The 56,326-nt window shown below is 72.9% G+C and carries 50 protein-coding genes and 2 pseudogenes (2 of these 52 cut by a window edge); 27 read left to right on the top strand and 25 right to left on the bottom strand.

Translation table 11 applies throughout. The annotated features are described in order from the left end of the window. Positions 1-131: the 3' portion of a MaoC family dehydratase gene (locus tag ACWCV3_RS19505; protein ID WP_451225366.1), read on the top strand. 331 nt of this gene lie to the left of the window's left edge; only the last 131 of its 462 coding nucleotides appear in the window; its start codon lies off the left edge, out of view; it ends in the stop codon at positions 129-131. Positions 132-153: 22 nt separating this feature from the next. On the opposite strand, the gene ACWCV3_RS19510 is transcribed toward ACWCV3_RS19505, so the two are convergent. From ACWCV3_RS19510 to ACWCV3_RS19520, 3 genes are all read right to left on the bottom strand, one after another. Beyond that, positions 154-777, bottom strand: a complete 624-nt coding sequence (locus ACWCV3_RS19510) for a TetR/AcrR family transcriptional regulator (RefSeq protein ID WP_451225369.1) — start codon at positions 775-777, stop codon at positions 154-156. Positions 778-855: 78 nt separating this feature from the next. Further along, positions 856-1,143 (bottom strand): YiaA/YiaB family inner membrane protein, encoded by a 288-nt coding sequence (locus ACWCV3_RS19515; protein ID WP_451225372.1) that lies wholly within the window; start codon positions 1,141-1,143, stop codon positions 856-858. Positions 1,144-1,220: 77 nt separating this feature from the next. Beyond that, positions 1,221-2,372: an acyl-CoA dehydrogenase family protein gene (locus ACWCV3_RS19520; protein ID WP_451225506.1), complete on the bottom strand. Its 1,152-nt coding sequence runs from the start codon at positions 2,370-2,372 to the stop codon at positions 1,221-1,223. A 106-nt stretch (positions 2,373-2,478) separates the two neighbouring features. Between ACWCV3_RS19520 and ACWCV3_RS19525 the strand changes: the two genes are divergently transcribed. From ACWCV3_RS19525 to ACWCV3_RS19535, 3 genes are all read left to right on the top strand, one after another. Then, positions 2,479-3,120, top strand: coding sequence for a TetR/AcrR family transcriptional regulator (locus ACWCV3_RS19525; RefSeq protein ID WP_451225374.1), 642 nt, complete (start codon positions 2,479-2,481; stop codon positions 3,118-3,120). A 40-nt stretch (positions 3,121-3,160) separates the two neighbouring features. After that, the gene (locus ACWCV3_RS19530) at positions 3,161-3,874 is read left to right on the top strand and encodes an ArsR/SmtB family transcription factor (RefSeq protein WP_451225376.1); all 714 of its coding nucleotides are present in this window, start codon (positions 3,161-3,163) and stop codon (positions 3,872-3,874) included. Between the two features lie 103 nt (positions 3,875-3,977). After that, positions 3,978-4,130, top strand: a complete 153-nt coding sequence (locus ACWCV3_RS19535; protein WP_451225378.1) for a hypothetical protein — start codon at positions 3,978-3,980, stop codon at positions 4,128-4,130. Between the two features lie 4 nt (positions 4,131-4,134). Here ACWCV3_RS19535 and ACWCV3_RS19540 read toward each other — a convergent pair whose 3' ends face one another. The 3 genes from ACWCV3_RS19540 to ACWCV3_RS19550 form a co-directional block, all read right to left on the bottom strand. Then, positions 4,135-5,217, bottom strand: a complete 1,083-nt coding sequence (locus tag ACWCV3_RS19540) for a Zn-dependent alcohol dehydrogenase (protein ID WP_451225381.1) — start codon at positions 5,215-5,217, stop codon at positions 4,135-4,137. Between the two features lie 76 nt (positions 5,218-5,293). Further along, the gene (locus ACWCV3_RS19545) at positions 5,294-7,552 is read right to left on the bottom strand and encodes a molybdopterin oxidoreductase family protein (protein WP_451225384.1); all 2,259 of its coding nucleotides are present in this window, start codon (positions 7,550-7,552) and stop codon (positions 5,294-5,296) included. 88 nt (positions 7,553-7,640) lie between these two features. Then, positions 7,641-8,249 (bottom strand): TetR family transcriptional regulator, encoded by a 609-nt coding sequence (locus tag ACWCV3_RS19550; RefSeq protein WP_451225387.1) that lies wholly within the window; start codon positions 8,247-8,249, stop codon positions 7,641-7,643. A gap of 179 nt (positions 8,250-8,428) precedes the next feature. Here ACWCV3_RS19550 and hmgA point away from each other — a divergent pair, with 179 nt between their 5' ends. The 4 genes from hmgA to ACWCV3_RS19570 all read left to right on the top strand — a co-directional run bounded on the left by hmgA (position 8,429) and on the right by ACWCV3_RS19570 (position 13,013). Next, positions 8,429-9,751: a homogentisate 1,2-dioxygenase gene (gene hmgA / locus ACWCV3_RS19555; protein WP_451225389.1), complete on the top strand. Its 1,323-nt coding sequence runs from the start codon at positions 8,429-8,431 to the stop codon at positions 9,749-9,751. A gap of 87 nt (positions 9,752-9,838) precedes the next feature. Beyond that, positions 9,839-10,588 (top strand): GntR family transcriptional regulator, encoded by a 750-nt coding sequence (locus tag ACWCV3_RS19560; protein WP_451225392.1) that lies wholly within the window; start codon positions 9,839-9,841, stop codon positions 10,586-10,588. A gap of 44 nt (positions 10,589-10,632) precedes the next feature. Next, positions 10,633-11,769, top strand: a complete 1,137-nt coding sequence (locus ACWCV3_RS19565) for a type ISP restriction/modification enzyme (protein ID WP_451225508.1) — start codon at positions 10,633-10,635, stop codon at positions 11,767-11,769. Positions 11,770-11,816: 47 nt separating this feature from the next. Next, positions 11,817-13,013, top strand: a complete 1,197-nt coding sequence (locus ACWCV3_RS19570) for a CaiB/BaiF CoA transferase family protein (protein ID WP_451225511.1) — start codon at positions 11,817-11,819, stop codon at positions 13,011-13,013. A 91-nt stretch (positions 13,014-13,104) separates the two neighbouring features. On the opposite strand, the gene ACWCV3_RS19575 is transcribed toward ACWCV3_RS19570, so the two are convergent. The 3 genes from ACWCV3_RS19575 to ACWCV3_RS19585 all read right to left on the bottom strand — a co-directional run bounded on the left by ACWCV3_RS19575 (position 13,105) and on the right by ACWCV3_RS19585 (position 14,902). Further along, positions 13,105-13,374: a hypothetical protein gene (locus tag ACWCV3_RS19575; protein WP_451225395.1), complete on the bottom strand. Its 270-nt coding sequence runs from the start codon at positions 13,372-13,374 to the stop codon at positions 13,105-13,107. Between the two features lie 128 nt (positions 13,375-13,502). Next, the gene (locus tag ACWCV3_RS19580) at positions 13,503-14,318 is read right to left on the bottom strand and encodes an anti-sigma factor (RefSeq protein WP_451225398.1); all 816 of its coding nucleotides are present in this window, start codon (positions 14,316-14,318) and stop codon (positions 13,503-13,505) included. After that, positions 14,315-14,902, bottom strand: coding sequence for a sigma-70 family RNA polymerase sigma factor (locus tag ACWCV3_RS19585; protein WP_451225514.1), 588 nt, complete (start codon positions 14,900-14,902; stop codon positions 14,315-14,317). The genes ACWCV3_RS19580 and ACWCV3_RS19585 overlap by 4 nt, the downstream gene beginning before the upstream one ends. A gap of 157 nt (positions 14,903-15,059) precedes the next feature. On the opposite strand from ACWCV3_RS19585, the gene ACWCV3_RS19590 reads away from it, so the two are divergent. The 4 genes and pseudogenes from ACWCV3_RS19590 to ACWCV3_RS19605 form a co-directional block, all read left to right on the top strand. Next, positions 15,060-16,595 (top strand): DUF4331 domain-containing protein, encoded by a 1,536-nt coding sequence (locus ACWCV3_RS19590; RefSeq protein WP_451225401.1) that lies wholly within the window; start codon positions 15,060-15,062, stop codon positions 16,593-16,595. After that, positions 16,565-18,076, top strand: a complete 1,512-nt coding sequence (locus tag ACWCV3_RS19595; RefSeq protein ID WP_451225404.1) for a tetratricopeptide repeat protein — start codon at positions 16,565-16,567, stop codon at positions 18,074-18,076. Before ACWCV3_RS19590 ends, ACWCV3_RS19595 begins: the two co-directional genes overlap by 31 nt. Beyond that, positions 18,073-19,770: a nickel transporter gene (locus ACWCV3_RS19600; protein ID WP_451225407.1), complete on the top strand. Its 1,698-nt coding sequence runs from the start codon at positions 18,073-18,075 to the stop codon at positions 19,768-19,770. Before ACWCV3_RS19595 ends, ACWCV3_RS19600 begins: the two co-directional genes overlap by 4 nt. A gap of 45 nt (positions 19,771-19,815) precedes the next feature. Further along, positions 19,816-20,021: pseudogene (locus tag ACWCV3_RS19605) on the top strand (serine/threonine protein kinase); the annotation flags it as partial. Between the two features lie 444 nt (positions 20,022-20,465). Here the strand turns inward: ACWCV3_RS19605 and ACWCV3_RS19610 are convergent. Beyond that, a complete protein-coding gene (locus ACWCV3_RS19610; protein ID WP_451225410.1) occupies positions 20,466-21,260 on the bottom strand; it encodes an SGNH/GDSL hydrolase family protein in 795 nt (264 codons plus the stop codon). Between the two features lie 371 nt (positions 21,261-21,631). Here ACWCV3_RS19610 and ACWCV3_RS19615 point away from each other — a divergent pair, with 371 nt between their 5' ends. From ACWCV3_RS19615 to ACWCV3_RS19635, 5 genes are all read left to right on the top strand, one after another. Next, complete coding sequence (locus ACWCV3_RS19615; protein WP_451225415.1) at positions 21,632-22,021, top strand: hypothetical protein; 390 nt, start codon at positions 21,632-21,634, stop codon at positions 22,019-22,021. 351 nt (positions 22,022-22,372) lie between these two features. After that, positions 22,373-23,191, top strand: coding sequence for a glycosyltransferase family 2 protein (locus tag ACWCV3_RS19620; RefSeq protein WP_451225418.1), 819 nt, complete (start codon positions 22,373-22,375; stop codon positions 23,189-23,191). 56 nt (positions 23,192-23,247) lie between these two features. After that, positions 23,248-24,174 carry a glycosyltransferase gene (locus ACWCV3_RS19625; protein ID WP_451225517.1) on the top strand — a complete coding sequence of 309 codons (927 nt, stop codon included), beginning with the start codon at positions 23,248-23,250 and terminating at the stop codon, positions 24,172-24,174. After that, positions 24,171-24,971 (top strand): polysaccharide deacetylase family protein, encoded by an 801-nt coding sequence (locus ACWCV3_RS19630; protein ID WP_451225421.1) that lies wholly within the window; start codon positions 24,171-24,173, stop codon positions 24,969-24,971. The genes ACWCV3_RS19625 and ACWCV3_RS19630 overlap by 4 nt, the downstream gene beginning before the upstream one ends. Beyond that, complete coding sequence (locus ACWCV3_RS19635) at positions 24,964-28,515, top strand: lipopolysaccharide biosynthesis protein (protein WP_451225424.1); 3,552 nt, start codon at positions 24,964-24,966, stop codon at positions 28,513-28,515. The genes ACWCV3_RS19630 and ACWCV3_RS19635 overlap by 8 nt, the downstream gene beginning before the upstream one ends. A 15-nt stretch (positions 28,516-28,530) precedes the next feature. Here ACWCV3_RS19635 and ACWCV3_RS19640 read toward each other — a convergent pair whose 3' ends face one another. Next, on the bottom strand, positions 28,531-29,946 hold the full coding sequence (locus tag ACWCV3_RS19640; RefSeq protein WP_451225427.1) for a GH39 family glycosyl hydrolase: 1,416 nt from the start codon (positions 29,944-29,946) through the stop codon (positions 28,531-28,533). A gap of 110 nt (positions 29,947-30,056) precedes the next feature. On the opposite strand from ACWCV3_RS19640, the gene ACWCV3_RS19645 reads away from it, so the two are divergent. Together ACWCV3_RS19645 and ACWCV3_RS19650 are read left to right on the top strand one after the other, a co-directional pair. Next, positions 30,057-31,175, top strand: a complete 1,119-nt coding sequence (locus ACWCV3_RS19645; RefSeq protein WP_451225430.1) for a DUF5925 domain-containing protein — start codon at positions 30,057-30,059, stop codon at positions 31,173-31,175. 101 nt (positions 31,176-31,276) lie between these two features. Next, positions 31,277-32,047, top strand: coding sequence for a DUF72 domain-containing protein (locus tag ACWCV3_RS19650; protein ID WP_451225433.1), 771 nt, complete (start codon positions 31,277-31,279; stop codon positions 32,045-32,047). Between the two features lie 7 nt (positions 32,048-32,054). Here ACWCV3_RS19650 and ACWCV3_RS19655 read toward each other — a convergent pair whose 3' ends face one another. After that, a complete protein-coding gene (locus tag ACWCV3_RS19655) occupies positions 32,055-32,420 on the bottom strand; it encodes a GntR family transcriptional regulator (RefSeq protein ID WP_451225436.1) in 366 nt (121 codons plus the stop codon). A gap of 71 nt (positions 32,421-32,491) precedes the next feature. Between ACWCV3_RS19655 and ACWCV3_RS19660 the strand changes: the two genes are divergently transcribed. Beyond that, entirely contained in the window at positions 32,492-33,421 is a 930-nt protein-coding gene (locus ACWCV3_RS19660) for a GNAT family N-acetyltransferase (protein ID WP_451225439.1), read from the top strand. Then, entirely contained in the window at positions 33,402-33,899 is a 498-nt protein-coding gene (locus ACWCV3_RS19665; protein WP_451225442.1) for a DUF402 domain-containing protein, read from the top strand. The genes ACWCV3_RS19660 and ACWCV3_RS19665 overlap by 20 nt, the downstream gene beginning before the upstream one ends. 3 nt (positions 33,900-33,902) lie before the next feature. On the opposite strand, the gene ACWCV3_RS19670 is transcribed toward ACWCV3_RS19665, so the two are convergent. Next, the gene (locus ACWCV3_RS19670; protein WP_451225520.1) at positions 33,903-34,481 is read right to left on the bottom strand and encodes a class I SAM-dependent methyltransferase; all 579 of its coding nucleotides are present in this window, start codon (positions 34,479-34,481) and stop codon (positions 33,903-33,905) included. A gap of 90 nt (positions 34,482-34,571) precedes the next feature. Continuing rightward, a pseudogene (locus tag ACWCV3_RS19675) lies at positions 34,572-35,105 on the bottom strand (GNAT family N-acetyltransferase); the annotation flags it as partial. Between the two features lie 16 nt (positions 35,106-35,121). Between ACWCV3_RS19675 and ACWCV3_RS19680 the strand changes: the two are divergent. Beyond that, positions 35,122-36,144: a lytic polysaccharide monooxygenase auxiliary activity family 9 protein gene (locus ACWCV3_RS19680; protein ID WP_451225445.1), complete on the top strand. Its 1,023-nt coding sequence runs from the start codon at positions 35,122-35,124 to the stop codon at positions 36,142-36,144. A gap of 60 nt (positions 36,145-36,204) precedes the next feature. Here the strand turns inward: ACWCV3_RS19680 and ACWCV3_RS19685 are convergent, their stop codons facing one another. The 5 genes from ACWCV3_RS19685 to ACWCV3_RS19705 all read right to left on the bottom strand — a co-directional run bounded on the left by ACWCV3_RS19685 (position 36,205) and on the right by ACWCV3_RS19705 (position 44,382). Beyond that, positions 36,205-37,059 (bottom strand): esterase/lipase family protein, encoded by an 855-nt coding sequence (locus ACWCV3_RS19685; protein ID WP_451225448.1) that lies wholly within the window; start codon positions 37,057-37,059, stop codon positions 36,205-36,207. A gap of 226 nt (positions 37,060-37,285) precedes the next feature. After that, complete coding sequence (locus ACWCV3_RS19690; protein ID WP_451225451.1) at positions 37,286-38,266, bottom strand: DNA polymerase Y family protein; 981 nt, start codon at positions 38,264-38,266, stop codon at positions 37,286-37,288. Continuing rightward, positions 38,263-41,694 carry a DNA polymerase III subunit alpha gene (locus tag ACWCV3_RS19695; protein ID WP_451225523.1) on the bottom strand — a complete coding sequence of 1,144 codons (3,432 nt, stop codon included), beginning with the start codon at positions 41,692-41,694 and terminating at the stop codon, positions 38,263-38,265. The genes ACWCV3_RS19690 and ACWCV3_RS19695 overlap by 4 nt, the downstream gene beginning before the upstream one ends. A 259-nt stretch (positions 41,695-41,953) precedes the next feature. Further along, on the bottom strand, positions 41,954-43,045 hold the full coding sequence (locus tag ACWCV3_RS19700; protein ID WP_451225454.1) for a S1 family peptidase: 1,092 nt from the start codon (positions 43,043-43,045) through the stop codon (positions 41,954-41,956). A 443-nt stretch (positions 43,046-43,488) separates the two neighbouring features. Then, a complete protein-coding gene (locus tag ACWCV3_RS19705; RefSeq protein WP_451225457.1) occupies positions 43,489-44,382 on the bottom strand; it encodes a S1 family peptidase in 894 nt (297 codons plus the stop codon). A 498-nt stretch (positions 44,383-44,880) separates the two neighbouring features. Here ACWCV3_RS19705 and ACWCV3_RS19710 point away from each other — a divergent pair, with 498 nt between their 5' ends. Further along, on the top strand, positions 44,881-45,318 hold the full coding sequence (locus tag ACWCV3_RS19710; RefSeq protein WP_030812436.1) for a cell division protein SepF: 438 nt from the start codon (positions 44,881-44,883) through the stop codon (positions 45,316-45,318). A 34-nt stretch (positions 45,319-45,352) separates the two neighbouring features. On the opposite strand, the gene ACWCV3_RS19715 is transcribed toward ACWCV3_RS19710, so the two are convergent. Continuing rightward, the gene (locus tag ACWCV3_RS19715; protein ID WP_451225460.1) at positions 45,353-46,543 is read right to left on the bottom strand and encodes an acyl-CoA dehydrogenase family protein; all 1,191 of its coding nucleotides are present in this window, start codon (positions 46,541-46,543) and stop codon (positions 45,353-45,355) included. Positions 46,544-46,669: 126 nt separating this feature from the next. After that, on the bottom strand, positions 46,670-48,319 hold the full coding sequence (locus tag ACWCV3_RS19720; protein ID WP_451225463.1) for an MFS transporter: 1,650 nt from the start codon (positions 48,317-48,319) through the stop codon (positions 46,670-46,672). 251 nt (positions 48,320-48,570) lie between these two features. On the opposite strand from ACWCV3_RS19720, the gene ACWCV3_RS19725 reads away from it, so the two are divergent. After that, positions 48,571-49,734 carry a glycosyltransferase family 39 protein gene (locus tag ACWCV3_RS19725; RefSeq protein ID WP_451225466.1) on the top strand — a complete coding sequence of 388 codons (1,164 nt, stop codon included), beginning with the start codon at positions 48,571-48,573 and terminating at the stop codon, positions 49,732-49,734. A 237-nt stretch (positions 49,735-49,971) separates the two neighbouring features. After that, on the top strand, positions 49,972-50,985 hold the full coding sequence (locus tag ACWCV3_RS19730; RefSeq protein ID WP_451225469.1) for a phosphatase PAP2 family protein: 1,014 nt from the start codon (positions 49,972-49,974) through the stop codon (positions 50,983-50,985). Between the two features lie 9 nt (positions 50,986-50,994). Here the strand turns inward: ACWCV3_RS19730 and ACWCV3_RS19735 are convergent, their stop codons facing one another. Beyond that, positions 50,995-51,210 carry an I78 family peptidase inhibitor gene (locus ACWCV3_RS19735; protein ID WP_451225472.1) on the bottom strand — a complete coding sequence of 72 codons (216 nt, stop codon included), beginning with the start codon at positions 51,208-51,210 and terminating at the stop codon, positions 50,995-50,997. Between the two features lie 383 nt (positions 51,211-51,593). After that, positions 51,594-52,268 carry a LysM peptidoglycan-binding domain-containing protein gene (locus ACWCV3_RS19740; protein ID WP_451225475.1) on the bottom strand — a complete coding sequence of 225 codons (675 nt, stop codon included), beginning with the start codon at positions 52,266-52,268 and terminating at the stop codon, positions 51,594-51,596. A gap of 538 nt (positions 52,269-52,806) precedes the next feature. On the opposite strand from ACWCV3_RS19740, the gene ACWCV3_RS19745 reads away from it, so the two are divergent. Continuing rightward, complete coding sequence (locus ACWCV3_RS19745; protein WP_451225478.1) at positions 52,807-53,598, top strand: hypothetical protein; 792 nt, start codon at positions 52,807-52,809, stop codon at positions 53,596-53,598. 131 nt (positions 53,599-53,729) lie between these two features. After that, positions 53,730-54,128, top strand: coding sequence for a hypothetical protein (locus tag ACWCV3_RS19750; RefSeq protein ID WP_451225481.1), 399 nt, complete (start codon positions 53,730-53,732; stop codon positions 54,126-54,128). 92 nt (positions 54,129-54,220) lie between these two features. Here the strand turns inward: ACWCV3_RS19750 and der are convergent, their stop codons facing one another. Together der and ACWCV3_RS19760 are read right to left on the bottom strand one after the other, a co-directional pair. Beyond that, entirely contained in the window at positions 54,221-55,705 is a 1,485-nt protein-coding gene (gene der / locus ACWCV3_RS19755; RefSeq protein WP_451225484.1) for a ribosome biogenesis GTPase Der, read from the bottom strand. A gap of 64 nt (positions 55,706-55,769) precedes the next feature. After that, positions 55,770-56,326, bottom strand: the 3' portion of a protein-coding gene (locus tag ACWCV3_RS19760) for a lysophospholipid acyltransferase family protein (protein WP_451225526.1). 46 nt of this gene lie beyond the right edge of the window; the window shows 557 of its 603 coding nt (coding positions 47-603); its start codon lies beyond the right edge, outside the window; the stop codon is at positions 55,770-55,772.

Genomic DNA, 56,326 nt, shown 5'->3' on the forward strand with positions numbered 1-56,326 from the left:
CCACCGCGGTGATCACGGACGTGGAGGACGTGCCGGGCGGGGTCCAGGTGTCGGTCGCCTTCACCGTGGAGCGCGAGGGCGGCGACAAGCCGGTGTGCGTGGCGGAGTCGGTGTCCCGGTACCACTTCTGATCCCGGCAGGCGGGCGTCGGGGTCAGCGGGCTCCGACCATCCGCAGGACGAGGCCCGCGTACAGCTCGCCGACCTGCTCGGGGGTGCGCGGGCCGTCCACGCTGAACCAGCGGGCCACGTCGATGCAGAGCGACAGGACGGCGAGCGTGGTGCCCTGCACGTCGGGCACGTCGAACTCGCCGGCGGCCACGCCGTCCTCGATGATCCCGCGCACCTCTGCGTCCACCTGGCGGCGCAGCGCGACGATCTCGGCGCGGGCGTCCGGGCCGAGCGCGTCCAGTTCGTACTGCACGACGCGGGCGGTGGTGCGGCGCCCCGCGTGCCAGCGGACGAAGGAGCTGACGCCGTCGGCGAGACGCTCGGCGGCGCTGCCCTCGCCGCGCGCGGCGGTGCGCAGGATGTCGAGCGCCTTGTCGTGCCCTATGCGGCTGATCCGGTGGAGCAGCTCTTCCTTGGTCTTGTAGTGGATGTAGAGCGCGGCCGGGCTCATCCCGGCGCGGCCCGCGATGTCACGGGTGGTGGTGGCGTGGTAGCCGCGCTCGGCGAAGGCTTCCACGGCGGCGACGAGCAGCCGCCGGGCCGCGTCCGGGGTGACCTCGGCCCACGCGTCGGCCTCGCCGCCGACCGTATCCTCCGCCGTACTCATCGCTCGCCCCTCCTCGGATGACAGGAGGCACCACCATACCGCCGAAGGTGAGCGCTCGCTTAGCGAGACGGGCTCACCTCACAGCTTCTCGAAGGGGTCGTGCGCGGAGAGCAGCTTCTCCACCCGCGCCTGGTCGACTCTGCTGACGATCTGGCCGGCCTCCTGCCTGTCCCGGATCACCTTGGCGAGGGTGAAGGCGGAGGTGACGAGGTAGAGGACGGCGATGGCGAGGAAGCCACGCACCCAGGCGTTGGCGTCCAGCCGGTAGATGCCGATGGCGGTGGCCGTCATGGCGACGGCGAAGGAGGCGACGGCCTGTCCGTAGAAGGCGGCCGTGCTCTGCTGCTTGACGGGTGTGTCGCTCATGGCACCAGTCTCGGCGGACCCGGCGCGGGCCACATCCGCCGAGGTACTCAGTACCCGTACTCAGAAGGGGCGCGGCGTCAGAAGGCGGAGACGCCGGTCAGCGCGCGGCCGATCAGCAGCTTCTGGATCTGGCTGGTGCCCTCGTACAGGGTCATCACGCGGGCGTCGCGCAGCAGCTTGCCGACCGGGTACTCGTCGATGTAGCCGTAACCCCCGAACACCTGCAGGGCGTTGGAGGCGGCGCGCACGGCGGCCTCGGAGGCGAACAGCTTGGCCTTGGAGGACTCGGTGGCGAACGGCTCGCCCCGGTCGACCAGGTCGGCCACCCGCCAGGTGAGCAGCCGGGCGGCGTCCACGTCCACGGCGATGTCGCTGATCAGCTCCTGCACCAGCTGGTGCCGGGCGATGGAGGTGCCGAACTGCTCGCGCTCACCGGCGTACCGGACGGCCGCGTCCAGGGCGGCCTGGGCTATGCCGACGCAGCCCGCGGCCACCGACATCCGGCCCTTGGCGAGCGCGGACATGGCGACGGAGAAGCCCTTGCCCTCGGCGCCGACCATGGCGGAGGCGGGCACCCGCACGTTCTCCAGCACCAGTTCGGCGGTGGCCTGGCCGCGCAGGCCGAGCTTGCCGTGGATGGTGCGGCGGGTGAGGCCGGGCGCGTCGGCGGGGACGAGGAAGGCGGAGACGCCCTTGTGACCGGGGGCGTCGGTGGAGCGGGCGAAGAGGAGCACCACGTCGGCCCAGGTGCCGTTGGTGATGAACATCTTGGTGCCGCTCAGCACGTAGTCGTCACCGTCCCGCACGGCCCGGGTGGTGAGGTTGCCCGCGTCCGAGCCCGTACCGGGCTCGGTGAGGCCGAAGCACCCGATCAGCTCGCCGGAGGTCAGCCCCGGCAGCCACCGCCGCCTCTGCTCCTCGTCGCCCCAGGCCGCGATGGACTTGGCGACCAGGCCGAGGGAGACGGAGACGATCCCGCGCACCGAGGAGTCGCCTCGGCCCAGTTCCTCGGTGACCAGGCAGTACGCGAGATGGTCGCCGCCGCAGCCGCCGTACTCCTCGTCGATGGTCAGACCCAGGAAGCCGACCTCGCCGAGCTTCTTCACGATGCCCCGGTCGACCTCCTCGGCGCGGTCCCAGCCGGCGGAGTACGGGGCGATCTCGCGCTCCACGAAGTCACGGGCAAGCTGCCGTACGGCCGCCTGTTCCTCGCTCAGGCCCAGGTTCACCACGCGATCACCCCACACGGCCTCGGCGGGAACCCGTAAGGCCCTTGAAAGACGTACATTTAAATTAGCAGTGCTAGTTTCTGCCCGCAGCCCTACTATGTGCGCCATGGCCCGACCGCGCAAGCCCCTGCTCAGCACCGACCGGATCGTGCGGACGGCACGAGCCCTCGTGGACGCGGAGGGCCTCCAGGCCGTCTCCACCCGGCGGCTCGCCGCCGAACTCGGGGTGAGCGGGCCCTCGCTCTACAACCACTTCCGCACCAAGGACGAGATCCTGGAGGCGGTCGCGGACTCGGTGAGCGCGCAGGTCGACCTGTCGATGTTCGAGGACGGCCGGGACTGGCGGACCGCGCTGCACGACTGGGCGGTCTCCTACCGGTCCGCGCTGCGCGACCACCCCAACATCGTCCCGGTCCTCGCCCACGGCCCCGGCCGCCGGCCGGCCGGACTGCGGCTGGCCGACGCGGTGTACGGGGGGATGGTCGACGCGGGCTGGCCCCCGGCGCAGGCGACCTCGATCGGCGCGCTGATGCGGTACTTCGTCATGGGCTCCGCGCTCAGCTCCTTCGCGGGCGGCTTCGTGGACGACGCGAGCGCCTACGACCCGGCCGACTATCCCCACCTGGGCCAGGCGCACCTCCTCGCCGAGCAGCAGGAGAAGATCGACGAGCGCGCCTTCGAGGTGGGGCTCGCGGCGCTGCTGGCCGGCCTGGAGGGGCAGTACGGGGAGCCGGAGCACCGGTCATGATTCGGCGGGTGCCGAAGCGTCCGTCCCGCATGCTGTGCACATGACCGCCAGCCAACCGTGCGCAGCCGCCCTCGCCTCACTCGCCGCGCTGCTCGCCGACGAGACGCGGGCCGGGTGCCTGCTGGCCCTGCTGGACGGGCGCGCCTGGACCGCGGGGGAACTCGCCCGGCACGTCGGGGTCGCGCCCTCGACCCTCACCGAGCACCTGAACCGGCTGGTCGCGGGCGGCCTGCTGGCGACGGAGCGCCAGGGGCGGCACCGCTACGTCCGGCTGGCCGGCCCGCGCGCCGCGCAGCTCGTCGAGGATCTGGCGGCACATCTTCCGCAGGACGCGGTGGTCCAGGTCCCCCGCACGCTGCGCGAGGTCAGCACCCAATCCGCCCTGGCGCGCGGGCGCACCTGCTACGACCATCTCGCCGGCCGGCTGGGCATCGCGGTCACGGACGCGCTGACCGCACGCGGGCTGCTGCGCCAGGACACCGGGTTCGCGCTGACCGACGAGGGGCTGGCGTGGTTCCGGGACACGGGTATCGCCGTGGACCGTGCCACCCGGCGCCCGCTGGCCCGCTCCTGCCTGGACTGGACGGAGCGGCGCCCGCATCTCGGGGGCGCGGCGGGCGCGGCGCTGTGCCGGCACGCGCTGGACACCGGGTGGTGCGCCCGCGTGGGCTCGGGGCGCGCGGTACGGGTGACGCCCGCGGGGGCCGTCGCGCTGGCGGAGCTGCTGGGCGTCGACGGGCGGGCGCTGGCCTGAGGCCGCCGGTCCTTTCACCGATTCGATCGAGGAGTCCGATGGACCTCGGTCCGCGTCATCGTCTGCTGGGCGCGACGACGCCGTCCCCGCCCTGGCGGTCCTGATGTCGTGGCTGGCGCTGGGCGGGGTCCCGGGACCGGTGATGCTGGGCGGCGGCGTCCTGTGCCTGGCGGGCGTGGCGGTGGCCCGCTCGCGGCGGCGTACGGGTCCCCCGCAGGTCGTGGACGCGGCGCCCGGCCCCGACCGGGTGCGCTGAAGCCTCAGAACACCACCAGCGCCCGCCCGCCCCGGCCGGCCAGCATGTCCTCGAAGGCCGCCGGGATGTCCTTCAGGGTGATGTGTTCCGTGACCAGGGCCGAGAGGTCCAGGCGCCCCTCGCGGACGTGGGCGGCGATGGCGGGGAGGTCGCGGGCGGGGTCGGAGTCGCCGTAGACGCAGCCTGTCAGGGTGCGGCCCCAGTGGAAGATCTCCAGGGCGTTGAAGGTGACCTGCTCGTCCTTGCCGCCGATGCCGACGACCGTGGTGCGGCCGCCACGGCGGGTGGACTCCCAGGCGGCGCGGATGCTCTGCGCCCGGCCCGCGCACTCCACGGCGACGTCGACGCCCTGCTTGCGGGTGAGAGCTCGGACGGCGCGCGGGGTCTGCTCGTCGGCGAGGACGAAGTCGGTGGCGCCGCAGGCGCGGGCCAGCTCTTCCTTGACCGGCGAGACGTCCACGGCGATGATCTGGGCCGCGCCCGCGATCCGGGCCGCCTGGAGGGTGGCGAGCCCGACCCCGCCGGCCCCGAACACGGCGACCGTCTCGCCGGGCCGGACCCGCGCCGAGTGGTGGACGGCGCCGTATCCGGTGAGGACGGCGCAGCCGAGCAGGGCCGCGTCGGTCAGGGGAACACCCTCGGGCAGGGGAAGCGCGCAGGCCGCCGGTACGACGGTCTCCTCGGCGAACGCGCCGACGTTGAGGCCGGGATGGAGTTCGGTGCCGTCGGCCGTACGGGCGTGGACCCGGGCGGCTCCGTCCAGCGCGTGCCCGCACAGCCAGACCTCGCCCCGCGCACAGGCCGGGCAGCCACCGCACGCCGGAGCCCAGTTGAGGACGACCGGCGTGCCGGGTCCGAGACCGGCCACCCCCTCCCCCACGGCGGTCACCGTGCCCGCGCCCTCATGGCCGAGCACCGCGGGGACCGGTACCCGCATGGTGCCGTTGGACAGCGACAGGTCGGAGTGGCAGACCCCGGCGGCGGCCAGGCGCACCCGCACCTGGCCGGGCCCCGGCTCGGGCAGTTCGATCCCGGTGATCTCCAGCGGGGCCCCGACGGCGGGCAGGACGGCGGCTCGTACGGTCATCGCGCGCGGTCTCCTCGGAAGCGGGGGCGACGGTACCCGGCGGGCACGTCCCCGCCGGCCCACCAAACTAGCGGCGTTAGTTTTCCGGCGCCAGGGCTGCCGGGGCGCCGGCGGGGACGATCCGGACCGGGATGCCGTTGAGGACGGCGTTGCCGGACAGGGGATCGAGGAGGGTGCCGTCGAGGAGCTGGTTGACGTTGACGCCGGGTTCGCGCCCGGCGTGGGTCAGCCGGGTGCCGGGGCGGTCGTGACCCCAGCCGTGCGGGAGGCTCACCACACCGGGCCGGACGGCGTCGGTGATCTCGGCGGGCGCGGTCACCTCTCCCCCGGCGCCCTTGACGCGCACCGCCTCTCCGTCGCGCACGCCGAGACGTTCGGCGTCCTCGGGATGGAGGTGCAGGGTGCAGCGGTTGGTGCCGCCGGTGAGGGCCGGCACGTTGTGCAGCCAGCTGTTGTTGGAACGCAGATGGCGGCGGCCGACCAGGACGAGCCCGGCGGGCCGCTCGCGCAGGGCCTCCCGCAGCCGGGGCAGGTCGGCGGCGATGGGCGCGGGCAGCAGCTCGACCTTGCCGCTGGGTGTCCTCAGCGGCTGGGGCAGGCGCGGGCGGAGCGGGCCGAGGTCGATGCCGTGCGGGTGGTCGAGCAGCCGGGCGAGGGTGAGCCCGTCGGGGCGGGCGCCGAAGCCGTCGCCGTAGGGGCCGAGGCGCAGCATCAGGTCGAGCCGGCGCTCGGGCCCGTCGGCGCCGGTGAGCCGGGCGGCCAGCTCGCGCGGGTCCCGGCCGTGGACCGGGGAGTGGGGTTCCTGGACGGCCTTGCCGAGGGTCTGGTCGATCACCATGGTGTCGACGTCGTCCGGGTCGGCGCCGTGCATGCCGCTCGCCGCAAGGGTCAGCCGGGCGAGTATCTCGGTCTCGGCCATCCTGCCGGGCTCCAGCGGCACGGCGGGCCGGGTGTAGCGGACCTGGTTGCGGACGGCCAGGGTGTTGAAGGCGAAGTCGTGGTGCGGGCTCTGCGCGGGCGGCGGCGGGGGCAGCACGACGTGCGCGTGCCGGGAGGTCTCGTTGAGGTAGGGGTCGACGCTGACCATGAAGTCCAGTGAGCCCAGGGCCTTGTCGAGCCGGTCACCGTCGGGCGCGGACAGCACCGGGTTGGCGGCGATCACGACGAGCGCGCGCAGGGGCTCGCCCTCCGGGGTGGCGGTGTCGATCTCCTCGGCGAGGGCGGAGAGCGGCAACTCGCCCTTGGCCTCGGGCAGTCGCCGTACACGGGAGTGCCAGCGGCCGAGGGAGAAGCCCCGGCCCGGGCCCGCCGGGCGGGGGGTGCGGTCGGTGGCGGCCTGGGGGAAGAGGGCGCCGCCGGGGCGGTCGAGGTTGCCGGTGAGGGTGTTGAGCACGTCCACCAGCCAGCTCGCCAGGGTGCCGTGCGGGACGGTGCAGCTCCCGATGCGGGCGTAGACGGCGGCGGTGGGGGCGGCGGCGAGCTCGCGGGCGAGGGTGCGGATGGTGTCCGGGTCGACGTCACAGGCTCCGGCGACGGCTTCCGGGGTGAAGTCCTCGAGTGCTTCGCGGAGTTCGGGCAGCCCGTCGACGTGCGGCGCGAGGTCGCCGAGGTCGGCCAGTTCCTCCTCGAACAGCACGGTGGCCATGGCGGCGAGGAGCAGCGCGTCGGCGCCGGGCCGGATGGCGAGGTGCCGGTCGGCCAGCCTTGCGGTACGGGTGCGGCGGGGGTCGATCACGGTGAGGCTTCCGCCGCGCGCCTTGAGCGCCTTCAGCTTGCCGGGGAAGTCGGGCGCGGTGCACAGGCTGCCGTTGGACTCCAGCGGGTTGGCGCCGATCAGCAGGAGGTGGCCGGTGTGGTCGAGGTCGGGCACCGGGATGGCGTTGGCGTCGCCGAACAGCAGGCCGCTGGAGACGTGCTTGGGCATCTGGTCGACCGTGGACGCGGTGAACAGGGAGCGGGTGCGGACCGCGCCGAGCAGCACGGCCGGGTAGAGCGCGCCGGCCATGGTGTGCACGTTGGGGTTGCCGAGGACCACCCCGAGGGCGTCGGCGCCGTACCGCTCCACGACCGGGCGCAGGCCGCGCGCGACGGCGTCGAACGCCTCCTCCCAACTGGCCTCGCGCAGCTCGCCGTTCTCGCGGACGAGCGGGGTGCGCAGCCGGTCGGGGTCGGCGTCCAGGGCGCCGAAGGAGGCGCCCTTGGGGCAGATGAAGCCCTTGCTGAAGACGTCGTCCCGGTCGCCGCGCGCGGCGGTGACGCGGGTGCCCTCGATGGTGAGGGTCAGCCCGCAGGTGGCCTCACAGAGGGGGCAGATACGCAGGGCGGTGCGGGGCACGGGTCCTCCCGGAGGGTCGGCGGCACGGCCGTACCGGCTCGGGCGAGCATACCGACCGGTAGGCATGGACGGGAGCCCCTGATGCGGTTCAGTCCAGCGCGCGGCCCAGATACGCCCGCAGCAGCTCCCGTGTCTCGTGGATGATCGCCGGGTCGCCGTCCGGGTCCGCGCGGAAGGCGAGCTGGACGAGGGCGTCCGCGCTCTCCACGGCCACCAGCACGACGCGGCGCAGGTCGTCGTCGGGGGTGCGGTCGAGATGGCCGGCGATGAGGCCGCCGAGCCGGTCCGCGACGCGGGTGTTGGGCGGGGCGCCGCGGGTGCCGACCGGTATCTGGTTGCCGAAGTCCACCAGGGCGAAGCCGGGCGCGGTGCGCTTCATGCCGAGGTACTCGTCCAGGATGACGTCCATCGCGGCCGCCCAGCTCTCCGGCGGCGCCTCCTCCAGTCGCACGGTGACGCGCTCGGCGTAGTCGCGCAGGTTGCGCTGGGCGAGGGCGTCGGCCATCTGCCGCTTGTTGCCGAAGAAGCGGTACACGGAGCCGATGGGCACCCCGGCCCGCTCGGCGACTCCGCGGGTGGTCAGGGCGTCGTAGCCGACCTCGTCCAGGAGGGCGGCGCAGGCGTCGAGGATTCTGGCCAGCCGTTCGGCGCTGCGCCGCTGGACGGGGGCCCGGCGGAGGGATGTCACATGGGGCACGGCCACATGATGCCTCGCCACCGGAAGGCGGAGAAGGGCTGGAGTCCTCGCACGTCCTCCGGGCGGCCGGTTCTCGCGCCACGGCCGGGTGAAGGGCGCGTCCGCCTCTTGCGCACACACCCCGTCATTCCTACGGTGCTCCATAGGAATTACGGAGAAGCGTGCGCAAGGGAGCGATCATGAGCGGGGACGCGCGGAAGACCGCCGAAGCACTGGCGTACCTGACGGGGTTCGGCAACGAACACGCCTCCGAGGCGGTGCCCGGCGCCCTGCCCGAGGGCCGCAACTCACCGCAGCGCGCGCCGCTCGGCCTGTACGCGGAACAGCTCAGCGGTACGGCGTTCACCGAGCCCCGCGCCCACAACCGCCGCTCCTGGCTGTACCGCGTCCGCCCCTCGGCCGCGCACCCCGCCTTCACCCGCACCGCCAACGGCGCGATCCGCACCGCCCCCTTCACCGAGACCGTGCCCGACCCCAACCGGCTGCGCTGGAGTCCGCTGCCCGAGCCGCTGCCGGGAACGGACTTCCTGGCCGGCCTGTGGACGCTGGGCGGCAACGGCGACGCGACCCAGCGCAGCGGTATGGCCGTGCACCTGTATCACGCCAACTCCTCGATGGACCGCGTCTTCTCGGACGCCGACGGGGAGCTGCTGATCGTCCCCGAGCGGGGCGGACTGCTGCTGCACACCGAGTTCGGCCGCCTCCATGTGGAGCCCGCCCATGTGGCGCTCATTCCCCGTGGGGTGCGCTTCCGTGTGGAGCTGCTCGATGAGTCGGCTCGGGGTTATGTGTGCGAGAACTACGGCGCCCACTTCCGGCTTCCCGACCTGGGCCCCATCGGCGCCAACGGCCTCGCCAACGCCCGCGACTTCCGCGCGCCGGTCGCCGCCTACGAGGACGTCGAGGGCCCGGTGGAGGTGGTCAACAAGTTCTGCGGCAACCTCTGGACGGCCACCTACGACCACTCTCCGCTCGACGTGGTCGCCTGGCACGGCAACTATGTGCCGTACGTCTATGACCTGCGGCGGTTCAATGTGATCGGCACCATCTCGTACGACCACCCGGACCCGTCGATCTTCACCGTCCTGACCTCCCCCTCGGACACTCCGGGTCTGGCGGGGGCCGACTTCGTGGTGTTCGCCCCGCGCTGGCTGGTCGGCGAGGACACGTTCCGGCCGCCGTACTTCCACCGGAACGTGATGAGCGAGTACATGGGCCTGGTCGAGGGCGCCTACGACGCCAAGACGGCGGGTCCGGGCGGCTTTGTGCCCGGCGGCGGTTCGCTGCACAACATGATGTCGGCGCACGGGCCGGACCGGGAGACCTTCGACCGGGCGAGCGCGGCCGAGCTGCGCCCGCAGCGGATCGACGACGGGCTGGCCTTCATGTTCGAGACCCGCTGGCCGATCGCCCTCACCCCGGACGCGGCCCGCGCCGATCACCTCCAGCGGGACTACGACGACGTGTGGCGCGGACTGGAGCCGCACTTCCGTGCCTCGTGACCGCTCCGGCTGCCGGCTCCGAGTGGCGACTCCCGTGTGCGACGGCTCCGTTGCGCCGACCGGTTCCAGACAGGTACGGATAGCCGCGTGACCTCCTTCGCCCCGGACTCGATCGTCCTGAACCGCAAGCTGCCCCTCTGGTACCAGGTGTCGCAGTCGCTGCGGGCCTCCATCCTGGGCCGCTCCCCCGAGGACCCGCTGCGGCTGCCCACCGAGGAGCGGCTGGCCGGGCACTACGGGGTGAGCGTGCTGACGATGCGGCAGGCGCTGAAGGAGCTGGAGGACGAGGGACTGATCAGCCGGCACCGGCGGCGCGGCACCTTCATCGAGCCGGGGGTGCGGCGCGGGGCACCGGTCAGGCTGCTCGGCTCGGTGGACGCGATCGTGGCCCAGCAGTCCGGGATGACGGCCGAACTGCTGGACGTCTCGCGGCTCCCGGTGCCGCCCGTGTGGGCGGAGCACTTCCCGGACCTCGCCGAGGTGGCGGTCTACCACCGGCTGCGCGGGGACGCGAAGACCGGCGAGCCGACCAACCACGCGGTCAACCACGTACGCCCGGAGCTGGCCGACCGGATCGACCCGGCCGATCTGGCCCGCTGGCCGATGACCAAGGTGCTGCGGGACGTGGTGGGCGCCGACATCAGCCGGATCACCGACACGGTGGAGGCCCGGCTCGCCGACCCGGAGACCGCCCGGCTGCTGGAGGTGCCGCTGCTGAGCCCGATCCTGCACTACACGGGCGTCACGTACGACACCTCGGGGCGCGTGCTGGACGTGGCCGTCATCCACTACCGGGGCGACCGCTTCTCCTTCACCGTCACCCTGGAGGCGACCTGAGCGCCGCCCCCGTTCCCCTGCCCCGTTCGGACCGAGGCCGTAGCATTCCGGGCGTGACGTACGAGGACGCGCCGCCGCTGGCGGACCTCATGCCGTGGTCCGTCGCACCGCTGCGGCCGGGCCGCGACTGGCCGACGGCCCCCGACCCGGCGTCCCTCAGGGCCCGCTGGACGGCCCTGCTGGCCGCCGAAGGGGCCGCGCGGGAGGCCCTGTTCGAGCCGACCCGGTCGCGCACCGTCCACTCGGCGGTGGCCCAGCTGCCCGGCCGGAACACCGGCACCGAGCGGCTGGCACGGGCCTCGGGACCGTGCCCGGAGCCGGTGCGGGTGCTCGCGGCGCCGTTCGACGAGCGCTGGCTCATCCCCGACCACCGGCTGATCGACCTCGCCCGTCCGGAGCTGTGGCGGGTGGCGGACGAGCGTCAGGTGTTCGTGGTGGAGACGGGTGCCGGGTTGCTTGCGACCTCACTGCCGCCGACCCTCGCCGCCGGACGCGTCCGCCCGCTGTACCGGCGTCCCGGCGGCGCCGAACCCAATCTCGCGCCGGGCCTGCTGGACGAGTTGGCGGTACGGCTCGGCTTCCGGCCCGCGGCGGCGGACGTGCTGGCGTGGACACTGACCGCGGTCCAGGCCGACCTCACCGTGCCGCTCACCGGGGACCCGGAGGTGTGGGCGCGGGGCGTGGCGGCCGGCCGGCGCGCGCTGTGGCTGATGCGCCGGGACGGCGAGCGTCCCAGGCTGCCCGGCGGCCGCCGCCCGTACGTCCGCGCACCGCTGCCCCCGTACCCGCGCAGCCTGCGCTACGACCCCGACGACGAGGCCCTGTTCCTGGACGAGGGCCGCGTCTCGCCCGTCCCGCGTGCGGCCTGGGAGCACGAGGTGGCCGGGGTCCGCACGCTGGAAGCCTGGATCACGGCCCGGACGGCCTCCGGTGAACCGGGCACCCTGACCGCGATCGGCCCCCGGACCTGGCCCCAGAGCTGGACGTCGGAGCTGCTGGAGCTGGTCACGGTACTGACCCTCCTGGCCGAACTCCCCGGCGCGGGGCCGGTGTCGCGGCCGATCACGGCAACGGAACTCCGGACGGCGGGAGTTCTCCCGCCCGCACCCCCGACCCGGCGCCCCGCCTCGGTGCTGGACCACCGGGAGGAGGGGCCGGAGGGACAGTTCGCCCTGCTCTGACGAGGTGCCGGGTGACAGCGGCGGCCCGCCGGGAGATCATCGCGGGCATGGATCTGCTGCCGCCGCCCCTGGAGGGCGTCACCGTCGTCGCAGTCGAACAGGCCGTGTCCGCCCCCTTCGCCACCCGCCAGCTGGCCGATCTCGGCGCCCGGGTGATCAAGGTGGAGCGGGTCGACGGCGGTGACTTCGCACGCGGCTACGACACCGCCGCCGAGGGACTGGCCTCGCACTTCGTCTGGTGCAACCGGGGCAAGGAGTCCATCGCGCTGGACCTGAAGGACCCGCGCGGCCTGGACGTCGTGCGGCGGCTGATCGCGGACGCCGACGTGTTCGTGCAGAACCTCGCGCACGGCGCGGCGGCCCGGATGGGCCTGGACGCGGCCACCCTGTGCGCGGCGGACCCGCGACTGATCGCCGTGGACATCTCCGGGTACGGAGGCTCCGGGCCGTACGCGGGCAAGCGGGCGTACGACATGCTCGTGCAGTGCGAGGCCGGGCTGGTGTCGGTCACCGGCACGCCCGAGCGGCCGGTGAAGGCGGGCATCCCGGCGGCGGACATCGCGGCCGCCATGTACGCCTTCTCCGGGGTGCTGGCGGCGCTGGTGCGACGCGGTGCGACCGGGCGGGGCGGCCCGGTGGAGGTGTCGATGCTGGAGGCGCTGGCCGAGTGGATGGGGCATCCGCTGCACCACACGATGCACGGGGGCGAACCTCCGGCGCGCACCGGCCTCGCGCACGCCGTGATCGTGCCCTACGACTCCTACCGGACGGCGGACGGTGGCCGGGTGCTGCTGTCGGTGCAGAACGACCGGGAGTGGCGGCGGCTGGCCGAACAGGTCCTTCGAAGGCCGGAGTTGGCCCAGGACCCGGCGTTCGCGACCAATGCGGCGCGGGTGGCCGGGCGGGAGCGGACCGACGCGCTGGTCGCCGGGGCGCTGGGCGCGCTGACGGCGGACGAGGCGCTGGCGCGGCTGGAGACGGCGGGGATCGCGTGTGCGCGGATCAGGGATCTGACGGAGCTGGCGGAGCATCCGCAGCTCGCCGCGCGGGAGCGGTGGCGGCGGGTGGGTTCGCCGGTGGGACCGCTGCGCGCGCTGCTGCCGCCCATCACCCTGCCGGGGGGTGCGCAGACGCGGCTGGGGGACGTGCCCGCGCTCGGCCGGCACACCGACGCGCTGCTCCGTGCTCTGGGGATGACGGACGACGAGATCGCGGCGTTGCGCCGGGACGGTGTGGCGGCCTGAGCGCGGTCGACGCGCGCAACTGCGGGGCGGGGCGCCTGTTCGGGGCCGGGCCGGGACCGGGCGGAACTCCGGGGAGTCCGCTCGGTACGGCTCAGTGGCTGCCGAACAGTGACCGGCGCAGCCGGCGCAGAGGCGCGAAGAGAGAGACCCGGCTGACGCGGACGCGCCGGTCGCTGCGCTGACGCACGGTGTCCCGCGCGGTCAGTTCACGCATCAGCGACGTCGCCTCGACCGTCTTCTGGTGCGGTATGGCAGGTCCGCCGAGCACCGCGAGGTGGCGGTCCAGACGCCTGCTGGTCGCACCACTGCCGCAGGTGATCGCAGGGACCCTGGCCCTGCTGCGCATTGCTATCTGCTCCATGTCACTCCCCACCCGTACCAATCCACCCGGCCCACGGGCAGAGTAACCCTATCGTCCCCCTAGGGCATGCGTGTATCTCGGCCACGGGATTCACCTTCCCCGCAAGGCGGTTGATCATCCCTAGTTGACTACTCTCCGAATCCGACTGATTTCAGGGTGAGTTGGACAACGGGCTGGCCGGTGGGGTGTGTGGAACCGCCGTTCGGCTCGACGGTCACGGCGAGTGACGCCGCTGACTTCCCAAGCCCCTTGACGGGCAAGGGCGTGTCGCCGGTGAGAAGCCCGAGAGAACGGGGCCCGGCGCCCGGACGCGTGAGCCACAGCTGATGCACCCGGCCGCCGGACGGGCTGCCGTATCCGCTCAGGGTGACGACGGCACGGCCCTCGGACGGCGAGGCGACGACGGCGAGGGCGCGGCCCTGCCCGTCGGTCCCGGCCGTGCTGCGCGCGTCGGGAGCGGCGAGAACGTGGGCGATGTCACGTGCCCGCGCCCGCTCGTCGGCGAGTCGTCCCTCGGCGCGCTGCGCCTGGACGGCGAAGAGCGAGGCGACGACGAGTGCGGCGGCGGCCGTGACGGTGGCGAACGGAACGAACAGCGGGCGCGGCCCGGCCCGCCTGGCACGGGCGGGCGGCGGCTGTACTCCCCATACGTGCGGAGGCAGTTGGGCGGTACGCGGCCGGCTGGCAGGAGCCGGTTCCTGCGGAGTGGCGCGCACGGCGGCCAGCACACGTTCGCGCAGGGCGGCCGGGGCGGGAGCAGCGGTGGACCAGGCCAGCCGGACGGCGTCCTCGGACAGTTCGCGGACCTCCGCCGTGCAGCGGCCGCAGCCCGCGAGGTGCTTCTCGAACCGGCGCCGCTCACCGGGGTCGAGGGCGTCCAGCACGTAGGGGGCGGCCAGCGAGTGCGGGTCCTCGCGGCGCAGCAGCCTGCCGAAGAGGGTCACGCGGCACCTCCGAGGCAGCCGCGCAGCCGGTTGAGGCCGTCGCGCATCCGGGTCTTGACCGTGCCGAGCGGCAGGGAGAGCCGTTCGGCGACCTCGCGGTAGGTGTAGCCGTCGTAGTAGGCGAGGGTGACGGACTGGCGCTGGAGGTCGGTCAGCCGTCGCAGGCAGCGGCGTACCCACTCCCTTTCCAGGCCGGCCTCGACCTCCTCGGTGACGTGGTCGAAGGCGGGTTCCCCGGCACGCAGGGCCTCGCGCTGTTCGCGTTCGCCGGCGGCGCGGGCGCTGCGCACCCGGTCGACGGCGCGACGGTGGGCGAGGGTGAGGACCCAGGACAGCGCGCTGCCGCGTGCCGGGTCGAACCGGCGCGCGGAGCGCCAGAGTTCGAGCAGCACCTCCTGGACCACCTCCTCGGACTGTGCGGGATCGCGCACCACCCGCCGGACCAGCCCGAACACCGGGCCGGAGACCAGGCCGTACAGCTCCTCGAACGCCTGGTGGTCGCCGCCCGCCACGCGCACCAGCAGTACCTCGGCACCCTCACCCCGGCCGTGGCCGCACCCGGCTCTGCCGGCGACCCCTCGCATCCGCACGAAAGCACACCTCCGGCGGTTGATACGGATCGGAGAGCCGAAAACGCGGGTCGGGAAGAAGGAAAAAGAAAGTTCCGCCCGGGCCAATCCGCGGTCGCCGACCGCTCCGTATACCCGTCCGTCAAGCAAGTCGGATTCGAGGACGGACGGCATGACTCTCTTCGCCAGAAGCGGCACGGCACGCAAGGGCCTGGTCCCGCTCATCTGCGGTGCGCTGGCCGCCGGCGGGCTCGCGGCCGCCGGTGTCGCCACGCTGGAGCCGGGGGCGGCCTCCGCCTCCTCCCACCGGGAGGCCCCGCTGATCTCGGGCACCCCGCAGTACGACAACACCGATCTGTACGCGTTCGTCAGCCCCGACAAGCCGGACACGACGACGATCGTGGCCGACTGGATACCGTTCGAGGAGCCGGCGGGCGGCCCGAACTTCTACACCTTCGCCGACGACGCGCAGTACGACCTGCACATCGACAGTGACGGGGACGCCCGGGACGACCTCCTCTTCCGCTACACCTTCAGGACGCGGACGAAGAACGGGAAGACGTTCCTCTACAACACGGGCCCGGTCACCAGCCTGGACGATCCGGACCTCAACATCACCCAGACCTACGACCTCGAACTGGTCCGCATGAAGGACGGCCACGCGATGTCACGGACGAAGGTGGCGGACGACGTGCCGGTGGCGCCGTCCAACGTGGGCAAGGCGTCCATGCCGGACTACGGCAAGCTGCGCTCCCAGGCGGTGTACCGGACGGCGGGCGGGGCGGCGACCTTCGCCGGACAGGCGGACGACCCGTTCTTCCTGGACCTGCGCGTCTTCGACCTGCTGTACGGCGGCAACCTCAGCGAGGTCGGCCGGGACACCCTCAAGGGCTACAACGTCAACACGATCGCCCTCCAGGTCCCCAACGACCTGATCCGGCAGTCGGCGGACCAGCCTGTCGTCGGCATCTGGTCCACCACCCAGCGCCGCAACGCCCAGGGCTACTACAGCCAGGTCTCCCGCCTCGGCAACCCGCTGGTCAACGAGGTGGTCAACCCGCAGGCCGACAAGGACCGCTTCAACGCCTCCCAGCCCTCGCACGACGCCCAGTTCCTGAAGAACGTCACCAACCCGGAGCTGCCCAGGCTCATCGAGGGTATCTACAAGATCGACGCCCCCGCCGAGCCGCGCAACGACCTGGTCGACGTCTTCCTCAAGGGTGTCAAGGGCCTCAACCAGCCGCCGGACGTGCGGCCTTCGGAGCAACTGCGGCTGAACACCTCGATCAAGCCGACCACGCACCCCAAGCGGCTCGGCGTACTGGACGGTGACAACGCGGGCTTCCCCAACGGGCGCCGGCTGACCGACGACGTGATCGACGAGGCCCTCCAGGTCGTCGAGGGCGAACTCCTGGGCGCCAAGAACGACCTGGGCGACGCCGTGGACGCCAACGACAGGAAGTTCGAGAAGTCCTTCCCCTACGTCGCCCAGCCCACGGCGGGTTCGCGCGGTGCGCTGGCCAGGGGCACGATCGCGGGCGCCGACGTCAAGAACCAGCTCGGCGACGCGCTGAGCCCGGCCTCGGCGGCGGGCGGTACCGGCAGCACCACGCTGATCGCTGGTTCGGCGGCGGCCGGCGCGGCCGGAATCCTGCTGCTCGGCACCGTCGTCGGCTGGTGGCGCCGCCGGATGCGGCGCGCGTACTGACCCCGGTCCCCAGAGCGACCGGCACGGCCCGTATTCCTTCCCCCACGGCGGGCCGCGCCGGTCTTCCCTACCACCATCAGGCGAACCAGGAGAGGGCGATGGGCCCGCGTACGAGTAGTGACGAGCAGACCGACGGGGCACAGGAGGGTGCCGTCCGGGGCCGCCGGACGGCGTGGCGGGTGGCGTCCGCCGCCCTGCTGGCCGTCGCCCTGACCGGTGGCGCGGTCGCCTTCGGGGCCGCGCGGGACGGCGGGCGGGCGGCCCCGGCCGGCGCCGTCGCCGCGATGGACCCCGGTGCGCCGGCGGGCGCCGACCCGGACGCGGCCGTCGCCGCTCTCCAGGGCCACCTGAAGGCGCAGCCGAAGGATCACGACGGCTGGGCCGCCCTCGGCCTCGCCTACGTGGAACAGGCCCGCACCAAGGGCGACCCGGCCCGGTACCCGCAGGCGCAGGCCGCCCTGAGGCGTTCCCTCGCGCTCGCCCCCGGCAACGACAGGGCGGTGGCCGGGCAGGCCGCCCTCGCCGCGGCCCGCCACGACTTCACCGGCGCGCTCGCAGCCGCGGACCGCGTCCTGAAGCACAATCCCTACGACGAACGCGCCCTCTGCTCCCGCATCGACGCCCTGGTCGAACTCGGCCGCTACCCGGAGGCGGCCCGCGCCGCCGACACCGCCGACGCCCGCAGGCCCGGCACCCCCGTCTTCACCCGGTACGCCTACGTGCACGAGCTTCGCGGCGACGTCACCACGGCCCGGCGCGTCCTCCAGCAGGCCCTCACCGGGGCGACCTCCCCTGGCGACATCGCCTACGTGGCCACCCAGCTCGGGCAACTCGCCTGGAACCAGGGCGACTACAAAACCGCTCTCACCCGGTACGCCCGTGCCCTGGCCGCCGACGACGGCTACCTCCCCGCCTTGGAGGGCAGGGCCCGCGCCCAGGCGGCGAGCGGACGGCGGGCCGCCGCCGTCAAGGGACTGGAGGCGGTCGTCGCCCGCGCCCCGCTGCCGACCTCGCTGGTCGCGCTCGGGGAGCTGTACGAGGCGCGCGGTGGCGCCGGGGACCGCGAGAAGGCGCGGCGGCAGTACACGCTCGTCCAGGCGTGGACCGCGCTGGCCCGCGCCAACGGCGTCGACGCCGACCTCGACACCGCGCTGGCCGCCGCCGACCACGGGGACAGGGCGGCCGCCCTGCGCGCGGCCCGCGCCGAGTGGGGCCGCCGGCACACCGTCCACACCGCGGACGCCCTGGCCTGGGCACTGCACGTCAACGGCCATGACGCGGAAGCCCTCGCGCACGCCCGCGCGGCCACCGCCACCGGCTGGCCCAACGCGTCCTTCCTCTACCACCGGGGCGTCGTCGAACTCGCCACCGGCCACCGGGAGGAGGGCCGCGCCTCGCTGGCGGCGGCGCTGAAGCTGAACCCCGGCTTCTCCCCGCTCGGTGCCGCCGAGGCGCGCGAGGCACTGGAGGCGGCCAAGTGAGACTCCGCCGCTCCCTCGCCGTCCTCACGGGCGCCTGCGCCGTGCTGCTCGGCTCCGCCCCGGCGGCGAACGCGCACCCCCTGGGCAACTTCACCGTCAACCGGTACGACGGGCTGGTCGCGGCTCCCGGACGGCTCCGCGTCACCCATGTCGAGGACCTGGCGGAGATACCGGCGACCCAGGCGAAGCCGGACCTGGAGCGGCTCGGGACCGCCCGGTGGGCCGAGGCGCGCTGTGCCGGGGCGGCGCGGGGCAGCGAGGTCACGGTGGGCGGGCGCCGGGTCGCGCTCACGGTGTCGGCCGCGCGGGCCGAGCTGAGGCCGGGGCAGGCGGGGCTGGACACGCTGCGGCTGGAGTGCGTGGAGTCGGCACCGCTGCCAGGGGGCGCGACGGCGGACGTCGGCTTCCGCAGCGCCGGAGTGTCGTCCGGGCCGGGCTGGCGGGAGGTCACGGCGCGGGGCGACCGGATGACGCTGAGCCGGTCCGACGTGCCGCGCGACTCGGTCTCGCGTGAACTCACCTCCTATCCGGCGGGCTTGCTGTCCTCCCCCGCCGACACCTCCACCGCCCGGTTCACCGCCCGGCCGGGCGGGACCGCCCTCTCACCGCGACGGGACGCCCCCGGCGACTCGGTGCTGCCGCGCGGCGCCGACCGCTGGACCCGGGCCCTCACCGGCCTGGTCGCCCGGCGCGACCTCACCCTCGGCTTCGCCTCGCTCGCCCTGCTCGTCGCGGTCGGCCTGGGCGCGGCCCACGCGCTGGCACCGGGACACGGGAAGACGCTGATGGCCGCCGCCGCTGCCGCCCGGGGCGTGCGGGCCCGGCTGCGTGACGTACTCCCGCTGGCCGCCTCGGTCACGGTCACCCACACCCTGGGGGTGGTCGCGCTGGGGCTCCTGGTGACGGCCGGTTCCGCCGCGACCCCCTCGGTGGTGGCGTGGCTGGGGGTGGCGAGCGGGGCGCTGGTGCTCGGCGCGGGACTGAACCTCGTACGGCGGGCCTGGCGGGAGCGTGGGATGCGGGCGGGGCATACGCATGAGCACGCCCCGGGCACCGAGGTGGAGGTGCGGGCGCTGGCGCTCGTGGGTGGGGGCGATGGTGAGGAGACCCACGCGGGCACGCACCATGGTGCAGGGCCACATGTGCCGAACCCACCTGCAGGGAACACAGCTGTGCCGAGCACACATGGGGCAACCACCCATGGGGCGGGCGCACAGGGAGAGACCCCACATGTGGCCGACCACCACCCGCACCCACCCGACCACGACCGCGAGCACGACCACCCTCACACCCACACCCACACCCACACCCACACGCACGGCGGCCACACCCACTCCCACTCCACCGCACCCACCCTCAAGGGCACTCTCCTCCTCGGCTTCGCGGGCGGTCTCGTACCCAGCCCCTCCGCCGTGGTCGTCCTGGTGGGCGCCGCCGCCCTCGGCCAGGCATGGTTCGGCCTCCTCCTCGTCGTCGCGTACGGCGCCGGCCTGGCCCTCACCCTGACCGCCGCCGGCTTCGCCGTGGTCCGGCTCGGCCCGGTCGCCGGCCGGCTCCTGGACCGGAGCCCGGCCCGCCGCGCCCATCCCCTGGCCGTACTGCTCCGCCGTACGGTCCCCCTGGTCTCCGCGCTGGCCGTGCTGCTGGTGGGCGCCGGGTTGATGCTCAAGGGGGTCGCAAGCGCCGTCGGCTGAGCTGCGTTGGTCAGGATTCGCGCGACGTGCCGTGGGGAGAAGCCCGTGTCAGAACAGCCGGGACGCGATCGGTTGATCGCCGGCCGTTACCGTCTGCTGTCCCCGCTGGGCGAGGGCGGCATGGGCACGGTGTGGCGCGCCCACGACGAGGTGCTGCGGCGCGAGGTGGCCGTCAAGGAGGTACGCGCCCCGGCCGGGCTGCCCGCCGGGACGTGGAGCGGATGTACGCCCGCCTGGAGCGCGAGGCCTGGGGCTGCTGCTCGGCGGTGCGCTGCTCTTCGACGCCGACGGCGACAGCTTGCCGCCGGTTCGCCGGTGTTCACCGCGACCTTCACCGTGGGGCGGCTGCCCGCCGAGGTGCGCTACCGGTGGAAACTGAGGCACGGCTCGTTCGAGGGCGAGCAGTGGCGCACGCTGTCGTTCCCGGAGGGCGGCGAGCGCACCGGGCTGGCGCGGGTGACCGTGCGGACGGACGACGAGGACGGCACGTCGGAGAACGCGATCAGCGTGGAGGTGCGCGAGCCGGAGCGGGTCACGTCCGGCGAGGTGCCGTTCACCGTGACGTGTGACAGAACGACGGAGACCCCGTCGGACGGGGCCTCCGCTTCATCCTCCGGCACACCCTGAAATTTCATTCGTTCGGGTGAGTCCCGTACGGCTCTCTTTGACGGGGTCACCCAGTCGGGCCGCGTGGGTCAGGCGGCGTTGGTGAATACGGGGAGGTAGCCGCCGGACTGTCCGGCCGCCGTCGGGTGGTACGACTCGCCGATGTTGGTCCAGTTGACGCTGTGCAGCCAGGAGTTGCTCGAGCAGATCTCGTGGCCGGTGAAGGTGGTACGGACGTCACCGAAGACGAAGCCGTGGGCCTGCGCGCGCTTCTGGATGGCGCTGTTCATGTAGTCGGAGGCGCTGTTGATCGCGGAGCGCTTGGTCTCGGAGAGGCCGAGGCAGGCCTGGCCGAGCAGGTAGAAGCGCGGGTAGCCGATGACGACCACGCGGGCTGAGGGGGACTTGGCGCTGATCGCGTTGTACACGGCGTCGAGCTTGCCGGGCAGCGTGGAGTCGATGTACGAGCGGGCGGTGTTGATCCGCGAGAGGCAGGTGCTGTCGGACTGGATGACACAGGTGGTCATGACGTCGGCGAAGCCGGCGTCGTTGCCGCCGATGGTGATGGACACCAGGCCGGTGGAGGAGTTGAGCGAGCCGAGCTGGTTCGCGAGGACGTCGTCCGTGCGGGCGCCCGAGCAGGCGTTGAAGGCGAAGGAGGACGGACCGTGCGCGGCGTTCCAGAGGTAGGGGTACGCCTTGGTGCTGCGGTCGCAGGCGCCGCTGGAGCTGATGTAACTGCCTGAGCCGACCCCGGAGGAGTAGGAGTCGCCGAGAGCCACGTAGCCGCCGGTGGCGGCCTGCGACGATCCGGCACCGGCGAGGGTGAAACCGGTGGCGAGGAGGAGTGAAGCCACGTATGCCGCAATTCGGGTACGTCTCATGGAATCTCCCTTAGCGGAATCTCTGCCACAACTTTGGTACCAGCTACGCGCGTTGACGGGAAGTGTTCATGCCAAAACAATTTCGGCCCTCAACCACGATGGCGCGCGATGGCGTGACGCCCCGCCACATAGCAGAAACCACAGACGAGTTCGGCCACAATCCCCCGGATGGGTCGCGGGGACAGGGGTCGTCTTGACGCCCTCGGAGCGGCTGGGCCACATTGAAGCCCGGCATCCGGCGCGTCGGGGGGCAAAGTCGGCCCATGCGGTCCTCAACTGGCAGCAGATCCAAAGCAGACGGTTCCACGGCAGGGAGTGACGGCACGGCATGGACGGGACCGGGGAGGGACCTGTCCGCGCTGCTCGCCGGAGTGGCGACCGGCACCGCCGCGTGCGGCGCGCTGCTCGCACTGACCGATTCCGGCTCACCGCTGCGCGGACCGTGCGCGCTGTTCTTCCTGCTCGCCGCGCCCGCTCTGGCCATCGCCACGGCGCTGGGCGGACTCGACCCCTTCGGCCGGCTGATCGTCGCGCTCGCGGGGGCGGTGGCGCTCGACATGCTGGTCGCCCAGGCGATGCTGACCGTGCACCGCTGGTCGGTGAGCGGCGGGATCGTCGCCGTGACCGTACTCAGCCTGCTGATCGTGGCGGCCGGCCGCGTCCGGCGGCGGGCGGATTCGCGGGGGCGCACGCGCGAGGGGGCACCGGGGGGGAGTGAAACAGGCCAAAGTCCCGTAACGGCCGAACCAACCGAATCGTGAGACCACGTCCAGGTCTTGCGACTCGTCTTCTATCGTCAATACCGTCGTACATCTCACCCGTATCGGTCCGTCGCCCACGGTTCAGGGGAGGGCTCGGAGCCGTGACGTACCGGGGTGAGGCGCGGTAGGGGGGTGCCGCGCTCGGTGACCGCACCAGGTGACCGGGCCGTGCCGCGCGACCTGAGGTCCTCGCACGCTTCGGGGCCCGGTCAGCTTTGCCAGCTCGTTCTTTCCGGCCCGGAGTGCGTTTCGCCGTGCCTGGGCCGAGGACGAGAACCCCCCTTTCGAACCGGACACACATCCGGGCCGCCCGAGGGGCGGGCGGTCCACCGGACGAGAGGGACCACAGTCATGAGTTCTGTTCTGCGCACGCCGGGTCCGGACCGCGACCCGCTGCTCTCGGCCCACTACCGGCCCATCTCCTCGCACCTGGCGATCACTCCGCCGGTGAGCGTGGTGATCCCCGCCATGAACGAGGCGGAGAACCTGCCGTACGTCTTCAAGACACTTCCGGACTGGATTCACGAAGTGGTCCTGGTCGACGGCGACTCCACCGACGACACGGTGGACGTCGCCCGTTCGCTGTGGCCGGACGTGAAGGTGGTCGCGCAGCGCGGCAAGGGCAAGGGGGACGCCCTGATCAGCGGATTCGAGGCGTGCTCCGGCGACATCATCGTGATGGTCGACGCGGACGGCTCGGCCGACGGCAACGAGATCGTCTCCTACGTCTCCGCACTGGTGTCCGGTGCCGACTTCGCCAAGGGCTCGCGGTTCGCCAACGGCGGCGGCACCGACGACATGACCCTGATCCGCAAGCTGGGCAACTGGGCGCTGTGCACGGTCGTCAACCGCAAGTTCGGCGCCCGCTACACCGACCTCTGCTACGGCTACAACGCGTTCTGGCGGCACTGCCTGGACAAGATCGACCTGGACTGCACGGGCTTCGAGGTCGAGACGCTGATGAACATCAGAGTGGTCAAGGCCGGGCTGAAGGTGCAGGAGATCCCCAGCCACGAGTACCTCCGCATCCACGGCACCAGCAATCTGCGGGCCGTGCGGGACGGACTGCGGGTGCTCAGGGTGATCCTCCAGGAGCGTTCCAACCGGCGTGCGCTGCGCCAAAGACACCGCTCGCCGCTGGCGGACTCCCGGCGGGGAGCGGCGTCTTGACCGCTCCGTCCGTCTCCGTCGTGATCTGCGTGTACACCGAGGACCGCTGGGAGGACATGCTCGCGGCCGTCGCCTCGGTGCGCGCCCAGTCCCATCCGGCGCTGGAGACCCTGCTGGTGGTGGACCACAACCCCGTCCTGCTGGACCGGCTGGCCGCCGAGTACGAGGAAGCGGACGTCCCGGTCCGGGTGCTCGCCAACGCCGGCCCGCGCGGCCTGTCCGCGGGCCGCAACACCGGGATCGCCGCGTCCGGGGGCGAGGTGATCGCGTTCCTCGACGACGACGCGGTGGCCGAGCGGGACTGGCTGCGCCGTTTCGCCGAGGGGTACGCCGACCCGCGTGTGCTGGCGGTCGGCGGCCGGACCGAGCCGGTGTGGGCGTCGGGACGGCGGCCGGCCTGGTTCCCCGAGGAGTTCGACTGGGTGGTGGGCTGCACCTACCGGGGCCTGCCGCCCGGCCGGGTCCGGGTGCGCAACGTACTGGGCGGCAACGCCTCCTTCCGGCGCACCGCGTTCGACCTGGCGGGCGGTTTCGCCACCGGGATCGGCCGGGACGGTGACCGGCGTCCGCTGGGCTGCGAGGAGACGGAGCTGTGCATCCGGATCAGCCGCGCCCGGCCGGACGCCGTCCTCCTCGTCGACGACCGCGCGGTGATCCACCACCGGGTGCCCGAGGTCCGTGAGCGCTTCGCCTACTTCCGCACCCGGACGTACGCCGAGGGCCTGTCGAAGGCTCTGGTGGCCCGGAGCGTGGGCGCGGCGAAGGGGCTGGAGTCCGAACGCCGTTACACCGCAAGGGTGCTGCCCGCCGGGATCGCCCGCGGGCTGCGGGACGCGGTACTCGCCCGGCCGGGCGGCGCGGGACGGGCCGGGGCGATCGTGGCGGGCGTGCTCGGCGCGGCCGGCGGCTACGTGATGGGCAGCCTGCGGGCCCGGCGCGGCGGGCCCGGTTTCGCGGTGCCGCCGGTGGAGGTGGGCGGATGACCGGCACGGCGGTACCGATCCTGATGTACCACGCGGTGGCGGCCTCGCCCAACGACGCGACCCGCGCGCTGTCGGTGGCGCCGGAGGCGTTCGCGGAGCAGATGGCGCTCATCGGCGACCTGGGCCTGACCCCCCTCACCACCGAGAGCCTCGCGGCCCACTGGCGCCACCGGCGGCCGCTGCCCGCCCGGCCGGTGCTGATCACCTTCGACGACGGCTACGAGGGCGTCCACCGGCACGCCCTGCCCGTGCTCGCCGAGCACGGCTTCCCGGCCACCCTGTTCGCCTCGACCGGCTGGCTCAGGGGCGCCCACGACACCGGGGGCGGCCTGGACGCCATGCTCGACTGGGACCAGGTGCGCGAACTGGCCGGCTGCGGGGTGGAGATCGGCGGCCACACCCACAGCCACCCGCAGCTCGACCAGTTGGACGACACCGCGCTCGCCGCCGAGCTGGAGCACAGCACCCACATCCTCACCGACGAGCTGGGCGCGCGCCCGGTGTCGTTCGCCTACCCCTACGGTTACTCCAGCCGCCGGGTCCGCCAGGCGGTGCGGGCGGCGGGGTACGCCCAGGCGCTGGCGGTCGGCAACGACCTGGCCCGGCGCCGGCAGGGCCCGTACGCGCTCCGCCGGGTCACCGTACGGCGCGGTACCGGGGTGGCCGAGTTCGAGCGGCTGCTCCAAGGACGTTCCATCGCACGGGACTTCGCCAGGGACCGTGCGCTCACCAAGGGATACGCACTCGTGCGAAGAGCACGCCAGGTCTGCCGGAAGGCCATCCGCTCCCGTGTCTGACACGACCACCGCCCAAGAGGCCGCCCCGGCCGTCGCCGCGCCGGGGCGCCGCCTGCGGCTGCCCTTGCCGGGCCGCGTGTCCGGCGGCAGTCCGCTGTTCCGCAACGCCTACGCGCTGATGCTGAACACCGGCATCTCCGCCGTCCTCGGTCTCGGCTTCTGGCTGGCGGCGGCACGCTACTACTCGGAGTCGGCGGTCGGGCAGGGCTCGGCCGCCATCGCCGCGATGAAGCTCCTCGCGGGACTGACCGCGGTGACCCTGACCGGCGCCCTGGCCCGTTTCATCCCGGTCGCCGGACGCGCCACCGCACGGCTCATCTTCCGTACCTATGCGGGAAGTTCGCTGGTGGTTGCGGTGGCGGCGGGGGTGTTCCTGCTGACGCCGGACGTGTGGGGGCCCTCGTACCGGTTCCTGCACGGGCCGGTGAACGGGCTCGGGTTCCTCGCGGCGGTCGTCGCCTGGAACGTGCTCACGCTGCAGGACGGGGTGCTGACCGGACTGCGCAGCGCGCCGTGGGTGCCGGTGGGCAACACCGTGTTCTCGGCGGTGAAGCTGGGGCTGCTGGTGGCGTTCGCGGTGGCGATCCCGACCGCCGGGGTGTTCGTGTCCTGGGTGGCGGCCATCGCCACCTCGGTACTCCCGCTGGGCTGGCTGGTGTTCCGGCGGCTGGTGCCCCGGCACACGGCGGCGACCGAGGGGCGGGCGCATCCGCCGACGCTGCGGGAGATCGGCCGGTTCCTGGCCGGCGACTACACCGGCTCGCTGTTCTCGCTCGGGGTGGTCTACCTCGTCCCGGTGATCATCGCGTCGCAGGTCAGCGCCGAGGACAACGCGTACTTCTACATCACCACCACCATCGGCGGCACCACCAACCTGCTCGCCATCAACATGGGCGCCTCGCTCACCGTGGAGGGCTCGCACGACCCTGCGCGGCTGGCCGCGAACACCCGGGCGGCGCTGCGGCGGATGGCCCGGATCATGCTGCCGGTCGCGGGTGTCCTCTTCGTCGGCGCCCCGTGGATCCTGGGTGTGTTCGGCGCGGGGTACGCGGACGCGGCTACTCCGCTGCTGCGCTGGTTCGCGGTCGGCGCGGTGCTGCGGGTGGTGATGGAGACCTACTTCGCGGTGCTGCGGGCACAGAGCCGGACCTCCGGACTCGCTTGGCTGCAGGGGCTGTTGTGCGTTCTGGTACTGGGTCTGACGTTGCTGCTCCTGCCGCGGATGGGGCTGACCGGCGCGGGTGTCGCGGAGATCGCCAGCCTGGCGGTGATCGTGGCCGTGGCCGCGCCGCGTCTGTGGCAGGTGATCCGGCCCGGCCCGGTGACCGCGGCCCCGGACGGCGACCTGGCCGACCTGGGTCCGCGCGAGGCGATACGGCCGGTGCCCTCGTGGGTCGAGAAGAAGGAAGAGGCGGCCGCGTCCTTCGGCACGCCCTCGCAGGCGGCCGCACCGGTTGCCGCGCCGGCGGCCCCGCCCGCCGCCCGGCCGGCGGGGCCGCCGGAGGAGAAGAGATCTCCCACCGGGCCTCCCCGGCCCCGCCGCTCCCCGACCCGCACGGGTCTGGTTCTCGGCTCCCTCCTCCTCGCCGCGCTTCTCCTCTACTGGATCCCCGCGCTGCGCCTGACCGACGCCGGCCTGGACCGGATGGGCGGCCTCGGCCTGGTCTCGGTGCTGCCGCTGCCGACGCTGGCCGGTGCCGCACTGCTGGTCACGGTGTTCGCCGCCCTGCTCAGGCTGCGCCGGGAACACCGGGCGCTGCTGCTGCTGACCCTGGTGGCGACGGTGTTCTCGCTGCACGCGCTGCCCGCCGTGATCGAGAGCGCGCCCAGGTTCCCCACGGCCTGGCAGCACCTGGGCTTCCTGGATCACATCGACCGCACCGGTTCGACCGTGCCGGACCTGGACGCCCGCTGGAGCTGGCCGGGCTTCTTCGCGGTCACCGCGTTCGCTGCCGAGGCGTGCGGGGTGTCGGACTTCACCGAGGTGATCCGCTGGTGGCCGACGGCCATCCAACTCGCCTCCCTGGCACCGATGTTCCTGCTCACCCGGTCACTCCGGGCGAGCTGGCGGGCCCGGTGGGCCGGGGTGTGGCTCTTCGCGCTGAGCGGCTGGGTCGGGCAGGACTACTTCTCCCCGCAGGGCTTCACCTATCTGCTGTACCTGGTGTTCGTGGCGGTCCTGCTGCTGTGGTTCCGGGCCCCGCACATGATCTGGTCCCGGTTCCGGCCCGGCGAGGCCGAGGTGGAGCCCACCGGCCGGGGCCAACGCGTGGTGCTGCTCCTGGTGCTGATCGCCCTGTTCATGGCCTGCGTCCCGGCCCACCAGCTCACCCCGTTCGTGATGCTCGGGGTGCTCGCGGCGCTGGTGTGCTTGCGCCGGTGCGAACTGCGCGGGCTGCCGCTGCTGTTCGCGGTGGTGGTGGCGGTGTGGGTGGGCTTCATGGCGGAGCCGTACTGGTCGGGACACTTCGACGAGCTGTTCGGCGGCCTCGGCGGGGTCGGCGGCAATGTGTCGACCTCGGTCTCCGGCCGTATCGAGGGCGGGAGTCCGACCCACAAGCTGGTGCTGTACACCCGCGTGCTGCTGGCCGGTTCGGTGCTGGCACTGGCCTGCTGGGGGTGGTGGCGGCGGCGCCGGCACGGCTACCGCGAACGCTCGCTGCCGGTAGTCGCGTTCGTGCCGTTCCTGGGCTTCGGCATGCAGTCGTACGGCGGCGAGATGGCGCTGCGCGTCTTCATGTTCGCGCTGCCGGGCGCGGCACTGCTGGGGGCGCTCGCGCTGTTCCCGCGTACCCGTGCGGACGAGCGGCGGCGGATGGACCTGGGCGCTCCGGCCGCGCTGCTGGCCGGGCTGGTGCTGATCGGCGGCTTCCTGGTGGCCCGCTGGGGCAACGAGCCGTTCGAGCGGACCCGGCCCGGCGAGGTCGCGGCGATGAACTGGGTGTACGCGCACGACAGGCCGACCGTACGGCTGCTGTGGCTGACCACCGACACGGTCAACGACGTGACTCCGGCGCTGGCCTGGGGCGCCCGGGACATGGAGCGGGTGACCTATGTGCCCACCCTCGCGCCTCCCGACCCGGTGCTGGTGTCCGGGCTGGTGAAGTCGCTGAAGGACGCGGGCCCGAACTCGTATCTGATCGTCAACGAGAGCCAGGTCCGCTATCTGGAGCTGGACGCGGGCTATCCGGCTTCCTGGGAGTCCCGGCTGAACCGCGCGCTGGACGGCCGGGCGGAGCTGTCCAAGGTCCTGGTGAACGCGGACGCCACCGTGTACGCGCTGCGCGGCGGCGGGCCGGCGGCGGCACCCGGGCCGGACCCGGGTCCGATCGGGCCGCAGATCACCTGGACACCGTGGTCGGTGGTGGGCGCGCTGGCCGCCGGGGTGCTGATCCTGCTGCTGGCGGGGCGTGAGGTGCTCCGGGTGGCGGGCCGGCCGGGCGTGGGCCTGCTGCGGCGGTCGCAGAGCGCGTTCTGGTTCGCGATGCCGCTGCTGGCGGTGGTGCTGGCCTCGCTGGTGCAGCGGTTCCTCACGATGAGCTGAGGAGGGTGCGGTGGCTCAGCGGTCGAGCCACCGCACCTCATAGCCGCGCATCTGGAACCGCTTGCCGTCGACGCGGGCGACGACCGGGCGGTCCAGGGTGTTCACCACCAGGACGGTGTCCCGGCTCGCCAGGACGCGGAGGCCGGTCCGGACGTCGGCGTCGACGGACACCGTCTCGTACCGGGTGCCGGGCGGGAACGCCTTGCCGAAGCGGGAGACCAGGCCGTACATGGGCAGTGCGCGGCCGCCTCCGGTGTCACCTGTGGGGGTCCACAGGCAGCCGGGGCAGTCGGCGCCGCTCTTCCTCTCCGGGTTCCAGTAGAAGCCGGATTCGGCGCCGCCCCGGACCATGGCGATCAGCCCGGCGGCGTGCACGGCGATCCGGCGGTCCTCGGACCAGCCCTCGCGGCGGTCCTGGGAGTCGGCGGGCTCCACGTAGTACTCCGCCCACCACAGCGGGAGGTCGTGCGTGCGCTCGCGCACCCACTCCCCCACGGCCGTGAACTTGTCGGTGGCGGCGAACTCGCCGGGGAGCAGCTCGTCGTCGTTGGTGTAGCTGGAGCCGTCGACCACCACGAAGTCGGCGCCCGACTTGTGGGCGTTCCAGTAGTCGAAGGCGTCCAGGACGCGCTGGTCCATGGCGCCCCACGGCCCGCGGACCTTGGCGGAGGCGTCGGCGGCGCGGGGGTCGACGCTGTCCATGGGGAGGTAGGGCCCGCCGACCAGGTTGTCCGGGTCGGCCTTCTTCAGCGCCGCGCGGACCAGGTTGTACAGCTTGGTGTAGCCCTCGTGGTCCCAGCGGCCCTCCGCCTCGTTCCAGAAGCCCTTGAACTCGTTCCAGACGACGAAGTGCCGTACGTCGGGATAGCGGCGGGCGACGGTGGCGGCGAGGTCGGCGAAGTCCTGGTAGTGCTCCGGGTCCGGCGCCCGCTCCAGCGAGTCCCGGCTCCAGTCGGTGGCCCCGGCACCGGCCTTGCCGCCCTTCATCCAGTCGGGGGCGCAGCACAGGGTGAGGACGGGGGTGCCGCCGGAGGCGCGGACGAAGTCGATGCGGCGGTCCAGGGCTGCGAAGTCGTAGCGGCCCTTGACCGGTTCGGGGTTGTCGGCGCCCCAGCCCATGACGGCCTGGTCCTGCGGGAGACCGCCGTCGCCCTTGAGCAGCCGGGCCACGCGGGCGCTTCCGCCGCCCTGGTCGGCGCTGTACTGGGTGTGGGTGAGACCCCAGCCCACAGCGGGACGGACGGGTCCGGCGGGGGCGCCGGGTGTGCCGTGCACCCTGTCGCCGTCGCGGGTGGTGCCGCTCGTGTCGGCGCCGCGTCCGGGGAGGGTGGTCAGGAGGGTCACCAGCAGGGCCAGCGCGGTCGCGCACACGCCGAGCAGGGCGGTGATCCGCCACCTCCGTGCCCCCGTGTACCACCGATGACTGCCCATCAGCTCCACAGTAACGGTGGGAACCCGGCGTCGGGCGTGAGTCGGGAACACCTGGGGACAAGCGGCGGAATTGCCGTGCGCGTGGTGCGCCGGTGCCCGATCATGGCGGCATGTCTGTGAATCCGCGGAACCCGCAGGACGCGCTGCCGATCAGGCTGAACGTCGACGACTCCGACTCGCCCTCCGACGTCGTCGACGCGCTGTTCCTCGGCCGTTTCGCCACGGGTGAGCAGCCTTACGCGCACGCGGCCAACATCGACCGGGTCCGCTCCGGGGCGACCCTGCTGCCGGACGGCGCACGGGTGCTGCGGGTGGCGCGGGACGAGGACCGCAGCGCGACCCTCGCGGAGGGCGACGGCTGGACGCTGCTGGTCTCCCGCTGGAACCGGGGCGCGGACGTGACGGTGACCGCGACCACGGCCGAGCTGGCCGAGGAGGTCCTGGGCCGGGCCACCGAGGGCGCGGCCGACGACCCCGCCCCGCAGCCGGACAACGTGACGATGGGCTTCTGGTACGTCTCGCCCCGGCGCGGCCCGCACCGCACCACCCGGCAGATCTCGGCCGGCACCTGGGAGGAGGTGCGGGCCAACTACACCGCGCCGGTGGCCCGGGCGCTGGACCGGCTGATGGGGACGACACCGCAGGACATCGCGGGCCGGCTCCTGCTGCTGCACGGTCCGCCGGGCACCGGCAAGACCTCCGCGCTGCGCACCCTGGCCCGGTCCTGGCGGGAGTGGTGCCAGGTGGACTGCGTGCTGGACCCGGAGCGGCTCTTCTCCGACGTGGGCTATCTGATGGACATCGCCATCGGCGAGGAGGACGGCACCGGCAAGGGCCGCTGGCGGCTGCTCCTGCTGGAGGACTGCGACGAGCTGATCCGGGGCGAGGCCCGGCACACCGCGGGCCAGGCGCTGTCCCGGCTGCTGAACCTGACCGACGGGCTGCTCGGCCAGGGCCGCAACGTCCTGGTGGGGGTCACCACCAACGAGGACCTGGAGCGGCTGCATCCGGCCGTGGTCCGGCCCGGCCGCTGTCTGGCCCGGATCGAGGTGGGCCCGCTGACCCGCCCGGAGGCGGTGAGCTGGCTCGGCGACCAGGCTCCGGGTCTCGGGCACGAGCTGGGCCGGGACGGCTCCACCCTGGCCGAGCTGTACGCGCTGCGCCGGGGTACGGCGCCGACGTCGGTACCGGGGGCGCGGGACGAGGCGGACGCGGGGCTGTATCTGTAGCCGTACCGGCTACCGGGCGGGCCCGCATCCCGGACGGGGCCGTCGCGGTGGGCTCCGGCCGTCCGCCCGCCCGGCCGGCGCGCGGATGTTTTCATGGACCCATGACCCTGTTCGTCGGTACGTCGGGGTGGCAGTACAAGAGCTGGCGGGGCGTGCTGTACCCGCCGGACGTGCCGGTGCGCCGGTGGCTGGAGGAGTACGCGGAGCAGTTCGCCACGGTGGAGCTGAACAACGCGTTCTACCGGCTGCCGTCCCGCGAGAACTTCGCGGGGTGGCGGGAGCGGCTGCCCGAGGGCTTCGTGGTGGCGGTGAAGGCGAGCCGGTATCTGACCCACATCAAGCGGCTGCGGGACCCCGAGGAGCCGGTGCGGCGGCTGATGAGCCACGCCGGGGGGCTGGGCGAGTACCTGGGCCCGGTGCTGCTCCAGCTCCCGCCGACCCTGCGCGCGGACCCCCCGCTGCTCGACGCCTGCCTGGCCTGCTTCCCGGCGACGACGCGGGTGGCGGTCGAGCCCCGCCACGACTCCTGGTGGACCCGGGAGACCCGCGAGGTGCTCGAGGCGCGGAAGGCCGCCCTGTGCTGGACGGACCAGTTGGGCCGCCCGGCGGGCCCGCTGTGGCGTACCGCCGGCTGGGGCTACGTCCGCTTCCACCGCGGCCGCGCCAAGCCCTGGCCCCGCTACGGCACCCAGGCCCTGCACTCCTGGGTGGACCGCGTCGCCACGACCTGGCCGGAGGGCCAGGACGTCTTCGCCTACTTCAACAACGACCCCGGAGGCGCGGCGGTCAAGGACGCGGCCGAGTTCGGCGGCCTGGCCCGCCGGGCGGGGCTGGAGGCCACACGGACACCGGAACCCTGGACACGGCGGTGAACGCCGTTCAGCCGGTGCCGTAGGAGGCGCGCAGGGCGTCGCGGACCGTGGCCAGGGCGGTGTCGTGGTCGAGGCCGAGGCGGCGGGCCCGTTCCGCGTACGCCTGTGCGGCGGTGCTCGCCTCGCGGGTGGCGGCGGGGGCGGCGACGTAGGTGCCGTTGCGGCCGCGGGTCTCGATCACGCCGTCCGCCTCCAGCGCCCGGTAGGCCTTGGCGACGGTGTTCACGGCGAGGCCGAGGGACTCCGCGAGGCCGCGCACCGTGGGCAGCCGGTACCCGGCCGGGAGTACGCCCGCCCGCGCCTGCTCGGAGATCTGCGCCCGGACCTGCTCGTACGGCGGCGCGCTGTCATCGATGTGGATCTTCAGGCTCACAGGGCCGATTCTCCCGCACCGGGCGGAAAATGAGAGGCACTCCGGCGGTCCCGCCCGTACGGTGCCTGCTCATGACCGTACTCGTGCGCGATCTGCGCCCCGACGTGCCGGCCGACACCGAGGGTTTCGCCCGGGTCCGGCGGCTGGCGCTGCCGTACATCCTGTTCACCCCCGAGTCCGTACGCCACGTCCTCACCCGGAGCCATCCGCAGGCGCGGTTCCGCTCGCTGCTCGCGGAGGAGGACGGGGAGGTGATCGGCACGGCGCAGGTGGCGCTGGCGCACGACAGCACGGAGCCGGGGCAGGCGTACGTCAACGTCCATGTGCGTCCGGAGCGCACCGGCCGGGGGGCCGGGCGTCTGCTGGTCGCCGCCGCCGAGGAGTACCTCGCCTCGCTGGGCGCCACCCGGCTGTACTCCTGGGTGCTGGACGAGCCGGCCAGTGTCCGGTTCGCCGAACGGCACGGCTACCGGGCCGGCCGCCCGGCCCGTTTCCTCCGCCTCGATCTGGCGCACGGCACCCTCCCGCCGCTGCCGAGGACTCCGGCCGGGGTGGAGCTGCGCACGGCCGCCGACTTCGCGGCCGACCCGCGTCCGCTGTTCGAGCTGGACGCCGAGACCGTGGCGGACGAGCCCGGCGAGGTCACGCTCGCCTACGCCGACTACGACGCGTGGCTGGCCGAGATCTGGGAGCACCCGCTGCTGGACCGCGCTCTGACCGCCGTGGCGGTGGTGGACGGCCGTCCGGCCGCCTTCAGCGTGGCCCATTCCGACGGCGCCACCCGCTACTTCACCGTCATGACCGGTACCTCCCGCCCCCACCGGGGCCGGGGGCTGGCCAAGCTCGCCAAGCTGCATTCGCTGCACCGCGCCCGCGCGGCCGGCCACACGGAGGCGTTCACCGGGAACGACGCGGGCAACGGGCCGATGATCGCCGTCAACACATGGCTCGGCTACGAGCTCTGCGCCACGGAGGTGCGGTATGTCCGAGAACTCCGCTGATCCGAGAAGTGAGTTGGAGGTCGTACTCGTCAAGGCGGGGCGTACGAAGATCCGTTATCCGGCGGCGCTGCTCGCGGACGACGGCACCCGTGTCTCGGTCCGCGCCCCCTGGGCGGGCGAGGCCGCACGGGACTTCGGGTTCGTGCGCTTCGAGGCGGGTGACGTCCTCACCGAGCACTACTGGCGGGACCGCTGGTACGCGGTGAAGGAGGTCCGCGCCGGGGACGGCACCCTGAAGGGCTGGTACTGCGACATCACCCGGCCCGCCGTCCGGTCCGGCGCCGAACTCGTCGTGGAGGACCTCGACCTGGACCTCTGGGTCTCCGGCGACGGCGAGGTCGTACTCCGGCTGGACGAGGACGAGTTCGCCGCGAGCGGGCTGGCGGAGCGGGACCCCGGGGCCGCGGCCGCCGCCCGGTCCGCGCTGGACGAACTGGAGGCGCTGGCCCGCGGGGAGGGGCTCACGGGCCTGGTGTGAGCCTCAGATCTCGGCCAGCACCGCGTACCGCTCGTCGGTGACACTCTTCCCCCACAGCAGCGGGTCGCCGGACAGCGGCTCCACCCGTATCCGCCGGGCCAGGGGGGCCAGCATGCCGGTGACCTCGTCGACGGGCGTGCCGACCGGGGAGAGGCTCCCCCACACGCCCTCGACCAGCACGAACCGGCCGCCGGGGCGCAGCAGGGTGCGCCAGTGGCGCAGCACCCCGGCGGGGCGGGGCAGCGTCCACAGCACATGCCGCACGAGGATCACGTCGTGGTCCTCCGCCGCCACCGGCGGTAGGGCCGCGTCTCCCCGCAGGATCCGCGCGTCCTGCCCGGCGAGCTTGGCGCGGGCCCGGTCGACCATGGCCGCGGAGGCGTCGACACCGGTCACCCGGTGTCCCTGCTCGGCGGCCAGCAGCGCGAGACTTCCGGTGCCGCAGCCCAGGTCGAGCACGTCCGAGGGCCGGTCCGGCAGCCAGCTTCGCAGCCGCCGGGCCCACGCGGCCCGGGTCTCGGGTGCGCGCAGCCCGTGGTCCGGTTCGTCGTCGAAGAAGGGCGCCTGGGCGTCCCAGTCCACGTGCCCACCGGCGGCCCGCTCCAGCGGCTTGCGGTAGTGGAACCGGTCGTAGGGGCCTTCGACGCGGCGGTCCACCAGTTCGTAGCCGTGGCGGGGGTAGATCTCCTGGTCATCCCCCATCAGAGCGTTGGTGTGGAGCCGGACTTCGGGGAGGCCGAGGGCACGGGCGTGGGCCTCCACGAAGCGCAGCAGCCGGCCCCCGACGCCCCGGCCGCGGGCGTCGGGATGGACGGCGACGCTGTCGAGGAAGAGGTGACCGGGGTGGGCGCGGACCACCACGAGACCGACCACGGGGTCCCCCGTGACGAAGACACACCCTTCTTCCACGTCGGCCATGTGGTCCGCCTCCATGGGCTGGGGCACCACACCGATGCGCGCGACACAGGGGCGGTAGGCGGCGTCGGTGACCGCGCGCACGGCTGGTACGTCGGCGGCCGTGGCGGGGCGGACCGGGGTTCGGGGGTGATCGTCCATGGTGGTCACGGTAGCGACCTGAGCCCAGTCTGAGCACGGCCTTAAGCGGACCATAAGGATCGCCTCCAGGGGGCCGGAGCAGGCCGGTCCGCTGCCGTACGGGGCTAGTTTCTGACCGTCCCCCACGGGACCAGCCCCCTTCCGGAACATCGTCCGAGGAGTCCTGATGTCCTTCGCCACGCCCTCGACCCCGCGCGGGGTGCGCCTGCCCCGGCTGCGGGCCGCCGCCACCGCGGCCGCGCTCGGCCTGGCGCCGCTGCCGCTGACCGTGCTGGCCGCGGTACCCGCCTCCGCGCACGGCTCGATGGGCGATCCGGTCAGCCGGGTGGCGCAGTGCTTCGCGGAGGGTCCCGAGTCCCCCGGGTCGGCGGCCTGCCGTGCGGCCGTGGCGGCGGGCGGCACCCAGGCGCTGTACGACTGGAACGGCATCAGGATCGGCGACGCGGGCGGCCGCCACCAGGAGTTGATTCCCGACGGCAAGCTGTGCAGCGCGGGGAACGACGAGTTCAAGGGCCTCGACCTGGCCCGCGCCGACTGGCCGGCGACCGGCGTGCACAGTGGCGCGTACACCTTCAGGTACCGGGTGACCGCCCCGCACAAGGGCACCTTCGAGGTCTACGCGACCAGGCCCGGCTACGATCCGGCGAAGCCCCTGGCCTGGTCCGACCTGGACCTGGCGCATCCGGTGGCGAGGGTCACCGACCCGGTCGCCACGGACGGCTTCTACACCTTCTCCGGCACGCTCCCCGACCGTACGGGCCGCCACCTGCTGTACGCGGTGTGGCAGCGCTCGGACAGCCCCGAGGCGTTCTACTCCTGCTCGGACGTCGTCTTCGGCGGTGCGGCGGCGGGCACGGCCGAGGGGACCGGACCCGCGAAGGCGGCCCCCTCACCCGCACCCACCGTCTCCGCCCCTTCGGAGCGTCAGATCGCGGCCGGCGCCGGCCGCTCCACGGTGGAGCACCACGGCCACGGCGACGACGACCCGGGCACCTCGGCGAAGCCGGTGGACCCCGCCCCCAACACCCCTGCACCGGAGGGAACTTCGGTCCCGCTGGCCGAGACCGGAGCCCCCGCCGGCACCACGTACGCGGCCGTCGGCGGCGCCGCCGCCCTGGCCCTCGGTGCTGCCGCGCTGTTCCTCTCGGTGCGCCGGCGCGCGACCGGCCGCGACCGCGCCGCGCGCTGAACACCCCCCGGTCACGGGGCCCTGCCGGGCGGCTCAGGCCGGGCAGGGCCCCGAGTCGTCTCAGCTGAAGGCGGACGCGCAGGTCGTGGCCTTGGCGTGGGACGGGTCGAGGGCGTTGGCGACCTCGTGGTAGGCGATGCGGTCGAAGATGCCGATCGCGACGTGCTCGGAGAGGTCGAGGGGGCAGAGGTCCTGGAGGAGGACGTTGCGGACGTCGGAACCGGAGAGGTACTGGGTGCGCCAGGGGGTGACGACCTCGTCGTACTTGGTGGCGATGACGGTGTAGTGCACACCGGGGACGGTGTCGCCGCCCGCGTTGAGCTTGGTCATGAAGGCCGAGTTGGTGATCTGGTCGGCGAGGCCGGGCGTGCTGGACTTGATGAGGTCCTCGGCGCCGGGGAAGTACGGCAGCAGGTGGGTGAGGCCGCTCAGGTCGGTGCCGTGGTTGCTGGGCGCGATCCCGACGAGCGCGTTCACCTTGGCGGACCCGCCGAGGAACTTCAGGTAGTAGCGGGGCATCATGCCGCCCTGGGAGTGGCCGACGAGGTCGGCCTTGGTGGCGCCGGTGGCGGTGAGCACCTTGTCGACGAAGGCGGAGAGCTGCTCGGCCGACTTGTCGATCGGGCCGAGTCCGTAGAAGACGGGGACGCCGGGGAGTTGCCCGTAGTCGAGGGAGAAGACGCAGTAACCGCGCTCCTTGAGGTACGGAGCGAGCGACACCCAGTTGGTGACGGAGTTGCCGAGGGTGCCGTGGACGAGGACGACGGGTCGCGGGTGGGCGGCTGAGGGCTTGCAGGAGTAGTCGTTCCAGCCACTGCTCGGAGCGGCGTGGGCGGTGGCGGCGGGAACGGTGGCGAGCGCGGTGGCCAGGACCAGCGCGGCGAGCGGTCTGAGCGCTCGCTTCCAGGGCAGCATCGTGTGATCTCCTTGCGGCTCAAGGGAGAAGGTGCACGGCCTAACCCTGTGATCCGGATCACGGGATGCTGTTCACTCGTCAAGTTACGGACGAGTAGTGCAAGTGTGAAGTTACGCGTCGGTAAAAAGTTCCATCGGCCCTCAGAAGTCCCCGCATGACGAGGAACCGTCAGGAGACGGCACAGGGCCGCCGCATCCCACCGGAGACTCCCGCCCCACGCGCCACTCAGGCCGCGAGTGTCCCGGGTATCACCGCGCGGGGGCCGAACTTGGCCCTCACCAGGTCGGCGACCTCCTCGATCCGGCGGACCTTCTCGTCCACGGGATCGAAGGTGAGCTGGTGCGCGGCCTCCCCGGCCGGGGTCAGCCCCTCGGCGCGCAGGGCGAGCGTCCGCACCCGCGCCCGCTGGAGCCCGAGCGCCTCGTACATGCCGTACGCGGCCTTCGTGAGGTCGGCCGAGTGCGCGGTCGGCTCGGCGAGGGTGCGCCCGCGGACCGTGGTGGAGCGGTCGGCGTAGCGCACGGTGAGCGTCAGGGAGCGGCAGACGTGCTCCATCCCCCGCAGCCGCGCGCCCAGTTCCCCGGCGCCGGCCAGCAGCGCCCGCCGGTGCCGGCCGGGGTCCAGCTCGTCCGTGCCGAAGGACCGCTCGGCGGCCACCGACCGGGAGACGGCGTTCGGCACGACCCGCCCCCGGTCCACCCCGTTGGCCCGCTCCCGCAGCTCACGGGCGGTCCTGGCCCCGACCAGCCGCTGGAGCGTAGCGGGCGGCGCGACGGCGACCCGCCCGAGGGTGTCCAGCCCGTACTCGCACAGGGTCCGGGCGGTCGCCGTGCCCACACCGGGCAGCGCGACCACGGGCAGCCCGGCGAGGAACTCCGCGCCGGCACCGGGCTCGTCGGGGACGGCACGGACCACCCCCGGCCGGGCCTCCCGAAGCGCCAGCCGGGCCAGCATCGGCCCGGGCCCGGCCCCCACCACGCAGTCGACCCCGTACCGGGCGAGGGCCCGCACCCGGATCAGCGCGGCCAGTTCCACCGGACCCCGCCCGAAGTACCGCTCGGCCCCGCGCAGATCGGCCAGCGCCCCATCCGGGGGCAGCCCCTCCACGACGGGCGTGAACTCCTCGAGCAACCCGAGCAGTGCGGACAGCTCCAGCTCGCCGTCGCCCTCACCGGCCCGGTGAAAACGCACACAGAGGATGGTCATCCCGCACTCCCCGGACTCCGATGCCACAACTTCCGCATGGTGGAGGGCGCCTGCTCGGACACCTCCTGGCCGGCCGGGCGCAGGTCGGCCCAGGGATGCATCTGGAAGCCGGTGGACATCCGGATCCGCCGCCCCACCCCGTCCTCCGCGGTCCTCGCCCTCGGCGCGGGCTCGGCCAGCCGGGCCGCCACCTTCTCCAGCCCGCCCCCGGCCCGCAGTTCGGCCAGCTCGGCGAGGTCCCAGGCAGCCGACCCGACCACGCTCAGGCTGCGCGGCCCGCGCCGCTGCACCACCCCGCGCACCAGCAGCAGCCAGGAGTGGAAGACCGTGTGCGCGCAGGCGTCGTGCGAGTCGTCGAAGAAGGCGAGGTCGACTAGCCCGGTGCCGTCGTCCAGCGTGCTGAAGATGACCCGCCGGCCGGACCGGATCGGCGGTGTCTGGGTGGCCGCCTTGGCTCCGGCGACCAGCACGGTCTCCCCGTGCCGGGCATCGCGCAGCCGCCGCGCCGACACCACGCCCAGCTCCTCGAGGAAGCCCCGATGGTCGTCCATCAGGTGATGGGAGACGTCCATGGACAGTACGCCCAGCTCGGCACTGAGCCGCTCGGTGTCCGACAGGTCGGGCAGCCCGGCGGAGGCGGTCCGCCGCCCCCCGCCCAGCGGAAGCTGATCCCCACGCCCGTTCCGGGACCCCCGGTGCAGCTCGGCCAGGTGCAGCTGAAGATCACGCCGGTTGGCCCCGAAGGCGTCCAGCGCTCCCACCTGGGCCAAGCGCTGCGCGAGCGGCCTGCCGGGCCGTCCACGCTCCCAGAAGTCCAGCAGGGACGCGTACGGCTGCCCCTCGGCGATCCGCGCGGCCTCAGCCTCGCTGATCCCGTGCACATCGGCGAGGGCGAGCCGCACTCCCCACACTCCGGAACCAGACACCAGTTCGATTCGATGAGCGACCCCGGACACGTTCACGTCCAACGGCAGAACCGGCACCCCGAGCCGCCGCGCGTCGGCCAACAGCAGCCGCTTGGGGTACATACCGGGATCGTGTGTGAGCAGTCCGGCGTAGAAAGCGGCCGGGTGATGCGCCTTGAGCCAGGCCGACTGGTAGGTGGGCACAGCGAAGGCGACGGCATGCGCCTTGCAGAACCCGTAGGACCCGAAAGCCTCGACGATCTCCCAGGTCCGCCGGATGGTCTCGGCGTCGTACCCCTTCTCCCCGGCCCTCCGGGCGAACCACACCCGTACCCGCCCCTGGGCCTCGGAATCGGAGAGCAGCCGCCGCACGGCATCGGCCTCGCCCCGTCCGCACCCGGTCATGACCGCCAGGATGTCGATCACCTGCTCGTGAAAGACCACGACCCCGTAGGTGTCCCGCAACGCCGGCTCGAGATCCGGGTGCGGATACCGCACAGGCGCCCGTCCGTGCCGGGCCTCGATGAAGGGCCGCACCATGTCGGCGGCGACAGGACCGGGCCGGAACAAGGAGATGTCCACCACAAGATCCTGAAAACAGTCGGGCTGAAGCCGCCCCACGAGATCCCGCTGCCCGGGTGACTCGATCTGGAAGCACCCGAGCGTCTCGGTGGACCGGATGAGCCGATAGGTGTCCGCGTCCCCCTCCGGCAGTGCCTCCAGATCGACCCGCTCCCCGGAAGCCCGCTCCACCTCGGCGACGGCATGCGCCATGGCCGACTGCATCCGCACCCCGAGCACATCCAGTTTCAGCAGACCGAGATCTTCCACGTCCTCCTTGTCGAACTGCGACATGGGCAGCCCCTCCCCGCTGGTGGGAACCACCGGAGTACGCCGGAGCAGGGAGGAGTCGGAGAGCAGGACCCCACAGGGGTGCATGGCGATCCCGCGCGGCAAGGCGTCCAGCGCCTCCACCAGCTCCCACAGCACCCCGTACCGCTCCCGCTCCCCCGCGAGCTCCTTCAGCTCGGGCAGTTCGGCGAGCGCGACGCGGGCGTCCCGGGCCCGGACGTGCGGAAAGGCCTTGGCGATCCGGTCGACATCGGCGGGGTCCATCGAAAGAGCGGCCCCCACGTCCCTGATGGCATGCCGCACCCGATAGGTCTCCGGCATGGCGACGGTGGCGACCCGCTCCCCGCCGAACCGCCCGATGACCGCCCGGTAGACCTCGATCCGCCGGGCCGACTCCACATCCACGTCGATGTCGGGAAGCGCGACCCGCTCCCGCGACAGGAACCGCTCCATGAGCAACCCGTGCGCCACCGGATCGGCATGAGCGATCCCCAGCAGGTGGTTCACCAAAGACCCCGCCCCCGACCCGCGGGCGGCAACCCGGATTCCCATTCCCCGCACGTCGTCGACCACCTGGGCGACGGTCAGGAAATAGGAGGCGTACCCGTGATACCCGATGATCTCCAGTTCCTCGTGCATCCGCTCCCAGTACTCCCGCCGCCCGGAATACCCGAGCCGCACCATCCCCGCGACGGCCCGGGAAGCCAGCGCCCGCTGAGCCCCCCGCCGCCCGGCCCCCACGAGCCGCCCCTCGGGAAACCGCACACTCCCCATCCCGAGATCGTCCTCAGGGTCGACCACGCACTCACCGGCGACAGCGAGGGTTCCGGTGACCAGCCGCGCCGCGGCATCCCGCCGGTACCCGGCGGCCTCCACCACCCGCTCGGCGACCCGGAGCATCTCCGCGGGTCCCTTCAGCCAGGCTTCCCCGGAGTCCAGCCCTTTCCGGGGGTCGATGGGCACCAGCCGCCGAGCGGCGTCGAGCACATCGGCGACCCGCCCCTGGCCGGCATCGGCGTACCGCACCGCGTTACTGAGAACAGGCCGCACCCCCTGCTCCACGGCGAACCCGAGACTCCGGGCGGCGAGCCGCAAGGACCCGCTCCCCGTCCCCTCCGCCCCGTGCCACACGACCTCGATCCGCAGAGCGTCCCCGAAGACCTCCCGCCAGGCCCCCAGCAGCCGGCCGGCCCGGTCGGGCCGCCCGGCCCCGAGAGCCCGCCCCACGTCGGAGCCGGGTCCCAGCAGGACGGCGACCCCCTCCCCCCGAAGCGCCTCCCAGGGCACCAGCGGCGCACTCCCACCCCCCGCATGAGCAGCACTGACCATCCGGCAGAGCTCAGCCCACCCCAGGGCCCCGTCCCGAGCCAGAAAGGTCACCCGAGGAGCCGACTCGTCGACAAAGGCACCCCCGCGCACAGGAGCCCGAAGCCGCCCGCCGCCAGAAGGACCGGAAGGAACGGCGACCCCGAGATCGACCCCGAAAACGGGCCGCACCCCACTCCCCGCACAGGCCTTGGCGAACCGCACAGCCCCGGCGAGCGAGTCCCGATCGGTGAGGGCCAGCACATCCATGCCCCGCTCGGAGGCCCGCAGGGCCAGCCGCTCCGGATGCGAGGCCCCGTACCGCAGGGAGAACCCGGAGGCGACCCGCAGATGCGCGAACGTCACACCCAGCACCTCCCACCACTCCAGCCAATCGAACACCCGTTCCCTTCCACCATACCCCCACTGTCGAACACACGTACTACAACCAAAACCACCCCCCTCACCTGCGAAAACGCATGGGGAGGCCGCGCGACCACGGCGCGGCACCCGGGTGCGGGCGACGTCCGCACGGCGGGGGGACAGGTCACGACCCCGCACCGCAACGCAAGGGCCCCCACCCTCCCTAAGGAGAACGGGGGCCCGGAAGCCGAAGCCCGGAGCGTCAGCCGATCTGCGTCCCGGTGGCGGACAGCGCCTCGGTGACCGGCTGGAAGAACGTCTCCCCACCGGAGGAGCAGTCCCCGCTGCCGCCCGACGTCAGCCCGACCGCGCTGCTGCCGGAGAACAGCGACCCGCCGCTGTCCCCGGGCTCGGCGCACACGTCGGTCTGGATCAGCCCGCTGACGGTCCCCTCGGAGTAGTTCACGGTCGCGTTGAGCCCGGTCACGGTCCCGCCGTGCACCTGAGTCGTGGACCCGCTACGAGTGACCTTCATCCCCACGGTGGCCTCGGCGGCCCCCGAGATCTGCTGAGCGGAGCCGTTGTAGAGATCGACCTCGCTCGGGTGGTCGACCCCGTCGACGTACTTGACGAGCCCGTAGTCGTTCCCAGGGAAGCTGGAGTCCGCGTTGGACCCGATGGCGTTCCCGGACGCGTCGGTCCAACTGGAGATCGCGGCGGTGCAGTGCCCCGCGGTGAGGAAGTACGGCGCCCCGCCCTTGGTCACGTTGAACCCGAGCGAACACCGCCCACCCGAACCGTTGATGGCGTCACCACCGGAGACGAAGGGCTTGAACTCTCCCTTGGAACGCTTGAGTTCGGCGGCACTCCCGAGCCCGGAGACGACCTTCCCCAACTTGGCGTACTGAGCCGGGGACACGGTCTTGTCGGCGGTGACGACGACCTTGTTGGAGACCGGGTCGGTCGCCCACGAGGTACCCGGGATCGTCGCGTCCTTCTTGAGCGTGGACCGCGCCCCGTCGAGCACGGCGAGCGAGTGGGAGACGATTCTGGCCCTGGCGCCGGCCGCCCGGACGGTATCGGCGGCAGAGTCGTCGAGCACGTTGACGACGAGGCTCCTGGCCTGGGCGTCGTAGTAGCTGCCCGCGCTGTCGGAGCCGAGGTCGGCGAGCAGTGTGGAGGCGAGCTTTCCGGCCGCGGGAGCGGACAGAACGCGTGCGCCTGCCGCGGTGTCCGCGGACCCGGCGGGTTCGCTGGCGTTCGCAGTCTGGAAGGTGACACCCGCTCCGACCAGTGCGAGAACACCCGCTCCGGCGATCGCGGCCCGGCGTGCGGGTATGCGTCGGTGCTTCAACTCACGTCCTCCTGTGGGGGGTCGGCCCGGCAGGTTGTGGGGACCTGACGGACCTGAAGGCTGGTTGACGGGCGTCACTCTTCCGAAGGTCGCAGCGGGCACACAAGACCGACTTCAGGCCGGGGTCCCGAACAACTCCTCCACCTTGACCGAGGACAGTCACCCCAGGAAATTCGCAGCGCAAACGTGGAACGTCAAAACCCGGCCACCGCACGGCAACAGGATTCGATGTCCGAAAACAGCTCCTCCCAAAGCATCCGAAACCAGAAGCCCCACACCCCCCACACAGACCCCCCACACACACCCGCACCCACCCCCCGCTCAACCGCGCGCACGCGGGGGCCCGAACGAGAAGCGGGCCCCCGCACGCGAGTTGCCGCGTGCGGGGGCCCGCCGAACCGACCCGTCAGCGAGGACGGCCCGTCAGGGGAACCCGAGGGAACCTAGGGAAGCGTCACCCCGTAGTAGCTCAGCGCCTCGGTGACAGGCTGGAAGAACGTGGTCCCCCCGGAGGTGCAGTCGCCGCTGCCCCCCGACGTGAGGCCGTAGGCGACGCTCCCCCCGTACAGCGGGCCGCCGCTGTCACCGCCCTCGGCGCACACGGTGGTCTGGATGAGCCCGGAGACGATGTCCCCGCCGCCGTAGTTGACGGTGGCGTTCAGCGCCGTGACGCGCCCGCTGTGCGTCCCGGTGGTGGACCCGCGCCGCGTCACGGTGGTCCCCACGGCAGGGGTGGCCGCGCTGCTGATGGTCTGGCTCCCGACCGCACTCGGGTGCGCGATGGACGAGTTGGTGTACCGCACCAGCGCGAAGTCGTTGCCGGGGAAGCTGTAGCCGACGTTGGTGCCGAGCACCGTGGTCTTCGCGGAGTTGCCGTACCAGGTGGAGGCGACCTCACCGCAGTGCCCGGCGGTCAGGAAGTAGTACGTGCTGCCGCTGCGGACGTTGAAGCCGAGCGAGCACCGGTAGGCGCCGCCGTAGATGGCGTCACCGCCGGTGATCAGCTTGTTGAACTTGCCGGCCGTCCGCTTGATGGTGAGCTTGTCGGCGCCGGCCTGTCGCTTGATCTTGGCGATCTCGGCCTGGGACACCGTGCTGTCGACGGTGACGAGGACGCGGTTGGTCTTGCTGTCGACGGCCCAGGCGGTGCCGGGGACGTCGGCCTGGCGGACGGAGTCGCTCGCCGTGGTGAGCTGGCTGGCGCTGAACGTGTGGGCGTCGCTGGCGTTCGCGGTGGGGGCGGCGAACGCGGCTACGGCGAGGAGGCCGCTGACGGCCGCCGTGAGCTGGGTGCGTCTGGCGATACGGCCTCGGGGGGTGGTGCGCTTGATCCTCACGTGTCGTTCCCTCCTGGGGAATTCGGGGGCCCGCGTGGGGTCGGGGCCCGTGAGGCGCAGCCAGTGGCAGGTGGATCGGATGTGCATGCCCCTGACAAGCGCTGAGGGGGAGTATTCGGCCGAACGGCCGGTCGGCACAAGGGTGCCTTTCAGCCGTACACCGCTCAACCATCGTGCGGCCCAAACCGCCTGACGCCCCCTCAAGCCTCAAAAGCCGACAATCGCCCCACACGCCTCACCTCGGGCGCTTCAGGGGCCCCCTCCGTCACCCGGACACACCACACATCACCCATCCGCCGCGACAAATCATATTTCACTCTCAGTCAGCAGCCGTATGAGTCGCAGCCCTTGGGGCACAAGGGCTCTCGACGGATCGATCGTGCACCAGTACCGTCACAAACCCCCCGCGCGGCGTCTATCCACTTGGCGCACCGTCCGCATCATGGATGACCATAGGGAAGCGAAGAACGAGAAAGACCGCTGTGAGAGGAGGCGTCCATGGGATCGGTACGCAAGGCGAGTGCGTGGCTCGGCCTCGTCGACGACAACGATGACGAGCGTTACTACGACGACGACTACTCCGAGGGCACGGAGCCCGCTGACGCCTGGGTCACCGACCCGCGGGTGAAGGTGGCCGCGGACACGGCCGAGGACAAGGGCCGCCGGATCGGCACGGTCACCCCGGACAGCTTCCGGGACGCCCGGGCCATCGGCGAACTGTTCCGGGACGGGGTCCCGGTGATCATGAACCTCACGGCGATGGAGGGCGCCGACGCCAAGCGGGTGGTGGACTTCGCGGCCGGGCTCACCTTCGGCCTGCGGGGCACGATCGAGCGGGTGGCGACGCGGGTCTTCCTGCTGACGCCCGCCCACACCGAGATCATCAGCGGCGAACCGGCGGGCCGCCGGGAGGACGGCTTCTTCAACCAGAGCTGAGGCGGGGCCGTTCACCGGCCCCGCCCCCAGGGGCTCACCGGAAGGCGTCGAGCCCGGTGAGCGCCTTGCCCAGTACGAGCTGGTGCATCTCCGCGGTGCCCTCGTAGGTGAGCACCGACTCCAGGTTCGTCGCGTGCCGCATCACCGGGTACTCGAGCGAGATCCCGTTGGCACCGAGGATCGTCCGCGCCGTGCGGCAGATCTCGATGGCCTCGCGGACGTTGTTCAGCTTGCCGAAACTGATCTGCTCCGGCCGCAGCTTCCCGGCGTCCATCCGCCGCCCCAGATGGTGGGCGAGCAGGATTCCCTTGTGCAGCTCGACCGCCATGTCGGCGAGCTTGGCCTGGGTGAGCTGGAAGCCGCCGATGGGCCGCCCGAACTGCTCCCGGGTCCGCGCGTAGTCCAGCGCGGCCTCGAAGCTGGCACGGGCGGCGCCCATCGAGCCCCAGACGATGCCGTACCGGGCGTGCGAGAGGCAGCCGAGCGGCCCGCGCAGCCCGGTGACGCCGGGGAGCACCGCTTCGGCGGGCAGCCGTACGTCGTCCAGCACGAGTTCACTGGTGACCGAGGCCCGCAGCGACCACTTGTGCTTGATCTCCGGCGCCGAGAACCCGGGCCGGTCGGTGGGGACGACAAAACCCCGGATGCCGTCGTCGGTGCGCGCCCAGACCACCGCGACCCCGGCCACCGAGCCGTTGGTGATCCACATCTTGCGGCCGCTGAGCACCCAGTCGTCGCCGTCCCGCTTGGCGAAGGTCCGCATGCCGGCGGGGTCGGAGCCGTGGTCCGGCTCGGTCAGCCCGAAGCAGCCGATGACCTCGCCGGAGGCCATCCGGGGCAGCCACTCGTTCTTCTGCTCCTCGCTGCCGTACCGGTGGATCGCGTACATGGCGAGCGAGCCCTGGACCGAGACCAGGGAGCGGATGCCGGAGTCGGCGGCCTCCAGCTCCAGGCAGGCCAGGCCGTACTGCACGGACGTCGCGCCCGCACAGCCGTACCCGGTCAGGGACATGCCGAGGGCGCCGATCGAACCGAGTTCGCGGGCCAGCTCCCGGATGCCGGGCAGCTCGCCCTTCTCGTACCAGTCGGCCACGTGGGGCAGCACGCGGTCGGCCGCCCAGGAGCGGACGGTGTCGCGGACGGCGAGGTCTTCGGGGTCGAGGAGGTCGTCGAGGCCGAGCGGGTCGACGGGGTCGAACGCGGGCTGCTTCGGGGACGCGGACATGGGAACACCCTCCGGCACTCTGCGGCTCAGGACCTGTGCGGGGCAAAAACTAGCACCGCTAGTCACATATGCCAGGCCGACGTTACGGCCGAGCACGCCGCACGTCCAGAGCGACCGGGCCGGAGGTCAGGCGGAGACCCTGGGTTTGCCGGCCGCCCGCGGTGCGGGCAGTTCGCCCTTGGCGAGCGGTACGGGGCTTCCGGCGGCCGGTTCCGGCGCCCGGACGTCCTCCGCGGCGCAGTTCATGACGCGGGGCAGCCGAAGCGCCATCAGCGCGCCGAGCAGCAGCAGACCGGCGCTGACCAGCAGCGTCACATGCAGTCCGTGCACGAAGGAGTCACGGGCGGCGTGCCGCAGCGCGGCCCCGGCGGGACCGCCGAGCCGGGCGGCGACCTCGTACGCCTCGCCCAGCGAGCGGCCCGCGGCGGAGGAGGCGGCGGCCGGGACGCCGGGCACCGAGTCGAGGGCGGGGGCGTAGGCGGCGTTCATGACGCTGCCGAGCAGGGCGATGCCGATGCCGGCGCCCAGTTGGTAGGAGGTCTCGCCGATGGCGGCGGCGCCGCCGGCCCGGTCCGCCGGGGCCTCGCTGAGCATGGACTCGTAGGCCCCGAAGAGAGTGGTCTCCAGGCCGAAGCCGAGCAGTACGAAGCCGGTGAGGAGCAGCGGGGTGTTGTCGTGGCCGCCCATCGCGGTGAGGGTGAGGACGGCGGCGGCGGTGAGGACGAAGCCGGCGCAGACCATCCGGCGCGGCCCGAGACCGCGCAGCACGCGGGCGCCGCCGAGGCCCGCCGCCATGGCGGCGACGGTGAGCGGGAGCAGCCGCAGTCCGGTCTGGAGCGGGGACAGGCCCAGTACGAGCTGGAGGTACTGCGCGGCGATCAGCTCCAGGCCGACCAGGGCCAGCATGGCGAGCACGATGCAGCCCACCGAGGTGCTGAAGGCGGGTCGCCGGAACATGCTGAGGTCGACCAGCGGGTGGGCGCGGTGCGACTGGCGCCGGACGAAGAGGACGAGCAGGGCCGCACCCACCAGGAGCGGCACCAGGGTGAGCGGTCCGGTCACGTCCTCGCCGCCGCCGAGGCGCTTGACGCCGAGGACGACGCCGAAGAGGCCGCCCGCCGCCATCAGGGCGCCGACGACGTCCCAGGGGCCGTCGCGCTCGCCGCGGGACTCGGGCAGCAGCATCCGGCCGACGGGCAGGCTCACCAGCATCAGCGGGATGTTGACCAGGAAGACCGAGCCCCACCAGAAGTGCTCCAGCAGGAACCCGCCGAGCAGCGGGCCGACGGCCGCGCCGACGGCGGCGACCGCGCTCCAGATACCGATGGCGAGTGCCCGTTCGCGCCGGTCGGGGAAGACCTGGCGCAGGATGGACAGCGTGGCGGGCATGATCATGGCGCCGCCGACGCCGAGCAGCGCGCGGGCCAGGATCAGCGTCTCGCCGTTGTGGGCGAGGGCGGCGAGCGCCGAGGCCACGCCGAACAGGGCGTAGCCGAGCAGCAGAACGCGTCTGCGTCCTACCCGGTCGCCCAGCGTGCCGAAGAGGATCAGCAGCGAGGCGCAGACCAGGGGGTAGATGTCGACGATCCAGAGCAGTTCGACCGCGCCGGGCCGGAGGTCCTCGGTGACGGCGGGGACCGCAACGTGCAGGACGGTGGCGTCGACAGCGACGAGCAGCAGGCTGACGCAGAGGACGACGAGGACGACCCAGCGGTTGGCTCCGGCCCCGGTCGTCCCGCGGGACGGCCGGACGGCGGCCGTGGTCGTCCCGGACATGTACGTACCTCCCAGAAGAGTCCTCGCGTGCGGCGGAGTGGGGCTCTCCACGCCGTACGGCCGGAGAGGAGCGGTGCCCGAAGGCCCGCCCGGACCCACGCGGGTGGCTCGTCAGCGTACGCGAGTTCATGCCCAGGTCACGTGGTGGACCTCTCACGGTTGTGCCCCGATCGGTGTGGCGTGCGCCACCTCGCCACCCGGGGTCACCGGCGGATGAGGGGGCGCCCCGCGCGGGCGTCGATAATCGGCCCGTGACCGAGACAGCCACCCGGGCGGCCCCGCCCGTGCCCTCCCTCCCCCGCCGGGCCATGCCGGCGCTGCTGGGGTACGCGGGAGTCCGGGCGCTGGGGCTGGCCGTGCTGGCCGTGTGGAGCGCGGCGCGGGACACGAGCGCGCACCGGCTGCTCTCCGCCCGCTGGGACTCCCTCTGGTACGCACGGATCGCCGGGGCCGGCTACGGCCACGAGGTCCGGCTGCCGGGCGGCGACGTCCACTCCGACCTCGCCTTCTTCCCCCTGCTCCCCTGGCTGGAGCGGCTGCTGCACGCATTGACCCCGCTGTCGTACGCGGACGCGGGGCTCGCCGTCTCCGCGGTGGCCTCGCTGGCGGCGGCGGGCGGGATCTTCGCGCTGGCGGACCGGCTGTACGGGGCGCGGACCGGGGTGTGCGCGGTGCTGCTGTGGGCGGTGCTGCCGGTAGGGATCGTGCAGTCGATGGCGTACAGCGAGTCCCTGTTCACCGCCCTGGCCGCCTGGTCACTGTTCGCGCTGGTGTCCGGGCGCTGGGTGACGGCGGGGGTGCTGGCGGCGCTCGCGGGGCTGACCCGGCCGGTGGGGGCGGCGCTGGTCGCGGCGGTGTGGGTGACGGCCGCCGCCTCGTTCGGGCGGACCGGAAGCGCGGACGGGGCGCGCGCCCCCGCCTGGCGCCGGGTGCTGGGCGCGGCCCTGGCCCCGCTGGGCGCGGCGGCGTACGTCCTGTGGGTGGGCCACCGCACCGGGGACGGCCCGCTCGGTTATCTCGACGTCCAGGCGGGGTGGCGCAACGGGTTCGACGGCGGATACGCCTTCGCCCGCTTCGTCGGCGGCATGCTCACCCACTTCCCGTCGGCCCTCGCGGGCGTCGCCCTGATCGTCGGCGTCGTCCTGCTGCTGTGGCTGTACGCGGCCGGGGTGCGCCGCGGGCAGCCGCTCGCGCTGCTGGTCTACAGCGGGGTCGTGCTGGCGCTGGCCCTGTGCGCGTCGAGCTACTTCGGCTCCAAGCCACGGCTGCTGCTGCCCGCCTTCCCGCTGCTGTTCCCGCTTGCCGAGGCCCTGGCCCGCGCTCGCCCGGCCCGTGTAGCGCTGCTGGTCGGCGCGCTCGCGGCCGGCGCGGCGGTGTACGGCGCGGTGTGGCTGAACGGCTCCGGGCCGCCCTGAGGGACCCGGCCGGCCGGGTGAGCGCCCGCCGAATACCGGCCCACCTTTCGGTGAACGAATTAAAAGCGCCATAAAAAATCCCCCGGTGAGATCCGGGGTAATTGCGGGGACCGCTCCGGCGATATTGACGACGTGCAGGAATTCAAGGGGTTCCTGAGAGGTTTCCCACATCACATCGTCATCACAAAGCCCCAGTACCGACCGGGTGGACAGCTCACTCGCTGTAACGTCGATTGGGTGCGTACCGAACGAAAGCTCACCCGGCGTCTGGACCGGGTGTTCGCCAGGCTGGACCGTGAGCCGGAACGGCCGGCCCATATCGACGTGCCGCGGATGTCGCGGCACCGGGCCGTGCTGTTCTCCTCGACCCTGGCCTTCTACCTGGCGATCGTGTGGGCCGTGATCACCACGTCCTGGCTGGTCCGGCTGGACTGGCGGGTCATGTTCTTCCGCCCCTACCAGCAGTGGCCCGGGATCCACGCCTTCCTCGACTACTACGTGGTGCTCGGCCAGCGCGGCCCGACCGCGGTGATGGTCGCGGCCTGGCTCGGCTGGCGCTCCTGGCGGCAGCACACGGTCCGTCCGCTGCTGACCCTGGCCGCCTCGCTGCTCCTGCTGAACATCACGGTCGGCGCCGCCAAGCTGGGCATGGGCCGGCTCGGACCTCACTACGCCACCGTGATCGGCTCGAACGAGATGGGCCTGGGCGGAGACATATTTCCCTCGGGTCACACCGCCAACGCGGTCGTGACCTGGGGCATCCTGGCCTATCTGGCCTCCACGGCCAGGGCGCGCCGCTGGCTTTCCGCGCTCTCCGCGATCACCTCGCTCGGCGTCGGCCTCACCACCGTCTACCTCGGTACGCACTGGCTGAGCGACGTGCTGCTGGGCTGGGCCGCCGGGCTGCTGATCCTGCTGGCGCTCCCCTGGTTCGAGCCGCTGGTCTCCCGCGCGGAGAACGCGCTGTTCGCGCTGCGGGACCGGCTGCGCGCCCGCCGGCGGCACACCGTGCCCGCGCCGGCCGCGCCGCTCGCCCCGGTGGCGCTCCGGCCGCTGGCCAAGGCCGCCGAGCCGTCCGTACCTGCGCGGGAGGCCGTCACGGCGACGCGGGGGTCCAGGCCGCCGGTCCATCTGGCGCCGGGCCCGCACACCACCCGCTCCGAGCGGACCCCGGTCACCCCGGCGGGCAGCCGGCGTCCGCCGCACGCGGACCGGCTCCCGCGCGGCGCGTCGCAGGCGGCGCGGCCCTGACGGCCCGGGTCAGCCCTTCCAGACGCGGGCGACCCGGCCGTCCTTCACCTCGAAGTTGAGGCGGCCCGTGCGGTACTCCATGGTGATGATCGCGCCGGGCGGCAGCGCCCGCACGGTCTGCCAGCCCCGGCTCCGGGCGCGCCGGTCGGCGTCCTCCGGGGGCAGGCCGACGTAGCTTTCCAGGGTGTCCTGCGGCTCCGGCTGCGGAGCGGGAATCTGTGCCATGCGGTCACGCTAGGCGGCCCGCGCCGACAGCGGAAGGCACACGTCGCCAGGCAGCCCGGTCACACTTCTGTCACAGCTCCCGGTACCGGTAACCCGCGTACTCCGTCACACGTATGGGGGTTTCCGTTCACCTTCACGGGGTAATCGAACAGAATTTTCCTGTGCCGGTCGTCACGGCGCCCAATTAACGCCCGTAATGCGTCGGGGCACGCACCGGAACCGGTCGGGAACAGGACCGGGATGTTTTTCCCGCGAAATATGGTGCCGACGCACCGGAGCTGACGCCGCACAGGAAATGCACGGGCTCTCCTCGCGAACCGACATGCGAACGGCCGCCGCCCTCCGGAGGGCGGCGGCCGTTGCCGTCGGGGCGGCGCCTCGCGTCAGAGCGCGAGACGCTGCCCCGGCACGATCATGTCCGGGTCGGCCCCGATGACCGACCGGTTGGCCTCGTAGACCCGCTGCCAGCTCACCCCGTGCCGGGCGGCGATGGTGCTCAGCGTGTCGCCCTGGCGGACGATGTAGCCGCCCCGGCCGGCTCCCCGGTCGGCGTGGGTCGTCGCCGGGCGCTGCGGGGTCCGGGCGGACCGCGCGGGCGCGGGCGTGGACCGGACGGGAGCGGACTTCCTCGTCACGCCCTTGTCGGTTCCGCCGCCCGAGGCCGAGGCGCTGGACGGTGCGGAGCCGTAGGCCCCCGCGCGGCCGGAGCAGACCGGCCAGGCGCCCCAGCCCTGGGCCTGCTGGACCTTGGACGCCACGGCGATCTGCGCGCTTCTCGACGCCTGGTCCGCGGTGGCGGCGTAGGCGCCGCCACCGTAGGCACGCCACGTACTGGCGGAGAACTGGAGCCCGCCGTAGTAGCCGTTGCCGGTGTTGATGTGCCAGTTGCCGCCGCTCTCGCACCGGGCGATGCGGTCCCAGACTCCGTTGTCCGCCGCCTGCGCCTCTCCGGAGGCTGCCAGCAGCCCCAGCGGGGCGAGCAGCGCGGCCCCGGCGAGGGCGGCCGTCGTGCGGCCCTTACGGGCGGTCGGACGGGTCGTATCGGCACACTCGGACATGCAGTTCCCTCTCCACGAACCCGGGCTCCCCCTGGGCGGGGCACGGCTCGCCGCGTCGGACCGCGGTTCCTCGCGCCCGCCCCGTCCACCGGTGACCGGTGCCGTGGCCCTGCCGGGCCCGGCGCCGGGCGGCGGACCTACCCGAGCGGTGCTAGTTGCACACGGCGAAGGAATCTAAGGAGGACAGGTACCGCATTTCAACAACGACCCGTAGAGCCAGGCCAGTTGGCGGTTACCGCCAGTATCAGCGATTTCCGGCCAACCACTTCATACGTTTATTTCAGTACATGTCAACCATGGGAGGCACCTGCCCGTGACGCACCTCACCCTTTCAAGTTCCTTGACCGTGTACGGAGTTGACGGGGAGTGTCCGATTCCGCGTCGAAAGTGACCCTGCGCGCAGACCGGTTCGATTCCGTTCCCCCTTGGGCGTGACCCCCACCACAGGACGCCCGTTGTCTTCTGCATGAGCCCGCGATCCCAAGGCTCAGCGACCGGGAGCCACCCGGCCGACCGCGCGCATCCCGAGGGAGCCACCGTGCCGCGCATGCTCGACGTCAGTGACGCCGTACGCGCCGAGATCGGCGACGAAGAAGCCGACCGGCTGCTCACCGGAGCCAACGCTCCGGGCAGTTACGACTGCACGTCCTGCCGCACTCCGGGGGACTCCGAGCAGGAACGCACCAGCACCGTCCTGTTCGTCGGGGACGAGACCGCCGTCCTCGCCTTCGCCCACGCGGGCTGTCTGCCCTCGCAGGTCGTGCAGGTCACCGAGGAGCAGTTGCAGGGTGCCGTCCGCTCCATCGGCGGCGAGTCGGACCCCCGGGAGCAGGAGCAGTCCCACCGGACCGCCCCCGAGCCCGCCGTGCTCGGGGTGACCAGCGGACTGGTGCTGATCGAGGGCGAGTTGCACCCGGCGCTCGTCGTCGAGCCGACCGCGCCCATCGCGCGGCCCGGTGCCACCGGGGGCGGGGACGACTTCCTCCCTCTCCTCATCGAGCAGGGCTTCATGCCGGTCACCGCGCTCGACGCCGTCCCTCCGGTGCTGCACGGCTGGTCGGTGCTGCTCGCCGTGGGCCAGCTCCACGCGGTGCTGCAGCCGGGCCCGCACGGCAGTCAGCCGGTGGCCTGGTGGCAGGCGCACCAGCCGCTCCAGGTCACCGACAGCTGGCGGGCCGCCGCCAACAAGCACCAGCAGGTGCTGATGTTCGCGGCCCCGGTCGGCTCCATCGGACGCCAGCCCCGCGAGGACCTGCTCCGCGACGCCCTGGACAAGGCCGCCGCCAACGGCCGCCTGGTCGCCGCCGCCCTCCCCCTCGCCGGCACCTGAGCCCACCGCTGTCCCGGACACCGGCCGTGCCGTCCCCTCGGGGGCGGCACGGCCGATCGTGCTGTCCGGCGCACCCCCGAGAGCCCTCCGCGTGACCGCATCCCTTTGGGTGCACCGTCGTTTGGACATACGTGCACCCATACGACGCCTCTCCCCGCCGGCCCGCCCTGTCCCCCGTTCCCGTCGCCCGGTCCGGGCAGGAGAACTCCGGCGGGCCCTCGTCCACGCCGATCTACGACACGCTGTACGCGGAGTGGGTCAAGACCTTCCGTACGCTGCCCGGGGACCGCAGCGGCGAGGAGAACCTGGGCTTCACCGCCTTCGGGAACCTCCCGCAGAGCACGGGCTCGTACGGCGGGCACCGGCCGGGGTCGTTCAGCAGCTCCTACAGCGCCTACAGCGCGGGGGCGTACAGCGCACGGCAGCAGTCCCAGCAGTCCCAGTGGCAGCGGATCGGCACGATCGGGCGGGCCCAGCCGGACGGCTCGGGACCCCCGGCGCTCCCCCCGGCCCCGCGCCAGGGCAGCTGAGGCCGGCCGAGCCGGACACGAAGGGGCGGCCCCGTCTCCACAGAGACCGGGCCGCCCCTTCACCGTGTGTGTCTCCGCCGTGGCGGATACCCCTACTTCTTCTTGGCGCCGCGCTTCTCGCGCACCCGCACCGAGAGGTGGATCGGGGTTCCCTCGAAGCCGAACTCCTCGCGCAGGCGGCGCTCGATGAAGCGCCGGTAGCCCGCCTCGATGAAGCCGGAGGCGAAGAGGACGAAGCGCGGCGGCTTGGTGCCGGCCTGAGTGCCGAACAGGATGCGCGGCTGCTTGCCGCCCCGGACCGGGTGCGGGTGGGCGGCGGCCAGCTCACCGAGGAAGGCGTTCAGCCGGCCGGTGGGGACGCGGGTCTCCCAGCCTTCGAGAGCGGTCTCGATCGCCGGGACCAGCTTCTCCATGTGGCGGCCGGTGCGGGCCGAGACGTTGACGCGCGGGGCCCAGGCGATCTGGCCCAGCTCGGTCTCGATCTCGCGCTCGAGGTAGTACCGGCGCTCCTCGTCGAGGGTGTCCCACTTGTTGAAGGCGACGACGACCGCACGGCCCGCCTCGACGGCCATGGTGACGATGCGCTGGTCCTGCACCGAGATGTTCTCGGAGCCGTCGATCAGGATGACCGCGACCTCCGCCTTCTCCACGGCGGCGGCCGTACGCAGCGAGGCGTAGTAGTCGGCGCCCTGCTGGAGGTGGACGCGCTTGCGGATGCCGGCGGTGTCCACGAACTTCCAGGTCTTGCCGCCCAGCTCGATCATCTCGTCGACCGGGTCACGGGTGGTGCCCGCCAGCTCGTTGACGACGACGCGCTCCTCGCCCGCGACCTTGTTGAGCAGGGAGGACTTGCCGACGTTGGGGCGGCCGATCAGCGCGATGCGGCGGGGGCCTCCGACGCCGGCGCCGCCGAAGGTCTGCGCGGGCGCGTCCGGCAGCGCCTCCAGGACGGCGTCCAGCATGTCGCCGGTGCCGCGGCCGTGCAGGGCGGAGACGGGGTGCGGCTCACCGAGGCCCAGGGACCACAGGTAGGCCGCGTCGGACTCGCCGGAGAGGCCGTCGACCTTGTTGGCGGCCAGCACGACCGGCTTGCCGGCCTTGCGCAGCAGCCGGACCACGGCCTCGTCGGTGTCGGTGGCGCCGACCTTGGCGTCCACCACGAAGACGACCGCGTCGGCGGCCTCGATCGCGTACTCGGCCTGCGCGGCCACGGAGGCGTCGATGCCGAGGACGTCCTGCTCCCAGCCGCCGGTGTCGACCACCTTGAACCGGCGGCCGGCCCACTCCGCCTCGTAGGTGACGCGGTCGCGGGTGACGCCGGGCTTGTCCTCGACGACCGCCTCGCGGCGGCCGATGATCCGGTTCACCAGGGTCGACTTGCCGACATTGGGGCGGCCGACGACGGCGAGTACGGGAAGCGGGCCGTGGCCCGCCTCGTCGATGGCGCCCTCGACGTCCTCGATGTCGAAGCCCTCTTCCGCGGCGAGCTGCATGAACTCCGCGTACTCGGCGTCGCCGAGAGCCCCGTGCTCGTACTCGTGCGCGGCCGAGCCGTCGGGCTGGTTCTGGTCGTTCATGAAGTCCGTACCTCGTCGTCGTTCGTGGTGATCGGTGGAAGTGGCCCGATCCGGGCCGGTTCCACTACTCAAGTGTCGCCCAGCGCCCGGTCAGACGCCTGGCGTTTTCCAGGTGTGCGGTGAGCCGCTTCTGGATGCGCTCGGTCGCCTCGTCCAGCGCCTTGCGCGTGCGTCGCCCGCTGTCGTCACCCGCCTCGAACGGGTCTCCGAAGACCACGTCGACGCGGGAGCGCAGCGGCGGCAGGGCCTTGACCAGACGGCCGGGCCTGTCGGCGCTGCCGAGCACGGCCACCGGGACGATCGGTGCTCCGCCGCGTACCGCGAAGTAGGCGAGCCCGGCACGCAGCGAGGCGAAGTCGCCCACGCCCCGGGTGCCCTCCGGGAAGATCCCCAGCACGCCGCCGCTCTCCAGGACGCCGAGCGCCCGGGCGATGGCTGTGCGGTCGGCGCTGGTGCGGTCCACCTTGAGCTGGCCGATGCCGGTCAGGAAGGGGTCCAGCGGGCCGATGAACGCCTCCTGCTTGATCAGGAAGTGCGTCGGCCTGGGCGCCACGCCCATGACCATGGGGCCGTCGATGTTGTGCGAGTGGTTGACGGCGAAGATCACCGGTCCGCTCGCGG

The organism is Streptomyces sp. NPDC001781 (assembly GCF_053596035.1).

Excerpts from the sequence above, each read along its gene's own strand:
- ACWCV3_RS19720 (WP_451225463.1), bottom strand. The coding sequence starts at position 48,319 with ATGTCCGGGACGACCACGGCCGCCGTCCGGCCGTCCCGCGGGACGACC.
- ACWCV3_RS19570 (WP_451225511.1), top strand. The coding sequence starts at position 11,817 with ATGGATCTGCTGCCGCCGCCCCTGGAGGGCGTCACCGTCGTCGCAGTC.
- ACWCV3_RS19610 (WP_451225410.1), bottom strand. The coding sequence starts at position 21,260 with ATGAGACGTACCCGAATTGCGGCATACGTGGCTTCACTCCTCCTCGCC.
- ACWCV3_RS19715 (WP_451225460.1), bottom strand. The coding sequence starts at position 46,543 with ATGTCCGCGTCCCCGAAGCAGCCCGCGTTCGACCCCGTCGACCCGCTC.
- ACWCV3_RS19685 (WP_451225448.1), bottom strand. The coding sequence starts at position 37,059 with ATGCTGCCCTGGAAGCGAGCGCTCAGACCGCTCGCCGCGCTGGTCCTG.
- ACWCV3_RS19690 (WP_451225451.1), bottom strand. The coding sequence starts at position 38,266 with ATGACCATCCTCTGTGTGCGTTTTCACCGGGCCGGTGAGGGCGACGGC.
- ACWCV3_RS19735 (WP_451225472.1), bottom strand. The coding sequence starts at position 51,210 with ATGGCACAGATTCCCGCTCCGCAGCCGGAGCCGCAGGACACCCTGGAA.
- ACWCV3_RS19590 (WP_451225401.1), top strand. The coding sequence starts at position 15,060 with ATGACTCTCTTCGCCAGAAGCGGCACGGCACGCAAGGGCCTGGTCCCG.
- ACWCV3_RS19650 (WP_451225433.1), top strand. The coding sequence starts at position 31,277 with ATGACCCTGTTCGTCGGTACGTCGGGGTGGCAGTACAAGAGCTGGCGG.
- ACWCV3_RS19530 (WP_451225376.1), top strand. The coding sequence starts at position 3,161 with ATGACCGCCAGCCAACCGTGCGCAGCCGCCCTCGCCTCACTCGCCGCG.
- ACWCV3_RS19625 (WP_451225517.1), top strand. The coding sequence starts at position 23,248 with ATGCTCGCGGCCGTCGCCTCGGTGCGCGCCCAGTCCCATCCGGCGCTG.
- ACWCV3_RS19620 (WP_451225418.1), top strand. The coding sequence starts at position 22,373 with ATGAGTTCTGTTCTGCGCACGCCGGGTCCGGACCGCGACCCGCTGCTC.
- ACWCV3_RS19585 (WP_451225514.1), bottom strand. The coding sequence starts at position 14,902 with ATGCGAGGGGTCGCCGGCAGAGCCGGGTGCGGCCACGGCCGGGGTGAG.
- ACWCV3_RS19740 (WP_451225475.1), bottom strand. The coding sequence starts at position 52,268 with ATGTCCGAGTGTGCCGATACGACCCGTCCGACCGCCCGTAAGGGCCGC.
- hmgA (WP_451225389.1), top strand. The coding sequence starts at position 8,429 with ATGAGCGGGGACGCGCGGAAGACCGCCGAAGCACTGGCGTACCTGACG.
- ACWCV3_RS19535 (WP_451225378.1), top strand. The coding sequence starts at position 3,978 with ATGTCGTGGCTGGCGCTGGGCGGGGTCCCGGGACCGGTGATGCTGGGC.
- ACWCV3_RS19630 (WP_451225421.1), top strand. The coding sequence starts at position 24,171 with ATGACCGGCACGGCGGTACCGATCCTGATGTACCACGCGGTGGCGGCC.
- ACWCV3_RS19660 (WP_451225439.1), top strand. The coding sequence starts at position 32,492 with ATGACCGTACTCGTGCGCGATCTGCGCCCCGACGTGCCGGCCGACACC.
- ACWCV3_RS19665 (WP_451225442.1), top strand. The coding sequence starts at position 33,402 with ATGTCCGAGAACTCCGCTGATCCGAGAAGTGAGTTGGAGGTCGTACTC.
- ACWCV3_RS19680 (WP_451225445.1), top strand. The coding sequence starts at position 35,122 with ATGTCCTTCGCCACGCCCTCGACCCCGCGCGGGGTGCGCCTGCCCCGG.
- ACWCV3_RS19710 (WP_030812436.1), top strand. The coding sequence starts at position 44,881 with ATGGGATCGGTACGCAAGGCGAGTGCGTGGCTCGGCCTCGTCGACGAC.
- ACWCV3_RS19540 (WP_451225381.1), bottom strand. The coding sequence starts at position 5,217 with ATGACCGTACGAGCCGCCGTCCTGCCCGCCGTCGGGGCCCCGCTGGAG.
- ACWCV3_RS19645 (WP_451225430.1), top strand. The coding sequence starts at position 30,057 with ATGTCTGTGAATCCGCGGAACCCGCAGGACGCGCTGCCGATCAGGCTG.
- ACWCV3_RS19515 (WP_451225372.1), bottom strand. The coding sequence starts at position 1,143 with ATGAGCGACACACCCGTCAAGCAGCAGAGCACGGCCGCCTTCTACGGA.
- der (WP_451225484.1), bottom strand. The coding sequence starts at position 55,705 with ATGAACGACCAGAACCAGCCCGACGGCTCGGCCGCGCACGAGTACGAG.
- ACWCV3_RS19640 (WP_451225427.1), bottom strand. The coding sequence starts at position 29,946 with ATGGGCAGTCATCGGTGGTACACGGGGGCACGGAGGTGGCGGATCACC.
- ACWCV3_RS19525 (WP_451225374.1), top strand. The coding sequence starts at position 2,479 with ATGGCCCGACCGCGCAAGCCCCTGCTCAGCACCGACCGGATCGTGCGG.
- ACWCV3_RS19575 (WP_451225395.1), bottom strand. The coding sequence starts at position 13,374 with ATGGAGCAGATAGCAATGCGCAGCAGGGCCAGGGTCCCTGCGATCACC.
- ACWCV3_RS19510 (WP_451225369.1), bottom strand. The coding sequence starts at position 777 with ATGAGTACGGCGGAGGATACGGTCGGCGGCGAGGCCGACGCGTGGGCC.